The organism is Terasakiispira papahanaumokuakeensis, assembly GCF_001709345.1.
Lineage (GTDB): Bacteria > Pseudomonadota > Gammaproteobacteria > Pseudomonadales > Halomonadaceae > Terasakiispira > Terasakiispira papahanaumokuakeensis.
In genome coordinates, this window is sequence record NZ_MDTQ01000001.1 from 114433 (window position 1) to 172103 (window position 57671).

The following is a 57671-nucleotide window of genomic DNA, read 5'->3' on the forward strand; positions in this document are numbered from 1 at the left end:
GGGCCTCTAGAGCCTTTGCTTCACGATGACAGTATCAACGATATTTTGGTGAATGGTCATGGTCAGGTGTTTGTCGAGCGTTTTGGCAAACTTGAGTTGAGCCATGTGACCTTCGTTGATGAAGAGCATGTGTTTAATACCGCACAGCGGATTGCGGCAGGGGTCGGGCGCCGCATTGATGAAAGCCACCCGATGGTGGATGCCCGCTTGACTGATGGTAGTCGTGTCAACGTGGTGACCTACCCCTTGGCGATTGATGGCACTAGCATCTCGATTCGTAAGTTTATGCGTCGAGATATCTCATTGCAGAATCTGGTTGAGCGCGATGCGATTTCAGCGGAAATGGCTGAGGTCCTGGGTCGCGCGATGATGGCCCGTTTAAATGTGGTGGTTTCTGGGGGTACCGGGGCCGGTAAAACAACATTGTTGAATGCATTATCTCGGCAGATCAGTAATCGTGATCGTATTTTGACCATTGAAGATGCTGCCGAATTGCAGTTACAGCAGCCCCATGTGGTGCGTTTGGAGACCCGCCCGGTCAGCGCTGAAGGGACCGGTAAAGTCGATCAGCGAGATCTGGTACGCAATGCTCTGCGTATGCGGCCGGATCGGATCATTCTGGGTGAGGTCCGAGGGGGTGAATGCTTCGATATGTTGCAAGCGATGAATACCGGCCATGATGGCTCCCTTTGTACGGTGCATGCCAATACGCCGCGCGATGCCATTATGCGAATGGAAAATATGGTGATGATGGCGGATATGCCCTTGCCACTGGAAGCCATTCGCCGTCAGATTGCCAGTGCGGTGAACCTGATCATCCAGATTGAACGCATGCGGGATGGCACTCGTCGTATTGTGTCCATCACCGAAGTATGTGGGATGGAAAATGATGTGATTCAGACTCAGGAGCTCTTCCGCTATCAAGTGACGGGCACTCAGAGCGATGGCCGCTTGATGGGGCATTTTGAATCCAGTGGTCAACGTCCGGATTTCTATCACGCTCATGCGCACTTGTTTCAGGGAGGTGCTGCGTGACGGCTTTACTTGATCTGTTGACGTTGCTGGTTTTTGTCGGCGTCATCCTGATGGCGATGACCTGGCGTAGTTTGAAAGGGAAAAAGCGCCAGGATGAAGCTATTCAAGCACGTTTAGATCTGTTGAAGCAGCATTGGGCGCCTACCGGTGTGTCGTCGACCGATGCCGTCGGAATTCTGCGCGATCTGGATACTTTGCCGGTGAGTCATTGGCCTTGGATCGGACCGATGATGACTCGGCTTTGGTTGAACCTGGGGCTGATTGGTTGGCAGGCCGGATTGCGTCAACGTTTGATGATTCTCGGGTTGATCAGTGTGCTGGCGGGTGCAGGCCTGGGCCATCAGACGCCATGGCCTTGGATGGCCAGTCTGGGGCTGACACTGACCCTTTGGTGGGGGCTGTTTCAGCTCATGTATCGGCATGCGCTGAATCAGTATCTCAGTGCGCTTAAAGCCGCTTTGCCTGAGGCGATTGATGCGATTACCCGTGCCGCGCGGGCGGGCGTACCCGCGACGAATGCATTTGCGATGGTCGCGCAGAATATTCCAGGCGCTTTAGCGCGCGAATTTACCTTGATTGACAGCTGGATGCAGCTGGGGATGCCGCTAAAGCAAGCCATTCAGGATTCTGCTAGACGCGTGCCGTTACCCGAATATCGGTTTTTTGCGGTGATTATCATCATTAACCAGGAGGCCGGTGGGCGTTTAGGGGAAACCTTGGAGCGTTTGTCTGCCACCTTGCGTGAACGTGCGGAGTTGGCATTAAAGGTTCAATCAAAAACATCTGAAGCGCGCGCATCCTCCAAAATTGTGGCCTCTTTAGTCCCACTGGCGTTGGCTTATATGTATTTCAGTTCACCTCAGGATTTTCATTTCCTATTGAGTGATCCGACGGGCAATAAAGTGTTGTTTTATGCTTTTGGTAGCGTGTTGCTAGGGCTTTTGATTACTCAACGTATGGTCCGGAGGGTTTCATGAGGAGGGGGTCATGACGATCGTTGCGGCCGCTGCTTTAGCCTGCCTGATGGCCGGTAGTGGGTTGGTGTTGATTGCGCTTCACCTACGTCAGCGTCATGTCGGGCTGAATGAACGTTTACAGATGGTGCCCCAAGCGCAACAGGATCCACAGACGCGTGACAGTGTGCTCAAAGCGCAAGGGTTTGCTTTGTCATCGGCTCAGGCTCGCTGGTTGAATCCGCTCATTCAGTTGGGTGACCGTTTGGCCGGTACCGAGGGCGACCGAGAGAAAATGCAGCGTCTGCTGTCTATGGCGGGTTTTCATCAGGGTTATGCGCTGGGGCTCTTACAAAGTATCAAGTGGTTCAGTGGCGGCCTGTTGATGCTGTTTGTCTGTGGTGGGCTGCTTGATAGTGATTCGCGCTGGGGGCTGAGTGGCTTGGTTGCGGCCTTAATTTCACTGTTTATTGGCACGATGCTGCCTGAGCTGTTGCTCAAGTGGCAGAGTAATCGTCGTGGGGGCCGTTTGGCTCAGGCTTTGCCGGATGCGTTGGACTTGATGGTGATCTGTGCCGAAGCCGGCTTGCCGCTGGGACGAGTGCTTCAGGTGGTGTCTCGGGAGATGACACTCTCAGCGCCTGAAATTGCCGGTGAACTTCGTTATACCTTTGCCGAGCTCCAAGTGCTGAATGACCGGCCCCGAGCTTTGCTTAATCTCGCTGAACGCACCGGCGTTAGTGGTATTGAAAGCATGGTGGCAACCTTGATCCAGGCTGAGCGTTATGGCACTCCGCTGGCACAAGCGTTGCGCACGATCTCTGATGAGAGTCGTAAATCGTTGGTGCTGCGTTTGGAAGAGCGTGCTGGCAAGCTCCCTGCCCAACTGAGTGTGCCACTGATGACGCTGATTTTACCGCCTATTGTCGCCATGATGGGGGCGCCTGCGATGGTGCGGATTATTCGTATTCTGGGGCAGTGATGGGTGAGTGTTGTGAGGAGTCTGGGTCATGGCGCCATGCCATGCGATGACACTGAAATCGAAATCGATAAGTGAGCAAGAGAGCACATGATGTTACTGAGTTGGCACTGGTGTATGACATATACCGCTCTCCATGTGATGAAGGTGGTCTCTGCGGTGATGACCTCTGCGGTTAAAGCCTGGCTTGGGCTGCTATTGCTGGTGATGGTGTTAAGTGGCTGTAGCGCTGCGGCAAGACAACCCGATGCGCCTCAAGCGGTCACCCCTGAAAATCGGGCAGAAGAGGCGCTGAATCTGGCGCATGTCTTGCGTGACAATGGTCGTTTACAAGCGGCCTATGAAGTGTATGCGCGTATGGACCAACGGGGTGAGCTGGCGGGTCAATATTTGCTGGAGTTTGCGACATTGGCCAGTCGTGTGCGTCCTCCGCAGGATGCCTTACAGCTTTATGCGCGTGCGGCCAAGGTATTGCCTGAACCGCGTGCAGATAAAGTGCAACTGGCGTTATGTCTGGGGCAAGGGCAAGCGCATCTAGCACTTGGTCAGGTCAATGCGGCGGCTCATGACATGCGCTGTGCGCTCAAGGTTTCGCCCGATAATGTACAGGCGCTGAATGGTCGCGGGGTTGTCTATAACCTGCAAGGCCAAAACCCGCAAGCCCAGGCGGATTTTTCTCGGGCGCTGCAGTTAGATCCGGGGTTTACTCCCGCATTGAATAATCTTGCGCTCGCTCACCTCGTCGCGGGTGACATTAAGCAGGCCATTAACGTGTTACAACCCGCCAGCCAGCATGGAGGGGTGGCATTACGATTGAACCTGGCGTTGGCCTATGTGCTGAATCAGCAGCCTGAACAGGCTCGGCAGTTACTGGCGGAGCGACTTAAAGCGGATTATGTCAGCCGTATCATGGATCGTTTTGAAGTGACGGCTTCACGTATCGCTGGGGGGGCCTCGGTGGCGCATGAGTTGCTATTAGCCAGCCAACAACCATTGCCATTGAAGGATCAGCCATGAGAAGCCGATTGTGGCGCTTAAGCTTCACGCGTCATCAAGCGGGGGTGACTGCCGTTGAAACCGCGCTGATCTTTCCGATTTTGATCTTTGGCATCATGATGCTATTTGAGCTGGCACGTGTGGGTCTGATGATCAGTATTGGTGGCACCGCTTTGGAAAGGTCGTTGCAAAGTTTTCGCTATGACATCGCTTTTTACGAGCAGGGCGACAGCGTGCTTCGGGATGTCATTCGCACGCGGATGCTGGATTACGGCTATGGGTTGTTGACTGACGATGCGCTTAAAATTGATGTGCTGAGCTTTGACTCTTTAGCGCGCATGGGGTCTGACGACACCGAGCCTGATGCATCATCGGATGAGGCGTCATCTGATGATGAGGCCGAAGCGGGCCAGCGGGATCCGTTATTACCCCCAGTATTAACCGTCACGGCTGATATCAAGGCCCGTTTTATGACGCCTTTGCCCGAGTTATTTGGCCTGGGCAATACATTCCAGTACCAGTTTCGACAGGTCTTGGGGAATCTGACCAGTGAATTGCCTGAGTCTGATGAAGATTAATATGAAGTGGTGGCGATTCCGGCGCTTTCAATTGCAACATTGTCAGCGGGGGAGTGCTGTTGTCGAATTTGCACTTTTGATGCCGCTGCTACTGTTCCTGGCATTTGCTGGCACGGATTTGTTTCGCGTCAGCCATGCACGGGCCGAGCAGGAGCAAGTGGCCAATACCTTGGCATCAGTACTGACTCAGCAATCAACTTGGACCGCACCGGGGATCGATGCACTTCTCGCCCATTTATTACCTGATGATCGGTCGTATGAAGTGGTCATCAGCCGTGTGCAGTTAGATCGTGAGTTAGTTTGGTATCCATTATCCCTGGGGAATACGACTGAGCTTTGTCCCCGTTATGGTGGCGATGGCGGTCTTTATACGGCTTCGCTACCGGAGGAGGCCAATATCGGGGGTGATGGTGATAACAGTAATGGTGATGAAGATCAGCGGCACCAGGTGTCTTTGTTAGTCGTTCAGCTCTGTCGTCAAAGTGATGATTTGAATCTACTGACAGGGTTATTAAACAGTAAATTAATGCAGAGTATCTCGATTCAACGAATGGCTCATCAGCGGATTGAACTCGATGATACTTTGAACGAAGCGCTAGTGAAGGAGGATGACGAGCGAGATGGCGCCTGATGATATCAAAACTCGAGATAATCCGGGCGCAATGGTTTGGGACGCCAATTCTGCATTAATGGCCTCAGGTTGGAAACGCCGTGCCTATCAATGTTTGGCTTATCTCAGTTTGGGCGTTGCGCTACTGGGTGTCATTCTTCCTGGGCTTCCTGCTACTGAGTTCGTTTTGTTATCGGCCTGGGCCGCAAGCCGAAGTTCTCCGAGATTACAGCGTTGGCTGTATCAGCACCGTCTTTTCGGCCCGATGTTATACAACTGGCATCAAGGTGGGATTGTGACGCGTCGTACCAAGTGGATGATGACGCTGAGTATGAGTGCTGGTGCGATCATTTTATGGCTACATCAGCCGCCACTGTGGTTATTGGCGTGTGCCTTGGTCGGCATGGCTCTCGGTGCAATCTGGGTGTGGCGCCGACCTGAAACGTCTAATTAATATCCGAAAGATGAACGCAGCCAAACGGCTGCGTAGTCAATGAGGCCTGTTCGTTGTGAGCTCTGTTCGTTGTGAGATCAGTCGTTTATAAGAGATTGGCCGTTGCATAAGATTAATTGATTATGCGGCCTCAATGGGTTGGAAAATCTCATTTAAGGCTTGGCGATAGAAAGCGAACGCCTGACGAGCACCTGAGATACCTGCGGTTTGTTGTGCAGATGAGAGTGGCAGGGCATTCATTTGAGCGACAAACTGGCGCCAGTGCAGACCTCGACCTTCAGGATGAGCGGCTAAATGACTTGCCCCATGAGTTTCAGTCAGCCCCATTTTCTGGGTTTCTTTAAATAGAAAGGCTGCCCCTAGGTTGGATCCCTCACTGCAATATAACCAGCCCAGTGCGGTTTCGGGGTGCAGGTCTTTTAATGGTGTTGGACGTGCAGGAATCGCCAGATCTAAAGCGTCCAGGTCGGCTTCGACCTTCTCCAGTCGAGGCAGCTCATTCAAGCCCGGTAACCATTGATTCAAGGTGTCATGGTGATAAAGCTCGTGAATGATGCCGTGAAAGCGATGCTGCAAGCGCAGAAACTTCTCGTAATGGCGTAAGCTACTAAATGGTTCAGCAGCCATAACATGATGGTCAACACCTTCGTGTTCTGAACGTGTAGAAGCCTTCAATTGTGCGGCAAAAGCCAAAGAGGGGTCTGCTGGCTCTTTGGCCATGTGCTGAAGGTCGGTTACGTGATGGTTTGAAGCATTCATGGTGATTCTCATGATTGATAATGATAGGCAATATCATGAGTGGCTGGCTCATTTGCCTCAATCTGAGAAGCATTAAGAATGCTTAACCTGGGCATTATCTCGCTGCGATTAAAAGCTGGTTTCTCGGATCAATACGGCGGCCACTGATTGCCAAATACGCACAATTAGGCTTTGTGGCTGACCATCGATGACCAGCGTCCCTCGGTATCGTTGCTTGGGGGCTTTGAGGGGCTGAGTTGGGGTTAAATGGAGCCGGTATAAAGCTTGTTCTGGAATCGCTTGTTGTTGCTGGTCGAGACGGGCGGCGATAGGCCCACCGAAAGGCGATGCCAATTCGGGAAGGCGTTTAAGGTGGCTCACCGGGCTGGATTCAATTTGGTTCAGTGCCATGCTCAAGGGCGGTTGCTCCCATTGTTCTGGATAGAAAGTGGCCTGGTCTCCAGGCTGCAAGCGCGCCAGATCTCGTTCGCCTACAAAGGCTTCAAGGTGGGCTTGATCGGGTGTGATCACTGTGCCCAACCAGTGTCCTGCAGGTAACCAGTCGCCTTCTGCCAAAGGTTGTTGGACATCGACAACTTGGCCGCTAATGGGGGCGCGTAATGTCAGTGCTTGCTGCTGTTGTTGGCGTGAGGCGAGGTGGGTTAACGCGACCGCTAACTCTTCTAATACGATGGGCAGTTGTGTCGCCGTATCAGGGTTCATCCGCTGAAAACGACTTTGCCACCGTAAGGTTTCGACACGTCGGTGTAAGCGTTGGTGCTCATGATCTAATGCAGGATCTTGAAATTGAACTAATGGCTGCCCCGCCTGGACGATTTGGCCGGGCGATAGCGCAAGGTTTGCGATACGGGCATTAGTGGGGGCATAAAGCGGGTAGGCCTGAGCGGCTTCTAGAACCGCTGGGGCATGAATCTGTGTGCGCCAGGGGATCAGTAATCCAAGTAGACATAATAGCAGCAGGCTACCGGTCAAAAAGGTATGACGGTTCATCGTGATTTGTTGCCGTTGTTGGTACCAGTGTCGGCACTCTTTTGCGATGGGCAGTAGCAGGAAGTACCCAATTTCAATCGCAAATAAAGCAATGCCGAGGAGTTTAAAGGCGAAGTGATAGACCAGTAATGCGATCCCCAAAAACAGAAAGAAACGGTAGATCCAGGTGCCAAACGCATAGCCCAGTAATAGGCGCTGTAGCCCTGGTGCAAAGTGCTCAGGAGGTTCGGCTTGCCAACCAAACAACGCTTCACGGAGCCGCCAGCGGGCCAGTTGAAAGGCGCGTTGCTGAAGGTTTGGCACATTGATCAGGTCAGACAGTAAAAAATAACCATCAAAACGCATGAAAGGGCTGAGATTGATGGCTAACGTGAGGATCCAGGTGGTCGTGGCCAGCATAAACGCGGCGCTGCGCCATAAACCATCAGGGAGAAAGCTCCAAGCCAGTGTGGCCCAAGCCGCAATCATCAGTTCTGTCAGCATGCCTGCCGCCCCAATGGCTAGGCGCTGATGCCGGTGAGCTAAGCGCCAGGCACTGGATGTATCGGTATAGAGTACCGGCCAGAGCACGAGAAACGCGATGCCCATGGTGGCGACATAACCCCCATAGCGTTTACAGGTATAGGCATGGCCTAATTCGTGAGCCAGTTTGACCAGTATGAGTGTCAGACCCGCGATAAAAGCCCCTGGCAAAGAGAAAAAATATAAAAACGTATGGGTAAAACTTTCCCACTGGCGGGCGGCTAAAATGAGCCCTGTCAGCCCAGCGAATAGCGTCATGAATGCCCAGGTTCGTGTATAAAATAAGCGCACCCAAGGCTGTGTCCGGCTCAACCAACGATCAGGCTGAAAAAGCGGAATTCGTAAAAATAAATAATGTTTTAAAAGCCACTTAAACCAGTGTTGTTGATGGGCCTGTTGGTGTTGGCGGCGCTGCTCTGTGAGTTGCTCTTGAGCTTGGGTATCACTGGCTTTTAATAATTGGTGGTGGCGTAAGAATTTAATAAAGTCGGCCACTTCTTGTGGGGTTATGGCGAGCGAAAGTTGTTGTTTTAACTGTTTGACGAGTGTTGTGATACTGCCCGCTGACCAGTGGCTCAGTAGTTGCATTTCCAGCCAGCCGAGCCGAAAAAATTGACCTTTCAGTGGGTCTTCAAGTGTCCAGCTGGGACTGCCATCACGATGAGTCGGGCCGGGGTGCAAGGTCAGCTCCGGTCTCAGTGGCGGCAGTTGATTCGCATTCGGTGCTGTATCTGAGGTAAGTGATGTCATCATGCGATGTGCTGACCCTTAAAAACTGAGCCAAACGCGCAGCATTGAGAGCGGCCGCCGCAGTAAGTAAAAGCCTAAACGGGTTGGTTCACCATAGAGTTTTGCTGTTCCCTTGAAGCCGAGTTGTCGGCTTTGAGCGTTAAGTGCTTTATCACCATCAGGTATCACCGAATGGTCGAATTCAGCCTTGAGTGGATACGCCAAAGTGCCCTCTAAGGTCGGTTGTGGTCGATAGGCTAACTGCGTTAAATGTGCTTTGAGTGGTGTGGTTGGCTGACTGTTGAGAAAGAAACGAACGGGTGTATCCGGGGTGAGATGAATCGCATCGTTAACGGGTAACTGAATATTGAGCTGCTGTTGGTCCGCTTGTGCAATCTGCATAATGCGTTCCCCCAATGCTACGGCTCGACCTTGCCAGTCGCTAGGGTTATCGACAATGACAATCCCTTTTTGCGGTGCTGTAATCGTCATGCGTGTCTTGGTGTCGGCAAGATAACGGACTTCGCTGGCGGCTTGATCTCTGCGGCGCCGGAGCACTTCTAGAGAAGCTTTGCTGCGCGGGTCTGACAGCGCTTGTTGTTGTGCTTGGCGAAATTCAGCTGCCGCGATGGCATATTGTTGGCGACTGGCCTCTAGCTGACTCTCTATTTCCCGTGTATCCATTTGAACGACGGCTTGCCCTTCGCTAACGGGGCTATTCGGTTTGACCAAGATGTCGGCCACAACGCCTCGGATCGGTGCTCGGAGAATACTGGGATTCTTCGCTTCAATTTGTGCTGGCGCCAGTACGGTTTGTCGTACGGGCCAGCAAAAAAGCCCAATGAATCCTGCCAAGACGATGAAGATGAGTAGGCGTTGGCGCGATCGCCGTAAGCCGGGTAGTTGCCAGCGCCGGGCTGAGCGCTGATGTGCTTGTAACGCACTGAAAGCATGGCTGGCGGCTTCTTGCCAGCGACTGAGGAGAGGATAAGCCTGTAGCGTGATGGCCTGCTGGCTGACCAGGAGCAAAGCTCCGATCAACTTGGGATGTGTTGTGTCTGAGGGGGAGGCTGTGATTAAAGGTAACCACAATACGTTTGTGGGCAAATAGGTCGACCACTGAGAAGCCAATGCTTCCGGGCATTGCTCGGCAGTGAGTGTGCGGGCTTGTTGGGCATTGGCTTGCCTAGACCAGTACTGGCAGCACTGGTTGAGCCATTGATTTAATGGCGTATGGGCGTCGACTTGAGTGACATGAGCCGCATGGGTAATACGTTCGGCATCGGCTTGCCAAAGAAAGACTTGGTCACACGGGCAGAGCATACCGGTATGGTTGACCAAGGCAAACCCGAGTGCCGGTAAACTGTCTGCTTGGCGAAGTTGTTGTTCCAGTTGAATGAACTGGCTCAGTTGCTGGGCAACATGTGATGGGCTGGACATCAAGGAACCGATGGATTGAGTGAGTCAGTAAAGGGCTGTATGTCTGTCAGCATGTCTGTTGTCAGGGCTGTCGCTGCGGATAAATCTTGGCCTTGCGAAGGATGGTCGAAATGGGCTGTGCCGCTCATACCTGGCAGTAGTTTCGCGGGTGTCTGGTGGTTGGCTGTCTGATCATCCGAGCCATCAGGGTCTGATGAGACGTCCGGCGTGATCTGCCCCATCAACTTAATGGACTGGCTGACCGGATCAACGATGGCCCCCAATCGTGTCAGTGTGGCCTGATAGCTTTGGCCGGTTTCATCTAATGTGACTGTGAAAGGCAAGCCAGGCTCAAGCCAGCGTAGCCATTGAGAGGGGGCGATCAGTTCGACGTCAAACCGGTCATCAGCATACAGCGCCAACAAGTCGGTGCCTTCGCTGACGTATTCTCCTGGTTGAACGAGCCTCTCCGCGACGCGGCCATTGAAGGGGGCCTCAATATGACAGCGATTGACCATGACGCGGTGAATCCCGCTTTCTGCTTCGGCCATCTGTTGATCGGCCTCGGCTTGAGCGACATCCGTCATACTGATGGAGTTCAGCTGATTGAGCTGTTGGGCTATGGCCAGTTTTTCTTGCGCGGCTCGTTCTGCTGCATTGGAGCGACGTAAGCGTGCTTGATGAATGGCGCAGTCAAAGGTCAGCAGGGTCTCGCCTTTCTCGAAATGATCCCCTTCTTCAACCCGAACCTGTTTCAGTTTTCCGCTTAATTCACTCGATAAAGTGGTGTGTTCATGGGCGCTGAGCTGAAGACGTAATGCATGAGGCGTTGTGGTGTCTAACGTCGGCGTGGCCTCAGATTGAGGGGTAGCCGCCTGGGCGCTGAATGCGCCCAGGAGCATTAATGTTAAGCCGGTCGAGCGGGCTTGGAGGCGTACGGTAGAATGACGGCGCTTCATTGTGAGGCTTGATCCAGACTGGTGAGGGGAACACTTTGAAGGCTCCCCAAGTTTTGCCAGAGGTCGAGATTGACGGTTTGTGGCTGGGTTGTGCGATCCGGCATCATGACATGGGCGCCGGCCAGCATAATGCCGATCTCAGAGAGATCCCCTTTGGCGAGCACTTGACGCTCTTGGCGAATGGCGTTCGTTAATGTCGAGATTTTGTCATCGCGCACATACAAAGGCACTGCGTCTAGTCCTGCCGCTTGATAAATGGCGCCGTAAGCGGTGCGTAGATCCGCATAACTACGATCTCTCTGACGTGTGGCCAGAACCGTTTCGGTATTGGCTCTTACACGCTCCAGCAATGATTGAGCCTGACTTTGAAGGGCATTATCCGTCTGCTTCAGAATGCGACTTTGAACCTGCTGTAGCTCTTGGCTGCGTTCGAATAAGTGACTGGCGCTTTGGAACTGTCGCCAAGCCACGTTGACTTGCGTAAGCACCGTCATTCTCAATGCCTGACGACGTAGATGAGCGACCTGCTCGCGGGCCTCGCCGGTACGTTTTATGCTTGGGAAAGAAAATACATTCAATAAGTTCCAGCTGACTTTAACCCCGGCATCGGCCCAGTCATTATTCACCAGGTAATCATTACTGTTGTAATTCAAGCCTGAAAAGAGTGTGGCACCGGGCAGTAGTTTGAGCAGTGCACTGCGAGTTTCTAAAACTGCATTCCGTGCTTTGTAGGCTTCTTCACGAATTTCTGGTCGCTTGATCATGGCCAACTGTTCCAACTGAGTGAGTCGGAAGTTGAGATCAGGGACCTGCCACTGTTGTGCGGAAGCGACTTGAAGACGGTAAGGTGTCCCCGGTGCGAGGTTCATTAAGGCCGCTAAACGACTTTTAGCCGTCGCTAACTCAGCATCTAATGTTTCCAGTTGACGCACCATTGTCAGCAATTCTTTTTGGTATTGCAGTGAGGCTAATGGTGTTAATAAACGCTGCTCTTCGGTTTGACGGGCTTGTGCCAAGGCTTTTTGAGCTTCTTCGAGCGCTGATTTGACCTGAGGTTGTAAGCGTTGAGCCGTGGCCGCATTCCAGTAAGCCTGACGGACCTTTTGCATAATATCGGCGACGATATAGCGGCGTTTTTCTTCAAAGCCCAATGCGCGATTGGCCTGCGCTTTGGCGCTGAAATAACTCAAACCGAAGTCGAGAATATTCCAGGACAGTTGCAGATCAGCTGTTCGAATATTGCGCTCTTGACTCGTGGAAGGTTCTAGAGACTCGGTCCCTGTCCTGATCGATTCGCTTGATGAGGCCGAGACATTGCTGCGGTGATTCCATCCCGCTGAGGCCGCTAACTTTGGCAGCATACTCAGGTTGGCCACATCCAGCTGGTTGCTTGCCAGGGCTTGCTCCATTAAAGCCAATCGTTGATTCAGGTTATATTTAATGGCCCTGGCCATGGCTTCATCCAGGCTAATGGCGCCCTCAATCGGCGCTTGCTTGGCAAACATGGCTTGGTGATCGGCATTGGCTTGCAGCACCTGCTCATCCAGGGTAATACGCTCAGGAGAGACACCGCAGGCACTTAAGCTCAGCAGAGCCACGCTGAGCGTTAGAGGGCGGAGCAGGTAGCGGTTGAATACCGGAGACGTGTTTTTAATCACAACAATTCCTCTGGGCGAAGTCGGTCCTGACAAGAGCGTAATGTTTTAAAATTAATGCGAATAATTCTCAATGAAGTCTTCATTAAGATTCCTTCACAAATGCCGATGCTTGCTGTTGATGCGTCCCTTGATTCTGGTTGGGCGAGATGCCTGAGATGTCTTCTGAATGGGTCTGGGCGGTCGCCAGTAGTTGCTCAATCAGCTGTTGAGCCGCGCTGAATAAGTTGCGTGGACCGGCTTCAGCCAACTGTACCGATAAGGGCTGATGAGATGGGGTTATCTCTTCTTGCTGTGCGGTTTCATCTGGATCTTGCCCACCCTGCGTCGGTATATCGTTTTGGCTGAGATTGAGCATGATGAATAAGGACTGGGTTTGGCCTTGAGCGTTGACCATTTGCACTTCAACACCCAGCTGCTGCACCGAATGTTGAGTCCCCGCATCAACATCAATGCGTTGCTGTGCGGCATCAAAGTGAGCCCAGCTGGGAAGAGGAGCGCCATTCGCTTGACGCACAGTGATTTGATGATTCTCTTCTAGTAATTGTCGGGGCAGGGCAAATTGCTGTTGTCCGGCGTCGCTGCGTATCGCGGTTAACTCAATGATGGCAGGGGATGTGATCTCGGTTCGGTTGAGCGCAATCTCATCTAGAGGGTTCGCCGTGTGATCCGATGACATGTCGAAGGTGTGCCACTGTTGACCCAGTGTATGTGCTTGGGAGGTTTGATCCCATTGATTCCATGGACGCTGAGTATCCAGTACCGACTGAATCTCACTGTCCATATTCGGTGGGCTGGCCAGTGTGATTTGAGGTTGTGCCGGTAAAGCGGGGTCTGCGGGAGGCAGTGTGACCACGAGTGTTAACGTTCGGCTACCGCTGGCATTACTGTCATCTGTTGCCGTTAGTGTGAGATTGAAAGTGGCTTCCTCACTGGGCATGCCCGTGATGGTGCGTGTTGCTGGATCAAAGCTGAAGCCTTCCGGTAGACCACTGAGTGACCAGGTTAAAGGATCCCCTTCTGGATCGACCAAAGCATCAATAGGGATTTGATATTGATACGCTTTGCCAATCTCCGCATTGGGCAGCATGATGTCTGCATCGCCTGTCGATGGGGCCTGATTGCCTTGCAGAACTTCTAGCGTAATTTCCCGACTTGTGCTGGCACCGACCGTATCTGTTGCGGTGATGGTGATTGTTATACTGCCTTCTGCCTCTGGCGTGCCTGAAAGGGTCCGTGTTTCCGGATCAAACGTGAGGCCACTGGGTAATCCGCTGATGGAGAGCGTGAGGGTGTCGCCATCGGGGTCAGTGAATAGCCCTTCTGGTAATGTAAACTGGTACTCAATGCCTGCAGTGGCATCGGGAAGGGTCAGCGTGAGGTCACTGGCTTCTGGTGGCTGGTTGTCGATGACCGCATCCCCAACCGTCAGATTGATTGTCCGTTCGACGCTGGCGCCCGCCTCGTCGGTGACGATGACCTTGATGCGGTAGCTGGCTTCTTCACTGAGTTTACCGCTAAGCGTCAGTGTTTCTGGATCGAAGCTGAGCCCTTCAGGTAAGTCTTCAATTTGCCAGGAGAGGTCGCCAGACTCCGGGTCTGTCACTAAGTTGCGATCAAATGTATAGCTAAAGTCTTCATTTGGCGTGAGTTCGAGTGTCGTCGGAAAGTCGTCATTCACTTCTGGCGGCAGGTTATCCATATCCACCATTAAGCTGAGCGTGAGCGACGTCGATAAGGTGCCGTTATTCGCCGTGATGGTGATCTCATGTTCACCGCCTACCGTGGGGGTGCCTGATAAGGTGCGGGTGATGGCATCAAAACTCAGGCCTTCCGGGAGTCCACTCACCGTGAGTGTGAGATCCAGATTGTTGGGATCGGTGAACAGGTCTTCTGGGAATGTAAAACTGTACGCTTCGCCGCCTTCCGCCTGGGGTAGGGTCAGGGTGTCATCAGTCAGTTCAGGGGGCAGGAAGTCACCGGCGTTAATGGTTAATGTCCGGCGCTCACTGTTCGCTTCTCCATCGTTGAAGATGAGCGTGACTTCATGATCACCAGGTGTGGTGGTTGTGAAGTTAATCTGATGCAAGATGTCATTGGCTTGGGCGCTTGTCGTGGTGGCGGTAAAGGTGAGGACGGCTTGGCCTGAATCATTGGTCAGCTCAGCAATCGCTTGGCCGTTGAAGTGTATTTGTCCGTTACTGAAGGTGTAGTGCTCAGTCTCGCTAAAACCAAAAATATCGGCACTTTGTCCTGATAAGGTCAGTGTTGTCCCTTGGTAATCGCCCGCGCCGTTGTTGGCGGCATCTAACTCTGCATCGCTGATATTGAGCCCCTGACTGAGTCGTAGTGGCTCTCCTTCTAAGGCATAATTCAACGTCAGCAGTTGCCGATTAAATGCTGACAGTTGCCCATCACTTAAAGCCAAGACATGATTGTTTGCATCAATCAATACTTGTTGACCGTTATTGAAGGTTAAAGCGCTTGCTGCAGATAACGTATTCCTTTCAATACTGTAATCGACGAGTGTGTTGTTATAGATGACGCTGAGTGCTTGACCATTTTCACTGATGGATAAGCTTTGAATATTATCTTGATTCAGTACTTGGCCTGCATAAGTCAAGGTTTGGCTATCAGGATCGAATTTGAAGTATTGCAAACCATTATCATCGACAATAAATATCTTTCGCTGATCGCTGCTGACGGTAATGGCGTTAGGATTGCTGAGGTGTACGGCTTGGTTTTGGCTATCAACTTGGCCGTCTTGTAAGAAGCTGACGGGTGTTAATCCGCCATCATTATCTTGGTGGTAGATGATGAGGCTATGAGCCGCATTGGGGTCAGTCGTGACATAGACATAATCCCCTTGCGTCATGAGACTACTGGGGGACCATAAGTAAGGTTCAGACCCCATACTGCCTTCGAGTGCGGCTTGGTGAGAAAGCTCACCTGTGCGGGTATTTCGATCTAAAATAATGACGGAGTAGTTATTGATCGCATAAATATGCTGACCGTCATCAGCGATCTGGATCATGGACGTATCCCAGAACGCATTGCCATCAAGATCAAAGTCAGACTTATATTGTCCTTCCAATGTTAGGTTGCCATTGTTATCAATGGCGTAAGTTGAAATTTGTTGTCCTTCACTTAGCATGATGGGATCGTTATTGGCATCGCGGCCGCTTTCGACTTGTTCTGTTTGACCCAATACGTAAAGAAACTGATTGTCGGGAGAGACCACGAGTTGCTGAATGCCACTACCATCAGTGGCTTGTGCTGCTTCGATCGTTTGTGTGCTCAGATACGTTAGGCCATTGTCATCCCGACTGAATACCGCGATATGAGTACCCGCGGTATCGCCGACAAAAACGTGACGCCCATCTTCTGACATGGCCATGGTGCCGAATGCATCCAGCTGCTCAATATCTGATAACCGAGTGATTTCACTGAGTGCGCCAATCGAAGCCAGTGCATTATCTTCCAGCGCAGGAATATCGTTAATGGTGGTGATTTCAATTGCGAACTCAACTGATGATGAGGTCAGTCCTTGCGGGTCAGTGGCGGTGATGGAGAGCTGTACCTGATCAGCTGGGGCGTCGCTGTTATTGAGATAGTTGATTTGATGTAACAAGTTTTGCACATCGCGACTCTGTGGGATGGTGCCTTCCGTATCGATGAACTCAATAACGACCTGCCCATTATCTTCCTGCCAATGGGCAATCGTTTGTCCGGCCTTAGTAATGGTTTTCTGGTTACTGGCATCTGTGACGAGGGTTAAGTCATTGCCGTCATTAAAGTTGAGTTGACTTGTATTATGGGTATCCGTCAGGGATAAGGTGATGGTGGCGCCGCCATAGTTGCCCTGCCCATTATTGAGCGCATCCAGTTGGTCATCTTGAAGACTGAGTCCGGAGGGTAGTGTGATCGCGTCACCGTTCTCAGTATAGCTGAGCGTTGTTGTCGATGATGTCAGTGCTGGGGCTGTATTGGCGACTTTGGGGGGCGCTAATGTGATGGTTGAAGTAAGTGCTTCAGAAAACGCACCGACTGATCCTGATCTCCCCCAGTCTGCAAAAGATAGTTCGATTTTGCGCTCACCCGATAAATTACTATTGCTGTTTTCATATTGAATGCTATCGACAATAGTGCTGACGTCCTCTGGCGAGCTGTTCAGGGCCAGGGTCAATGTGGCTTGATTGCCATCGATTTGAATGTTGTAAGTATAGTCAGCGCCACTTGGTGAGGAGAGAAACCCGCTAACGCCTTCATCAAGCTTAAATTTATCCTCACCGATACGGATGATTTCGTTTTCACCACTGGCGTTTAGCGTGAGTTTAACGCGCGCAACCAGTTGGTTTTGTTCAATGGTGTCCAGTGCGGCGTCACGGTATAAATTGACCGCTTCGCCTTCTTCATAATAAGTGGGGTTTTCTAGTGTGATGGTGGCCTCAGGAGGGTCATTAACGCCGGTCAGCTCGATTCCTCTGACGATTTGTGTTGTTGCACCTGAAGGGTCTCTAAAAGTGATCTGGACAGCGATATGTTTACCATTCCGCGTAGGGTCATCGCTGGTATTTTGATAAGTAATTTGACGCAGTATTTCCTGCGCATTTTGCGCTGTGGTTTGAGCGTTGAAGGTGACTTCCAGTTGTCCATTGGTTGCGGTGTTCAATGTCGCGACCGTTTGGCCGTTGGACATGATTTGCTGACCGCTGATGGAATAGCCGTTACCCGCTTTGAAGCTGAAAAGATCGTCGCTATCGGGACCAGTCGATCGGCCAATCGTCAATTGGGCGTTGTTAAATGTTGTGCCGTGAAGTTGTCCTTCCGGTAGTAAGATGACCGGATCACTTTCCTCTGTGTAATCATCCCCTGATGCGCTCAGAGACAGGCGCATTATGGTGCTCCCCATGAAGGCGTTTTGACTGATCATGAGGTGCTGACCATCGGGGCTGAGTAGCACTTTGTTCGCGTCTGAAACAAGAATCGAGCTCCAGACATTTTCGCCAGGAAACTCTGTGATCGTATTGGACAGTGTCAGGGTGTCATTTTGGTAGAGCACGACATTGATATTATCGCCCACTAAGTAGACCGTATTACCATCTTCTCGGACGGTCAGATCATTTACTTCGTTATCATCAAAGGTAATCGTTTTACCCGTGGCGGTGAGGCTGCCATCATCATTGACGAGATAGCGGCTGAGTGTATAGCCATTGGCGTGATCTAGTGCATATAAGGTGCTGCCATCAGCGCTGAGTGCAATTTGTTCGGTGATATTGAGATCACTGCCTGTTGCACCGCTATCGCCCGCCTCGGTAAGACGGCCATCGTTACCAATGGCAAAAATACTCAGTGCGCTGGTTTCTCCAATAGTGGCGACATATAAGTGTTGTTGGTTGGGAGAGATGAGCGCTTCGCCACCATCAAGAGAGAACTGTTGATCAAGGGTCCAGTTGCCATTGCTTTGCTGATATGTTCGCAGCTCCGTGGTGGTCGTGATATAGAGGCTGTCGTTATTGGATACGATATCGCGAACAATCAAATCGCTATTATCAAAAGTGATTTGGCTGTCACTGCTGAGTTCGCCTTGGGCACTGATATTGAAAATAGAAACGCCTTGTTCTGTCAGCACATAGAGCTGATGCTTATCGGTAGAGAGCGTGAACGTTTGAGCACCTTCCAGTTGTTCACTGGTTTGGCTAATTTCTTTGAGTTGGCCGGTGCTGTCGCGCTCATAGACGGCAAGACGGGCATTGCCTTCATTATCTGCTGTGAGCGCAATCGTGTGTGTGCCTGACAGTGCTAATTGGTGTGTTTTTGAAGCATAGCCTTCAATCTCAAATTGATTATCAACGCTCATATCATTCATTGGGCTGCTGATGCCGTTGGCTTCGACATTGGCTTCGACATTGGCATCTACGACGGCTTGAGCTTGTTGGGGGGCTGCCTCGTTTTGTACTTCTGCTTGTTGCTGCGTCTCGACGGCGGTGGCCACTGCTGCGGCATCGAACATCATCCGAGGTTCCAGGCAAAGTGCTAAGCGTTGACGAGATTGCTGGGTAGACAGTGACATAAGCGTTCCTTCCGGTCTGAGTCGATGACGGTTTATTCGACGAGACGAATACTGTTGTTAAGTTGAATGTCGTTCAGGATCTGGTCCAATTGGTTTTGGACTTGGTCCTCACCGGTCGCAAAGTTTTCGGCGTCCACGAACTGGAAATCGCCACCTTTTGCCGTACAGATCTGTAATCCTGGGCCGGCCACTTGATCAAAAAGCTGGCGCCCAAAGTCCTCTGGATCGCCAGGGCGAACTCCAATAAAAAAGAACTTCAGGCCTCGGCTCTGGAAGCTCCTACAGAGATCGATGAAACGCTGGCGTGCAAAGTTAATGGCTCCTTCTGTACCGGTTTCTCCCGAGCCTTCGCCGGGGTTAAAGTTATAAGCATCGGTGTCGAACCATTTTCCCGTGGTGTTGGCCAACATGATGATGATTTTTTGATTGTCGCTTTGCCCAGAGGCATTGAACTCAAGAGGGTGTTCGGGATCTCCCCAACCATCGCTTCCGCGCATATTGGGCGAGAGGCTGGCGCCTGCCCAAGACATTGCAATGGCATAGTTCACATTGAATCTAGGGCTGAGTTGGTCTAGGCGGGATTCCACAGCTTGTGGATCTTGTGTCAATGGCAGTAATGCGGCGTTTGGACACCCCTTATCAGCGACCATCCAACGTGTATCTTCGGCGCCTTCGCCTCCGAGGTCTGGATTCGGGCCTGTCCATGAAATGGGGGGGGCTCCCGGGCTGCCGTTTTCAGGTAAGTCGTGGCGATAATAGATGCGAAACTGACCAGCGGGCGGCTGATCCCAATCAAAGTTCTCGCCTGCGGCGAGTCCTCGATACATGCATAAGAGATTCGCACGGCGATCAGGAATGCGAGGGTCTGCCAAACTACTGGCCTTACCGCTTTGAAATAGGGTTTTTAATTCTGATGGCGTTGTGGCCCCAGGTGCCGCCCAGCGTTGGAGCCGTTGACTATCCTCATCGCTGTAGATATTGACGGCTTGGCTGTAAGGCACGAGCGATAGCCAGACCTGATTACTTTCTTTGAGTAGTGCTTGATTTAAATACTTGCCCAGGCGTTTAAGGGCGGCAATGTCGCCGTTGCTTTCACTCAATGTACTGGGGATGACCACTGCAATTTCGGTTGGACGGCTGCGGACTTCTGCGGTTGAGGCGACTTTAAGCGTTTGTGTGGCGGCCCCCAGCAGAGGCGATTCAGCTTGAAACTGGGCCGAGACGGTATACCGCTGAAAGTTATCGTCGTCTGATGTTGTCGTCAGCGTGACTTTATCCAGTGACACGTTATCGGCTAGCGCTTGGTCCATGCCCAGGTTATGGCTGATATACCCTTCGGCTAGTGTTTGCAGTTCGGCCATTGGGCGGTCGCTATCGAGCATTCTCTCTTGACCGACTGCCAGCACAGCCGCATCTGTTGCCCGTTTGAGTTGGGCACTGTTATCGCTCATGCGGCTGGTGTCCATGACATAGGCGGTCGCCATGAGGCCACCGGCTATAGTCAGAATCGCGAAGGGGGCCACATTACCCTGTTGAACACGCAATGAGGGGCGTGAGCGTTGTTTTAATCGGTGTCGAAACCGCATGAATATGCCATTGAAGTGATATTAATGCGAATAAAGATAAGAATTATTCGCAAGTAACTTCAATAGTGGCTTCATTAAGTTTGCTTAACGTGATGCTTTAGGATCGTTTTCAATCACTGGACGGCATGGGTAACGACAGGGCTGCGAAAACTTCTGATTGTGGGAGTTGATGAGTGATCCAGGTCAGTGATGAGCGGCGATCATCATCCGGCCATGTCGGTAAGGTTTGCGGTGGGCTGATCACATGCTGAACGCCATGGACGACAACGGGTTGTTCACAGCCCGCCACGTTAAAGAGCCCTTTGAAGCGTAATAACCGTGGCCCTGCCAACGCTTTCATTTGCTCAATCCATTGATTCAACTGCGCTTGCGTCACCGGCGCCTCCAAGGTGAGGCCAAACGTATAGAGATCATCGCCATGCTGATGGGAAGCCTGTGAACTTGACGGCATCGAATGGCCAAGCGCTACGGGCTGGAATGAGTTCATCGGTTGAAAAGCCTGCACCGGCTGAAAGGCATTCAACGATGGATCTGAACGCTGAGTGGGCTCTGTCCACGCGACCTGAATCTCGGTATTCAACGGGCATAGATATTGTGAAGCGGCGGGATTCAGCGCAATCAGTTGTGATCTCAACGCTTCGTATTGGCCGTCTTGCGCTTGATCGGATTTGGTCAGCAGCAAGGTGTCCGCCATCATCATTTGGCGTTGTGCCTGTGGGTGTTCTTGAAGTGTATGGAGACCATGAATTAAATCAACGGTGGTCAGGACGTGAGACAAACGAAAATGTTTGAGTAGTTGAGGATGCGTTGTCAGCGTTTGAATAATGGGAGCTGGATCTGCCAGCCCCGTGGTTTCGATGATCACCTGCTTGAATTGCCGTTGGCCGCCGCGCGCGAAACGCCAGACACTATTACGCAATGTTTGCACTAAGTCTCCGCGTATATTGCAGCACATGCAGCCGTTATCCAGTGTTTTAACGACATTTTCCTGGCTATGGGCGACGAGCCGATGATCCAGTGCGCGCTCCCCAAACTCATTGATAATGACCAGTGTTTCGGCCATATCTGGTTGTTGTAACCACTGGTTCAATAATGTGGTCTTTCCACTGCCCAGGAATCCAGTGAGGAGTGTTACGGGGATTAACGCACGGTTTGCAGGCATGGCTGTACTCATCCAATGTAAGGGCTCAGCCATTCACGAAAGGTCTCTTGATGATCCGGCTGTGGCGTGTAATAGACCAAGCTTAAATGATGTTGCTCATCGGCCAAAAGGCGAGTGTGCTGAAATTGAATCACCCCGAGTCCGGGCAAGTTCAGGTCACGCAATCCTTGGCATGGAGCATCAACGGCATGGGTTGACCAACTTTGTTTAAACTCGGGTGACAGCTGCATCAGTGATTGCACCAGGGCTTTAAAATCGGGGGCTTCTCGTGCATTGACATAGTCGCGTCGAAAGCTGGAAAGAATCCTGGGCATATTGATCTCCCATTGGTGGATCAACTGGCGTAAGGGTTCATGGGCATACAACATCCAGATCAAGTTACGTTGCGCTGCCTCGGTTTTGCTGAATGAGAACAATCGATCCGCTGCCGTATTCCAGGCCAAGATATCCCAACGTAAGTTCATGACATAGCAAGGGCTATAAGGCAGCTCATTCATCAACTGCTGCACAATCGGTGGCACCTGACACCAGTTAATCCCCGTTTCCACCGGTAGGCGCTGGTGAGCCAGCAAAAACAGGTGGCGTCGTTCCATCTCATCGAGTCTGAAGACTTCGGCCAGCCGCTCCAAAAACAGGGACGATACGCCAATCTCTCGACCTTGTTCCAGCCAGGTGTACCAGCTCACGCCGACCCCTGCCAGCGCGGCGACTTCTTCACGCCTAAGGCCCGGTGTTCGACGTCGTTGACCTGCGGGAAGACCGACTTGCTCGGGCTTTAAACGGGCGCGGCGGGTGGTGAGAAAGTCGGCCAGCTCTGACCGGGTTCGGCTCATGCGTGACATGATGTGGCCCTATGATCGAGGGTGTAGGGTGATGGCGTATATGCTGGAGTTGAGATCAGGAATGACGTTATGGGGATGACTTCTAGTAATAGCATAAACTGTTAAATTGTAACATCTTGAGTGCCGTTGCACACTGCCGCCATTCTGAATAATGACGCCCTTGGGTGTCTTGAGTGGAGGGTGTTTGATGTCTCATCCCGTTACGGCGACTTCAGCCAAAGTCGTCACCTATTCTGTTGCTGCGGGTGCCTTTGCATTGGGAATGGCATCTTATGTGACGGCTGGACTGATCCCGATGATTGCCCGCGACTTCACGGTCTCTGTCGGGTTGGCCGCGCAGCTCGTGACAGCGTTCACTTTGGCTTATGGGCTGGGGTCGCCGCTGCTGGTGGCTTGTTTGCCGGCAACGGCGCGTAAGGCCAGTCTACTACTGCTGCTATTGGTTTTTGTGTTGGCTAACGCTGCCAGTGCGATGGCCAGTGAATTTGTATGGTTGATGATACTGCGGGCAATCGCCGGGGTGTCTGCAGGGACTTATCTGGCGTTGGGGATGTCTGCGGTGGCCAGCGTGACGAGTGCCGAACGTCGGGGGCAAGCGATCAGCCATATCATGGGCGGCATGGCCAGCGGCACGGTGCTCGGGGTTCCTGTGGGGTTGTGGTGTGCCCATCAGTGGGGGTGGCCCATGGCCTTGGGGCTCATCGCGTTAACCGGTGCCATGGCGTGGGTCGGCTTGTGGTTGTACCTGCCTGCGTTATCGCCTTCAGCCGTACTGCCTTTTCGTCAAAAACTACGTATTTTGAAAGATGGTCAGGTGAACGGCATCTTAAGCGTATCGCTGCTGGCGGCGATCTCAAGCCTGGGACTGTATACCTTTATGTCGCCGTTGGTCGCTGTATTCACCGCTCAATCGATCACGCCCTTCCTCTGGATATGGGGTGTGGGCGGGATTGTTGGGAGTTTTTGTGTGGGGCCTTTAGCGGATCGTTGGTCTGGCTCCCAACTGACATTGGTGATTATGGGGCTCTTAACTCTGGCGCTCATCACCTTGCCCTTATTGTTGGCGGTGAATCCTTGGTTAGGGCTGCTGCCGATTGCCTTGTGGGGTGCCGTGGGTTGGGCGTTGCAAGTGCCGCAGAATAAAGCCTTGATTAAGGCGCGAGAGGCTCACGGTGATGGTCAGTTGGCGTTGGCATTGAATGAATCGGCGCTGTATTTAGGCAGTGCAATAGGGGCTTTGTTGGGCGGTGTGTTGATGAGTCATCAGGCTTCCCCGACCTTGATCGCTTGGCTAGCTGGGGCCGTTGCGCTATTAGGGGTGTGGGTGCAATGGTCCTTGCGTCGTCGGCAAGGGCGTACCGTTGTATCATCGAATGCCTGAGCTCGACGCGAACACTTCAGTGGCGGGTGAGACGCGAGATGACAACGTCGACCGTGAGGGTTAATGACGTCAGGGCCGCGGCACGTGCGCGGCCCTCGGCGCTGGCGCGATAGAGATGAGGGGTCATGGTCAGTAAGTCGGCAATCGCACTGTTATCGGCTAAATCAATGGTATAGCGTAATGTGTCCTGTCCGGCTTGAGTAAAGCCTTCAGGGGCCTCACTGGAGGCGGGTCGCGGTGCCTTGAGCACGGGGTAAATGACCTCGCGCAGTTCGCGAAGGTGGTCAGGCCCGGCATCCACTTGAATCAGTTCGCCACCGGATTTCAACACTCGGGCAAACTCCGTGTAAACGGGAAACCCAAACATACAGAGCACTCGGTCCAGGGTCTGAGCCTGGATGGGCAGGTGGGCATTCGAGCCCACCACCCAAGTCGAGTTTTGATCTGCTTTGGCTGCCGCCAGAACCGCCCATTTAGAGATATCCACACCGACTAGTGACAATGAGGTCTCGGCTGCACTCAGCTGTGCCAACTGGCGCAGATAATAGCCTTCACCACATCCAGCATCCAGACAACTCAATGATGAGGTCGTCGCGTTTGCCCACACGGCCTGGGTCACGTGTTGTGCAATGCGCTCATAATGGCCTGCGTTAAGGAACCGTTGACGTGCCGCGACCATGGCTTTGCTGTCGCCTGGATCGCGTGAACGCTTGTGCTGAACGGGCAACAAATGCACATAGCCCTGACGCGCGATATCAAAGGTATGGCCCTGAGCACAAGACCAGACCCCGGATTGCTGCGAGAGCGGATCACCATCCAGTGGGCAACTCAGCGCATCAAAAGGTGCGGTACTCATGGGCTTTATCCTCATCATCAGTGGCAGAAAACAGAGCGCACTTTACCGCTGATCGAGTGATAAAAGAACCCTCGCGGGATATCGCCACTAATGGGATCGTTAGCTTTTTAAACGCCAATACCCTTTAACATGATTACAGCGAGGGGCAAGATGTCGTTGATTTCGTAAGTAATGCCTCACTTGCTTCGCTGATTCGGATTCAAGCGCCGCCCAGACCGCCTCGATTGTTTCGATATTGGCTAATCGTTGCAGCACTTCTTGTCCCTGACGTTCTGGAGGACAGACGATGCGTTGAATCTGGCTGTGGGTTGGCCACATGGCGTCATTAAAGTAGTGCTGATCTTCGGCATGCGTACTGAGTAAGATGACATGGGGTGGTTGGGGGTTATGCCATTGTTCGAGTAAGCCTGCGAGTGCGGGAAAGGCGGTTTCATCGGCGATTAATAAGGCCTGACCACTGAGCAAGTGTGGATGCCGGTCTGCAGTTTCTGAGCGACTCATAATGATATCGCCCACGTTGAGTTGTTTGGTCCATAAACTCCCCGCGGTTTGACCGTGGGTAAAAATATCGATATAGCCTAAATTACGATAATGGGCGTTTTCGCCTTGCCATGCCTGACGCAGCGTATAAAGGCGAACACTTTTGTTCACACTCATCATCAAGGTTTCGCGTTTTGAGCTAGAGAGGTGTTTCATTAACCAGATGAAAATACGATCCACGAGTCGCTTATGCCAAGGGGTCGCAGTGGGTTGTGGCGTATTTTGGCGATATTCCGGGCGCTTGCTTATTGTCTTAAGTAAAAAAGCATAGGCATAGCCAGGGTAATCATCTGGGAAGGGGCTTGCCGAGTGAATCGTAATTCGGGTGATGTTAGCGGTCAGCTGCTGTGTATCGATGACTTCGAAAAAACGTTTAACATTGTTTTTTAAATGATGACCTTGCTTGGTGATAGCGGCATAAGCAAGATAAAGAATTTTGTCTTCTAAACTACCTTCGATTTCAAAGGGAATGCGAAGTAATTGAGTGGGTGAATCGGTTGATTGATGTACCCTTAATAATAGTGCGTCATCTTCAATGTCTTCGACATTGAATGCGTGCAGAGTGTCATGGATATTCAACAGTGGTTCTGTGGCGTTAATGACACTGCTCTGCTTGCGGCCATAGTGCTTTACAATGGCTTGCAACTCTTCACTATGATCCTGATTTACGTGATCGATAATATCGAGTTTGTGGTCGAGCTCACTAATGGATGCATGCTCGTTCATAACATTCCTATAATGCTCTAAGCATGATGAATGAATTGGATCTGAGCTGACGTATAGTCAAGGCTGATAAAGGGGCTAAGTGGCCCCTTTTTAGGCAAGTCATTTAAATAATGGAATATGTTACATTCGATATAACAAGCTGATTCCCAGCGTGCGAGTTTGTCCAACGGTGGCGAGGCTTCCGCTTCTAAAGTAAACCGCATCTTCGTTGGTTAGGTTTTTGATGTAACCGTTAACGGTGATATCGTTCCATTTGTATTGGAGTCGGGCATTGGTGATGGTGTGGTCACCGACCTTTGAGGCTCGACTATTGCTTAGGTCTGAGTAGTAGCTTCCGACATAGTGGGCATCAAGGCCATATGACCAGTGATGGTCTATGTAGTGGGAGAAGCCAAGCCCGAGATTGGTTTTGGGGGCACTGGACAGTTCATTGCCTTTATATTGTGAATCTTGATCAATTTCGCTTTGCAGTAACCCTATCGATCCTTTGAGTTCAATATTTGAAGTGAGCCAGCTGGCCGCTTCAACTTCGAGCCCGAAGGTATGTGCCGATTTAACATTACCAACAGCGAAGCCGGTTGCGGCTTGGTAGTCGTTATAATCGCTATAGAACAAGTTACTATTCAGTGTTGTGCCATTGCTGAATTGACTCTTACTGCTGAGCTCCCATGACGTTACTTCTTCACTGTCATAGTCATAAGCGGTATTTGATGTGACGTCGATGCCTGAACCTGCTGGGCTGTATCCCTGCTTGATTGAGGCGCCAATCGTGGTGCTATCGAATAGCTCATGCGTCAGACTGATTTTGGGTAAATAATAAGTATTATCACTGTTTTGTGAGACATCGTCTCGTCCGAAAGCGGTGCCATCTTTATCAATGCTTTCGTGCTCAACTCGAAGCCCGAGTGTTGCTTTGGTTCGTGTTGAAAGTGCATAGGTCGCTTCGCCATAGGCTGCGGTGGTGTATGTCGTATAATCCGTGCTGAGCCGGGCCTGATCAGTCGATAATGACGCTTCTTTTTGGGCAATAAATAGGCCGAATAAACCACTTAATTCGGCATGTACAGGGTTGATGAGTAAACGGTTCTCCAGACGGGTTGTTTTCTGGTCGATATCATAATTAAACAAGGTTGGATATTCATCAGCATGCACATCGGCATTGCTGTGGCTAAGGTGTAGAGAGTTGATCAAACTTGGTGTTAATTCATATTCGACATCGGCAGCGATATCGTTCGCATTGGAGTCTTGAATCCGTGAGCGCGTGGTGTCGTTCAGTGTCAGCGTCTGTGTTCTCATACCCTGATGTGTGTTGCTCGCAAAGCTTGCATGCTCACCTTTGTTTTTGTGGTAGTTCGTGGTGAGTTTGGCCGATAACGCTGGAATATTCAGGGGTTCCCAGAGTAGCTTTGCTCGTAAATTAAGGTGTTCTGATTGGCTGAGGTTGGGCGTGTCGTACCCTTGTTGATGGTAGTTGAGCCAACCTTCACCTGTACTCCCATCAAATGCCAAGCGGTAAGCAAGCTCATCTTTCATCAGCGCGCCGGATGACATGGCGGCCAAATTGTATTTCATGTTGCCGTTGTCATAGCGTTCTAACCCCGTTCGCACGGCGGCTTCATTCTCAAAGCTGGGATCTCGTGTTTTAACGACCAAAGCACCCGCGATGGCGCTTGCCCCCTGAGTTGTCGACTGGGGCCCGCGCAAGACTTCGATCTGTTCGATATCCCATAAGGTGTTAGGGGTAAAGTTATAACCTGACCAATCCTGTGTCGTGCCGTCGATGATGGTGGCAATTCGGGCGCGAGCACCGGTGATAAATGCCAAGCCGCCAGTGGCAGCTCCGTTACCGGTAATCCCCCGCATCGCAATGTTGCCAAAAGAATCCGTCACCACATTGGAGGCGGAAGTGGCTAGCGCTTTAACATCATCGTATTCTCCGTTGGCAACGGCTTGATCATTGAACACCGTGATGGCACTGACGGTATCTTGTAAGTGCTTGTCTATTTTCTCCCCCGTAATCACGATGGGCTTGGCTTCTACTGGGCGCCCTGGCGGTTGCATCTTGTGGGTATCGTCCACGCTGGAAGTGTCAGCATGGGCTGATGTCACCGCTAACAGGCTTGTCATGGCTAAAGCGAATGACGTGGTGATTGAAGCTGTTGTGATTGAAAATGACGTAATGGGTGGTGTCGTGAGTGACGAGGCATGGATTGAGTTTGATCGGGCAAGTGAAGTATTAGAACGTGATATTTGATAGGATTTCATGGTTAATTTGGTTCCGCGTTTTAATGTCGTTATATTGGTGAATTTTATTTATTTTTATTTTAAATATTGTCTTTGATTGGATTAAGAGACACGGTGTGATTAGGCTTTTTATTTTTCAAGAGAATAAAATGACTTAATAATGCAATCGCTAATGTCAGCCCTGAGCCGATGATGACTACAAGGCTGTATCCAACCTGGGTTGCCAGAGTCATGCTGAGTGCCGAGTAGGCAAAACCAAAGACAGAGGCAAAACTAAATTGAAGTGTAAAAAAGGTGGCTTTATATGATGTCTTGGCAGCCTTATCCATCATCAGTGTTGAGGTCACCACCAGTAAGGCTGGAAAACAACAAAAGTGCGCCGTTACCGCACTATAGACGAGCCATTGTTGAGTATGCCCCAGTGCCAGTGGAATCATCATCATGAGGGCAAACGCTTGCGCAATAATTAATGAAATAAGCGATTTTTCACGCCCGATCCATGTCATCAGTGGGGCTGCGATGGCGGCAGAGAATAGCCCAATGATGGAGCCATAAATCTTGCTGACAAAACCAATTTCATCGAGTGCCCAGCCACTATCAACCAGCAAAGGATTGAGTAATGCAAAACCGACAGTTGACCCGATCGGATAGAGCAAAAGCAGTATAAACCAGGGCTTATGGTGTGTGATGAACTGTATTAACTCACTTTTTAATGATGATGGCTCTAGGTCGGAATTGCTATTGTCTTCCATGAGTTGATGAGGTTCATTAAAGCGCATCAATTGGTAGATGGATACGCAGGTTAAACTGGCCAGGAGCCAGAGTGAGCCCTGCCAGTTTAACCAAGGGTAGAGCATCAGGATGATGCCGCCACCTATCACATTGCCCATGAGATTGCCCGAAAACTGGATGCTGTTCGCCAATTGTCGGGTTTTGATATTAAAAAGTTTACAGGAAAGGCCATCGACAGCGACATCTTGAATGCTCATCAGCAAGACATATGAAGCAAATATAAGTAGTAGTAAATTGAATTGCTGTTTGAAATCAATAAAACCCGATATGATTAATAATAGTGCCATACCTGTTTGAGCGATTAATAACCAGCCTCGATACTGTCCTTGGATTGATAAAGTATAACGGTCAATGATGGGGGCATAAATCACTTTGCCGGCCATCGGCAGTACGGCAAGATTTAATAAAGCGAGCTTGTCTAGAGCGATGCCCTGTTGACGTAAAATGGCCGTCGCGGCAGAGAGAATAAACGCAATGCCAATATATTGAGTGATATAGAGGCTGGCCAGCATCAACCAGGGAGTATTCTGTGCTTTCATTAAATATGATCCAAGTGAGATCAATCCTGATATAAGGGTCGCAGTGTAGCGGTCAGGTGGGTGGGGAACTTTCGAGAATAGACATTATATTTTGGGAAATGGACAATCATTGGCGCGATCGGCCATCGGCGGCTTGTCTGTTCAGGTTTGTGCGCGATAAGCCGATGATAAAGATTGGCGGTATTCTCGTGGTGTAATCCCCATTTTGCTTTTAAATAAGGTGGCAAAGTGCGCCTGGCTTTTAAAGCCCACGTTGTTGGCTATTTCGGTAATCGAGTGGCGTCCTGCTAACTGACGACAGGCGGCTTCAAGTCGACTCTGTTTGAGCCATTCACGAAAGCAGCTCCCGGTTAAATTTTTAATGTCCTGTTTAACGTAGGTGCGATTGCTACCTGCCAGTTTGGCCACTTCGGGTAATGTCCATGTTTGTGCCAAGTGGCTTTTTATATGGTTGAGAACCTGACGTAGTTGGGCCTGTCTTGATGAGGTCAGAGATAGGGTGGGCGGCTGTTTTCGATGATGTAAAAATAAGGCGAGTGCTTCTTGTGCTTTTGCTTTGATAAACAACTCACGTTCGAATCCAATGAATGGACAATGCCACACGGCTTCACAGCATTGGTGAATATCATCCGGTACGGCCCCCAGCTCCGCCAGACTGATTTGTGGCACCTTATGGCTGAAATTAGCCCGTAATGAGGGAAGCAGTATCTTCTTGAGGTCCTGAGTAAGCGGTAACATGATGGACAGTGTTTGCCAAATACTGTCACGGGTGAAGTGCATCTGGCTCATACAGGATTGGTTAACGACAGCCACCATGTATTGGTGGCTGTAATCACGTTGCGAGTCCATGCCTTTGTTCAGTGTTTGCCCCTGGCACTGGCCGACCATTGAGATATAAACCCCGGGCTCATGGGCGTGCTGGACATGGGTCTCTTCAGTGAAGACATGATTGATTGAGCGAGCCCAGCTATTGGTCATGATATCCAAATGGAAGCGCTCAGAAGACACCATGTCCTCGATCGCGCAAGGTTTCTCTGTGCCATACGCGACTGAATCATGCGCGACTGAATCATATGCTACTGTGCTATTCACCATTGTGACTGCCTCTCTAGCCGCTGATTATACTCATTGTTGATAATCTATATGATACTAAGAATCATTGACAACAATAAGTGGCTGGAGCTTTACCTGAGTCGTCGTGCTCAGTGGGCGGTCTTTTATGACTTTGACACATCAGCCGCTATACGCATTAGCCTCTATGTTCACTGGAAGTGCCATGATCACCTGATGTGCTTAAAGACACCGTCTGCGTCGGATGCCATATGGAAGCGTCGCCATGGGTCACAATGATCAGTGTTGAAGGTTGTTGTCTCAGCATTTCAGCAATTTGGGCTTCTGTCGTTTTGTCTAGGGCCGATGTGGCCTCATCGAGTACCAGGATAGAGGCTTGCTTGATCAAGGCTCTGGCAATCGCCAAGCGCTGACGTTCGCCACCAGAGAGTGCCGATCCTTGGTAACCCACATCTTGATCGATACCTAATGGGTCTTGTGCGAGCAAGTGGCCTAATGCGGCTGATTGAGCCACGCGTTCGATCTCGTGATCGCTGGCTTGAGGGTGACCGATACGAATGTTATCGGCGAGTGTTCCGGTAAAAATGATGGGATCTTGGCCGACGTAAGCCATGTGGTGAGTGATTGTCTGTTCGGTCATTTGCGTTAATGGCACGCCGCCCAGTGTGATCCGTCCATGGTCGGGATCATCAAAGCGCATCAAGAGTTCAAGCAATGTACTTTTGCCACTGCCTGTTGCGCCGGTCACGACCAAGCGTTCACCTTCATCCACTGTCAGGTTGATTGCACGATGCAGGCCTTGATGATTCACCTGCTCGGTCGTGATCGCATAGCCTGAAGGCGACTGAGCGGCGGCAGCGGTCGGCATGTTTAACGTCGGTGCCTCTGCGATCACATGTAAGTCTTTCAGCGAAGCACGTAGGTCGTTGAGGCCTAAGCCTGCCAAGGCGATCGCTTCTAATGGGGCGGTGGCCCGCGTCATCAGGACTAAGAGCGCTGCCCATAAGGCGGGCTCAAGCGGGGTCGTGACGGTCAGATAACAGGCAAAACCTACGAGGGGCAAGGCACTGGCTAAGGCTGAGATGAACGTCATGATCGATGCGCTGAAGTGAGTCTGACGTACTGATTGCTCTTGGCGGGTCCACTGTTGTTCTAAGCGTTCGCTTGCACCCTGAGGGCCTGCACAGGTTCTGAGTAACTGCAGGTTTTCGCTAAACTCTTGTGTGAGTTGAGCCGTCTGCCGGTCGTGAGTGTGGCGTTGCGCATCGGCTTTTTGTAGCGCCTTTTGTGCCCAATATTGCATCGTGAGTGCCGCGATGAGTAGCACGATAGCCCCTAGCATGACTTGCCAACCCGCCACGACAACTATGCCGACCATCAGAAACAAAGGGATGAAAGGGGCATGCAATAAGGTTTGTAATTGGTGGGCGGGAATACTCATAAAGCCAGGAATACCTTGTCCCGCGAGTAGCGTTACTTCAGCACGGTGTTCAGCCGAGAACCAAGATAACTTGGCCCGCGCCAATGCATCGCCCAGTGTGTCGTAGAGATTGCCCGCAAGCTGCGCGCCGCACAAGTAACCGGCCCGTGATACCCCAATGGTCACGCCAATGGATAGACCTGCAAAGATCAGTACGATGGTCGGTGATTGCTCAAACACAATGGCCCATGCCAAAGCGGTGTAGGTCGTGGCTTCTAACGCAGCGACCAGGACCCACCCGACACTGATCATGATCAAACGGTGACGCGAGAACGATGACAGCAGTTCATGCTGTGAGGGGCTGTCATTCAATAGTGAACGCTTCATAACAGAACCTTTATTCGGTATGGCCCGATTGCATATTGCCCGCTTGGGTCGTACTTGTTTGGGTCGTACCCGCTTGGCTGGTGCCTGATTCAACCGGGTTTGAAAGCACCAAATGGTCGTCGGCGGCAGCGCTCAATGCTGGGTCATGGGTGATGGCAATGACTGTTTTGCCCTGTGCATGAGCCGTGTGCTTTAAGGTTTCGATCAGCGGTTTGGCGGTAGCCTGATCCAAGGCACTGGTGGGCTCATCAAGCAGAAGAATCGGCGCGCTTGAGAGCAGGATGCGGGCTAACCCCAAGCGCTGTTTTTCACCACCCGATAAAGAGGAGGCTTGAGCGTCGAGCGACTGGGAGAGCTGTACTTGCGCCAAGGCGGATCGAAGTTGTTCATCGGTTGACTCAGGTGCTGCCGTCAGCATTAAGTTCTCTCTAATACTGATGGGCAGTACCGGGGCGCTCTGAGGGAGCAGTTGTAGTGATTGATGGCGGGTGTGCTCATCGAGTTGTGACAGTGCCGTACCCGATAATTGAATGCGACCTGCGTGTATCGGCTCCAAACCTGCCAGGGCATGAATCAGTGTTGTTTTCCCGGCGCCGCTGGGGCCTGTGATGATAGTCAGAGTGCCCGGGATAAACTGATGGTGGCCGCTGATGACGATGGCTCGACCGTTAATCATCAAGGTGAGATCATTTAACTCAAGTGGCTGTAGAGAGGGCTGGGCGGCGAGGGTGATGTTGACATCGCCGCAGGGTAAAATGGGCTCGCGGAAGAAGTTGTTGAGCCGATCAGCGGCTGCTTTACCCGCTCTCATATAATCCAGCCCGTGGCCCAGTCTCAGGACCGGTGTCACGATGGCTAAACCAAAGAGAAGTGCTGCCGTGATGGCTGTGGGGCCTTGTGTGTAGGTTACGCTATACGCAATCGCGAAAGTGGCCACGGCTTGAAGAAGTGCCCCGGCGACTGATGCGGCCGTGACGACTTTTTTCACCCAGCCCAACAGCTCGCGAGTAAAGTCACGGGTCGCGCGGTGGTAATTCGACAGGGCGCCTGATTGAGCCCCATAAAGGCGATTCACGCGGATACCCCGCACATACTCGTCGACGGCGGTCACGATGTTCGACATGATCTCCACTCTTTGGGTGCCATATCGGGCTGACACTTTAGGCATCCACCACAAGTAATAAAGCGATGCCAAAAGGCCCGGGAGTAAGGCCAGCAGGGCGAGTGGGCCTGCCATTGAAACCAAAAATAATAGGGAGACCAGCGGTGAGATGATAAAGGTCGTGATCTCTGCTGGTAGGTGTGCCAGCAGATGGTGGAGCGATGCAATATCGTTTGATAGCAGACCGCGTAAGGATTTCTCATCCCAGCGGCTGAGGCTGCTTGATGGCAGCCGAGCGAGCCGTCGTGCCACTTGCCGACGCAGGCGGGCAGCGACTTGGGCTTCGGCATGATGAGAATACCATGAGGCCAGTGCGAGCAGTACGGCACTGACCAGTGACAACATCGTGGCCCAACCCATCCAGAGAAGGTCGGGCGTTGTGATCAGTTGTATCAGGCACCACAAGGTGGCCAGTGTCGACACGCCGGCTAGGGCTGAAGCTAGGGTGCCAGCGGCCAGCATCGGCAGTGCGGGCTTGAGTGCCTTAATCAGCCCTGTATCCGGGGAGGGGTTGAATAAATCATGATTCATAAGAGGCGGCTTACCCTATATTGGCTTGGACTTGCAGTCCTGGGCGTTGAGGTGATGCGGAAAAGGCCTCCGCAATACTTTCATCTGAGTATTGCGGGGCCTCGCCAAGGCGTGGGTTTAGTGCCTGAGAAGGCTCAGAATCCCATCGTGGCGGACAGCATGACCGTTCGGGGTGCGCCGACCGCTAATGCTGAATAATGAGCCGCCGCCCAATACTGTTTGTCGGTGAGGTTTTTGATATCCAGTCGCCAAATAAGCGCGTGGTTTGAAAGGTCCATGGCGTAACGGGCCCCGAGGTTGTAAAGCGTTCGGCCAGGCAGGGCGAGGTCATTGTCATCAGCCACGTATTGTTTGGATATGGAGGTGGCATTACCGGTCATGGTGAGTCCAGGTAATGCAGAGATGTCCCATTCGACGCCTAGCTTACCCGTCCATTTTGGAATGCCTGGTGCTTGGTTGCCTTGATTGATGCCGTCAGCGGTTTGGGTCAATTCGGCATCGATATAAGCTACCCCACCCATTAACCGGAGGTTGTCGAGCGCACGCCCAAAGAAGGACCACTCAGCCCCACGGTTACGTTGCTCACCGCCTGAACTGAAGATATTCGTGACGGGGTCGGTATAGCTACTGGGACGCTTGATTTCATACACACTGAGGGTGTGGGCAAAATCACCCATATCTATTTTGAGGCCCGCTTCATATTGTTTGGTTTTGAAAGGCTCGAATATTTCCCCCGCATTCTCTGCCGTATTAGGGGCGGTGGCGCCTTGACTGAGCCCTTCAATGTAGTTGGCGTAGAGTGAGACCGTCTCGGTGGCTTTAAATAACGCAGCGGCAGCGGGCGTAACGGCGCTTTCATCATAGCGACTCAAGGTCATGCCCGTCGCGGCCATGGCGCTTTTCTGAAAGACATTTTGGTGACGTGCGCCCAGTGTGAGCTGAAAACGGCCGTCGGCCAATGACAAGGTATCCGCGATCCCGTAACTGGTCAGGCGTGTTTCAGTGTCGGTAATGGGCTGGACACTGTAAGGGGTATCGCGAGGGGCCCAAACGGGATCATAGAGGTTGGTGATCCAATCCTCGTTCAACACACCTCGGCGAGCATTCAGGCTATAATCTTCTTTATAGTATTTGATATTGATGACCAGCTTATGGTCGATCCCGCCTGTTTGGAATTGACTTCTCAGCCCTGTTTCGCCTGATGAACGATCTGCTTTATCGCCAACATCGCCGAGATTATTGCGGTAATCCCCTTGGGCATTAATGATCTGAGCCACTGATGAGTTGGTAGAGCGAAAGCGTGTATCGCTGGCCCCTACAGCGGCATAGGCAGTGAGGTTGTCACTGATATCGAGCTCACCGCGGATCATGGCACCCTTGTCTTTTGAATGGTTAAAGCCCCACTCCGGGTTTAATAAGGTGTCCGCATCTGGCACCTTGGGTAGATCAATGCCTGGGGCAAGGGTGATGCCGCGTGTTGCACCATCTACGTTGTCTTTGCTGGCATAAAGGTCGGCAGAAAGGCGTGCATTCTCGCCACGCCAATCGAGTGCTAAGGCAGCCATCTGCACTTCTTTATCTTGTCGTTTGATGGAGGTTTCCCCATCGCGATAAACGCCATTAAAGCGCACACCAAATTGGTTGTGATCGCCAAAGCGACGCCCTAAATCGAGATGTGCGCCGATTTGAGATTCCGACATATAGGTGCCGGTGACTTGGGCGGTCGGTTCATCTTGTGCCCGTTTAGGGACCAGGTTGATTGAACCGCCGACAGAGCCATTGGGCGGCATACCGTTGAGGAGAGACGATGGTCCTTTGAGGACTTCAATACGCTCGAACATCTCTGGAGAGCTGCGGTAGTAAGGTGCAATACCAAACATGCCATCGAAGGTGACATCACCAATATCGCTACTAAAGCCCCGTATCGAGTAGCTCTCCAGGTTTTCCCCGGTGACGCCACTATTGAATACAGATGGGTCTGTGGCGGCGATAACGCCAGTGATGTCTTGTGCTTGACGATCCTTAATGTACTGCTCGGTATAGCTGATGGTGTTAAAGGGCGTATCCATAAAGTCGCGATCGCCCATCATGCCCATACGGCCGCCGGAGGCGATCTGACCGCCTGCATAAGGTTTGATGCCTGCCTCGGCTTGTCCGGTCACGGTGACAGTATCGAGCGACTCGACTGACTCGGCGTTGGACTGATCGGCCGCCGCAGCGGGGGCATAATAAAGAGAAGTGGTGGCGGATAACCCCAGGATAAACGATAAGGTCATCGCGGTTGATTTAGGCTTTTCAACCGGTATGACGCGGGTGTTTGTGGTCGATGACTGTGGGTGGAAGCGGGATGAATGAGGTTTACTTTTCATTGTATTGCCCTGTCATTGTATTGTTCTGACACTGTCTTGTCCTGACATAAGGCCGCATTGGACTGGCTCCGTTTATCCTTGAAAGACAAACAGAGTGGCCCTTTCAGGTGTTAAACCGGCTTAAACTTGAAGAAAATGCAATTGAGTGGGTTTAGTGTTGATAGCCGCTTATGACCTCGTCGATCACAATGTTGAGTGACGTTAGACTGGCGGCTGTGATGTACCAGGCATCGGCATCGACAAACACCACATGTCCATGTTTCCAAGCCCGGGTTTGGCGTAAGAGAGGGTTGCTGATTTGTGTTGACGTGATCACCGGACGGCGCTCCATGACGGCGGTACGGTCGATGATGTAAATGATGTCCGGATTAGCTTGATGGATAAATTCGCTGGTGATCGGCTGCCCATGCAAACTGCTTTCCTCGTCAGTGCTGGCGGGCTGCACACCGAGCGCCTCAAAAACAAATCCATAGCGTGACTGAACACCAAATGAACTGAAAGCGCCGTTGTTGTGCATCACTATGAGCGCTTTCTCCGGCCGACCCTCGGTGATATGGCGAGCCTGAGCCACTTTGGCCTCTAGTTCCGCGATTTTTTGCTGGGCCAGTGCTTCTTTATTAAAGATATGTCCGAGATCCTGAAGGTGCTGCTTCACTGCCTGGATATGACCGCTTTCACTGTCTCGATAGTTAATATCAAAGTGCAACGTCGGTGCGATCTCGGATAAGGCGTCATAGTGATTGGCCTGCAGCGATGTCATCAGTATCAGATCAGGTTTGAGTGTATAGATGCGCTCAAGATTCGGTTGGGTGATGGCACCGAGGTCCTTAACCGCTTCATCGGTTTTGTAGCCTTCCAAAAAATGCGGGACATAATCTTTCGTCATACCGGCAATCGGCACATTGAGTTGATCGAGAAAGTCGGCTTCGTTCATATCGAGCACCGCCACTCGATGGGGGCGCTGAGTCAGAGTGGTGGTGCCTAGCTGATGTTGAATCACGATAGGCGTATCGAGGGACTCTGAGGTGGTGACGGCCTGATCTTCCGCGGATTGCTGGCATCCTGGTAGACTCAAAACGACCGCGAGCGTGAGTAGTCCGAATGTTCGGATATGCTTACTCCATTTCATTGTGATGCTCCGAGGCGTGGCGTGAAGTAATCACAAACGCAGCCGCGTTTGTTGTTCATAATTTCAAAGTCCAATTCGTATAAGTCCCGAAGTAATGACTCATCGATGGTGTCATGGGTACTGCCACTGAACTGAACTTCTCCTGCCTTTAAGGCCAGAATGTGATCGGAGTAGTTGGCGGCGAAATTCACATCATGGATCACCAGAATCACCGTGCGCCCCTGCTCATCACATAGACGCCTTAATGACTGCATGATGTGTACGGCATGCTTCATATCGAGATTATTGAGCGGCTCATCCAACAACAGCACGGAAGTTTGCTGCGCGATGGTCATGGCCAGGAAGGCGAGCTGCCGTTGGCCGCCGCTGATTTCATCGAGATAGGCGTGGCGCAAAGGGGCGAGAGATAAAAAATTGAGGGCTTCATCGATCATTCGATGATCGTCTTGAGTCAGTGAGCCGCGACTGTAGGGGAAGCGTCCAAAGGCCACCAATTCTGCCACCGTGAGACGCATATTGAGCCCCGGAGATTGCCTCAGCGTCGCGACGTTTTGGGCATACTGGTTAATCGGCATTAAGGTCGCGTCGTCTTGGCCCAGTAACACCTGACCTTGGCTCGGTTCGAGGAGTCGCGCCATCAGCATGAGTAACGTCGACTTGCCTGCGCCATTAGGGCCAATCACTGAAGTGATCTGGCCCGGCGGGAAGTCATGACTGGTCGCAGACAATACTTGGCGTGCACCATAGTACTTGGAAAGATTTCGAACTGAGATCATAGGGTGCCTCTCGTCCGGACGATCAGCATCAGGAAATAGGCCCCGCAGACCAGATTGATCAGGATGGTGACCGTCGTTCTGTAGTTAAAGACATGCTCGACCAGAAGCTGAGCGACAAGAAACAGCGTCATTGCAATGGCACAGCCCATGGGCAGCGTCAGGCGATGCTTACGGCTGGCAGATAGGGCATAGGTGATGTTGGCAACAAAGATCCCGAGGAAAGCGGTGGGCCCGATGAGGCTGGTCGACACGGAGACCAAAATGGCGATCAAAGCCAAGTAAAGCCGCATGAGCTGGGTCGTATTGACCCCCAGGGATGTCGCTTGGGCTTGTCCCAGGGTGAGGGCATCCAGCTCCGGCCAATACTTGTAGCCGATCACGCAGACCAGAGTGACAGCAATAATCGAATACAGCAGCGTGTCGGTATTGGCTCGAGTAAAAGAGGCGTAGCTAAGCCCTTGGAGGACGGCAAATTCACCAGGATCGATACGCAGCTGTACAAACTGGGTGAAGGTGCTGATCACCATGGTCAGCACCAGCCCTATGAGCAGCAGCCGGTAAAGGTCTGGTCTGGCTTGGCCAAGTAACCAGCGCTGGAGGAGCCATGAATACACCAGCATGAGGGCAAGTGAGATGAAAAAATTGCCGCCAGTGCCGAGCATTGCCAATCCATGAGTGCCTAGCGTCAGTAGCAAGAGGGCTTGCCACATCAGATAGACGGCTTCATAGCCCATAATGGCCGGTGTCAAAATGCGATTGTTCACCAGTGTTTGAAAGATGATGGAAGACAAGGCCACACATAGACTGCCGATGATAATGGCGGTCAGTCGGGCGAAGCGTTTCGGGATAATGTAGTCGACATCCAGCCCAGACCCTGCCAGTAGCAGTATCAGCGAGAGCGCCACGATGAGCAGCAGCAAGCATGAGAGTTTTTGGGTGTAGTGCCTGTTTGAGTTGTGTCTGTTTGAATCGAGCTTGTCTGAATAAAGCATTAGCGCTGGTCTCCTCGCAGAATCAATGCCAGGAAAATAGCGCCGCCGATAGCGCCCGCCGTGAGGCCAATCGGTACTTCAAAGGGATAGACCAGCAAGCGGCCGACAATATCGCAGGCCAATAACAGCAAGGCGCCTCCCAGGGCGACGGTGGGCAGTGTGTGTCGAAGGTTGTCGCCATAGTGCAGGGCGACAAGATTAGGAATCACCAAACCAACGAAATAGATGGCCCCGACGCTGATCACGGTGACGGAGACCGTGATGGCGACCAGCATAAGCCCCATCGCCGCAGTGGTGGTATAACCTAAGCCCAGGCTCTTCGCCGTTTCTTCTCCCATCCCCATAACGGTGAAACGGTGGGCATAGAGGTAGGTCACGGCCACGATCGGCAAAATCAGATAGATGACTTCGTACTGACCTTGCACGACTTTGGAAAAATCGCCCAGTAGCCAGCCTTGCATGCTCTGCATGATGTTGTATTGATAGGCGTAGAATTCGGCACAGGCGCTGAGCAGGCCGCCGTACATCAGGCCAATCACCGGCACTAAGGTGGTGTTTTTAAACTGGATGCGACGGATGATGGCGATGTAAACCAGACTTGTGGCCAAGCAAAAGGCCAACGCCAATAACATCTGCCCGATTTTTCCCGCTGTTGGGATCTGCGTTAGTGCGATCAAAATCCCCAGCTTGGCGGCATCTAACCCGCCGGAGGTGCCCGGCTCTACGAAACGGTTTTGCACCATCTGCTGCAGGATGACGCCGGAGACGGCTAATCCAATACCGGTTAACAGAATGGCCACCAGTCGAGGCAAACGACTGGCGGTGAGCATGAGCCAAGCCTCTCCCGATCCGATGCTTAAATCGGCCCAAGCAATGGTATGAGCGCCCAGCATCAAAGAGACGCCGCATAGCCCAATCAACAGGTATGCCATACGCCTGTTGATGGCGGCAACCGCTAGGCGGTTGTCTGTGGTTTTTGTGGCGGGCTCGCCCTGCGTTCGCGTGTTCATTCTTTTTTTACGCTGCAAATGATAATTGGTCGCAAACATTAGAATAAAATCTATTTAGTTGCAACTGTATAAACTAATTTGACGGCACGCGCTCAACGCGTTTTCATAGCCGTTGGCTTGTTGAGAGAATCATCATGGAACCTGTGCAAAAAACAGCGTCAAGAGGGCGCCCCCCCACGATTACTCGGGAACGGATTGCCCAAGCGGGTATTGATATGGGGTTGCTGAACATCACCTTTGTCGGACTCGCCGCCGAAATGGGGGTCAGTCATATGGCGTTGTATAAGCATGTGCCCAGTCTTAAAGCGCTCAAGACCTTGGTGGCAGAAGCCATTTTTTTACGTTGGGAGGCCCCTGCGATATCGAGTGAAGACGGGATTGAGCTCAAAGAATATCTCGAACGGTTTGTCGGTGCGCTGCGGGACCTGGTGACTGCTCACCCTGGGCTTACGCCTTATTTATTGCGTCGATCGGCATCGACCTCCCATATCAGTGACAAAATCATGGCGCATCAGCAGCAGGTCGCTGATGTTTATGGGTTGTCTCAGGATCAGGCGCGCCGGTTACTCTCGACCGTGGCCTTTCATTGCATTGCTGTCGCTGATGCGCTTTATCCATGGGAGAGCGAAGAGGCTCGCCAAGCCGATGAGGCTGAGGTGGAAGCTGAGTTTTCGCAAGGCATGAATGCCTTGATCGTGGGTGCATTGATGATGTTAAAGCAGGATCAATGATGGTGAATTAAAGCTTAGCCTGACCTTTGTATCTGAGCTGGGGCCTCATGAGGACATATCTCATGACGACATATCTCATGACGACATACCTGATGAAGCTATAAGTCCGAGTTGCTGTCATCAAAACATCATTTGTGTTGCCTTTAAATATGTGAATAATTACATATGTATTATTTTGAATGTGATTGTTGAGTGCTGAGATATTTTGAATATCAGGAGCGTTGGGTCTTTGAATACTGGACTGCAAGAGAAACGTTGGACTGACTATGGAAGCTGTCACTTTATTTAAGTGTTTATCTGATCTTTCACGCCTCAAATTGTTGTTATTGATTGATCAGGTTGAAGAGGCGTGTGTCTGTGATTTGATGAGCGCCATGATGCTGGACCAACCCAGGACCTCTCGGCATCTAAGAGATTTACGTCAATGTGGTGTGGTGCAAGATCAGCGTCGCGGCAAATGGGTGTATTACCGCATTCACCCGGATTTACCGGCCTGGGCGCTGACGATTATGCGTACCACGGCCCAAGCTCATCCCAATCTCTTGCGTGATGAACGGGCCGCTCTTCAGTCCGCTTCTGCTGATCGCGATCGATGCGGTGATGGGGGCGATTCGTCACTCAACCTTCTATGTCGATGAGATGAGAGCCCTGCCATGAAGCCTGTCGTCAGCCCTGCCATCAACCCTATTATGAAAGTGCTGTATCTCTGTACCCATAACCGCTGTCGCAGCATTGTGTTTGAAGCAATGACGCGCCATTTGGCGGGCGATGTCATTGAAGCGCGCAGTGCCGGTAGCCACCCTGCCGGTGAGGTCCACCCGCTCACGTTGCATTACTTACAAGCCGAAGGTGTGTCGACGGCAGGATTAACCAGCCAGTCTTGGGACGCCTTCGAAGGTTTTGAGCCCGATGTGGTGGTCACGGTGTGTGATGCCGCTGCAGGTGAGCAGTGCCCTATTTGGTTCGGGCCAGTGTTAAAAGTGCATTGGGGGCTAGATGACCCCTCTGCCGTATCGGCTGAGCAGACTGATGCGGCTTTTAAACATTGCTTGAACGAAGTGAGCGCGCGGGTGATGCAGCTCAAGATGATCGCGGAACAATCGTTATCACCTGATCAGCAGCGTCGAGCCATTCAGGCGCTTGATATCTCCATACCGAACCATTGACCCAGTAAGAGGAGACGCTTGTGGGACTTTTTGAACGTTATTTATCGGTGTGGGTGGGGTTGGCGATTATTGTTGGCGTCTTGGCAGGATACGTTGTGCCATCGGCGTTCGAAATGGTTGCGAGCTGGCAATACGCCCATGTCAATCTCGCCATTGCCGTGCTGATTTGGCTGATGATTTACCCGATGATGGTGCAGATTGATTTTTCTTCAATTCGACATGTCGGTCAGAACCCCAAAGGGTTGTTACTGACGCTGGTGATTAACTGGCTGGTGAAGCCTTTTACCATGGCGTTTTTGGGGTGGTTATTTTTCAAAGGAGTGTTTGCGGACTGGGTCGATCCGCAAACGGCTTCCGAGTATATCGCTGGAATGATTCTGTTGGGCGTCGCGCCTTGTACGGCCATGGTGTTTGTGTGGAGCCAGCTGACCCACGGTGATGCCAACTATACGCTGGTGCAAGTATCACTCAATGACATCATCATGATTTTTGCTTTTGCCCCGATCGCGGGCTTGTTGCTCGGGGTGACCGATATCACCGTGCCTTGGAAGACCCTACTGATCTCTGTTGTCTTGTATGTGTTGGTGCCTTTGCTGGTCGGTGCGGCCACTCGTCACCAACTGGATCGGGCCGATGATCATTCACGCTTGAATACGTTTTTGGCGGCGATGAAACCCTGGTCGATTATCGGACTATTGGCCACCGTGACGCTGCTATTCGGCTTTCAATCCGAGACGATCATGTCCAAGCCTCAAGCCATTGTGATGATTGCGATTCCTTTGCTTATTCAGACTTATGGCATTTTTGCGATCGGATATTGGCTGGCTCAACAATTGAAGCTTCCCCACACAATGGCGGCGCCTGCGTGCCTGATTGGGACGTCGAATTTCTTTGAGTTGGCGGTGGCTGTCGCGATTTCACTTTTTGGCTTACATTCCGGTGCCGCGCTGGCCACCGTCGTGGGTGTGCTGGTGGAGGTGCCGGTGATGTTATCGCTGGTCTGGTTTGCCAATCGAACTCGGCATTGGTTTGTTTAAATGCGGATTGTTTAAATGCGAACCGTTTAAATGCGAATTGTTTAAATACGGTTCACCTCAAGGCTAAATATCTAAACGTCTAAATCTATACTTTAGTTGTGATTTAGACGTTTGGCGTATTGTCCCTTCATGCCTGTCACTCTAACTTCAAATGTATGATGTATGACATGAGCGATGACTTTCATCTGGCCAGGAAGGACTCGACGCCAGGAAGAGCTTAACAGGAAGAACTCAACGTGTGTCATTGATTGCGCTTAGGCTATTCATTGATTGTGCTTAGGGTAAGCAGTTTGAGCCCTGGGCCAAGCAGTTTGGGACCTGTTCAAGACATGCTGCGCTGATCAATGTCCACGCCAGTGAAAGACGCTTTTCGTGAAGAAAACCCTTCAACCCCTGATCAGTCCAGAGGTCTGTGATGCAATTTAAAAAAGCACTGTCATTAAAAAAGACGTTACTTGGTATGGCCTGTTTTGCCATGTTGGGCGCTAGTTTTGCGCATGCTGATTATCCTCGCCGTGATGTTCGAGTGATTGTACCGGCGGCGGCGGGGGGGGGGACTGATGCCATTGTCCGTAAAATTACCAACATTGCAGAAGATGACTTCCCGGCTTCCATGTATGTGGAAAATGTTTCTGGAGGGATGACTGCAACTGGGTTATTGCAACTGATGAATGCACGTCCTGATGGCCATACGATTGCTGCAATTACTTATGACAGCATCATCACGATTCCGTGGAAACAGATGCTCCCCGGCTTCACTATGGACAAAATGCGGATGATCGCCCGCATCACTCAGGAAGCTGATGCTATTACGGTCGCTGCCGATGCGCCTTATCAAAACTTGGACGATCTCATTGCCGCGGCCAAAAAAGCGCCCGGATCTATTCGCTTTGGCATTCAGAACATGGGCGCGCGGACGCACTTGACGTTGTTACAGCTTCAGGATTTAACCGGGGCTGAATTCAAAATCGTGTCTTATGACAACAGTGCCGCGACACAGAAAGAAGCGCTGCTAAACGGTGAGGTTGATGCCGTTGTGACTAGCCTGGGCGATCTAGCGCCTTTGATTGAATCGGGTCAGGCGCGCGGCTTGGTCGAATTCTCTGATACCCAAAATGAAGGCTTCCCCAATGTGCCGCCGGTGACGGCATCAAACCCGGATATTGATCTGCAAATGGGGAGCTTCATCACGCTGGTGGCGCCTGCCCGAACGCCAGATGAGGTGATTGAAAAGCTAGAAGCGACTTATCACGCGGCTTATGACAGCGATGAATTCCAGCAGTGGCTGAAAAAGATTGGTGTGACGCCTGCCTGGTTAGGTTCTGACGAAGTCACTCAATGGTCTAAGACGACACAGAAACAGCTTTTTAGCACCATGGATGAGCTGGTTGAGAAAGGCGTGTTGGAGAGGTAAATCCTGCACATAAAGGGGTCTACTGACTGCGCTATGCATTGGGTTGTGCATGGCGCAGTGTCATTCTCATGGGTGTTGATATGTCTTCTCAGCGAATAACGTTAGGTGGTGGTTTTTACGTGCCAGCCGTATTAGCCGTGATCACGGTGATTTATTTGATCTCGGCGTTGCAGCTTGGGCCGCCGATGAAAGGCGGCAATATGACGGCGGCTTTCTTTCCCATCATGACGTCGATCATGATGTTGATTGCCCTGGCATGCGCCATGGGCCAAGCCGTGAAGCAGGCTCAGCAACAGCGAGCCGCGGCATCGCTGGAGACCGATCGCAGTGCCCCCGATTGCTCAGCGACAAAGCGTCTAGGTGGCGACGATAAACGCCCAAGTTACCTGGGGATTTCTCTAGGGGCTCTGGGCGTTGTCGTGCTGACAGCGGGTTATCTCATTGCCTTTGATCGGCTCGGTTACCTGGTCGCCACCCTCGGCTATGTGCTGTTACTGATTGTTCTGTTTAGCGGGGGGATTAAGCACAATCTCGTCATGAAGTTAGTGGCAACCGTGGTGATTACAGGCGCGGGTTATCTGTTATTTGAAATCGTTTTCCAAGTTCGTTTGCCAACGTTGTGGAGCCTGTAACCATGGACGCTATGAATGGGATTTTGGGAGGCTTTGCGGCGCTGGCTAACCCTGAAACACTGCTCTACATGATCGCGGGCTTCCTGATTGGTATGCTCTTTGGCGCTGTTCCCGGATTAACTTCGGTGCTGGCGATTGCCCTGTTATTACCCTTGACGTACAGTCTGGACGTTTCGACGGCCTTGGTGGCGTGCGCCAGTATCTTTATGGCGGGCATGTGTAGCGGCAGTATTACCGCGACCACGATCAATATTCCCGGTGCGCCCTCGTCGATGATGACGGCGATTGAAGGCTACCCCATGCAGCAGCGCGGCGAGGGGGCTAAAGCCTTGGGGCATGCGGCTTTGGGGTCGATGATCGGGGGCACAATAGGCGCATTGTTGTTGATGGTGGTGTCACCACTGGCGGCTGATGTTGCCTTACTGATTCGAACCCCTGGAAAGTTTTCGCTGATCGCTTTTGCTCTGATCGTCATTATTATTTCGCAACGAGGTTCGATCACTAAAGGGATGATTGCCACACTTCTGGGGGTAATGATCGCTTCCGTCGGTATTGATGTGGTGCAGCCGATCGCCCGCTTTACTTTCGGTACCAGTGCGCTGGTGCAAGGCATTGAAATGATGCCGCTGATCATCGGGACTTTCGCCATTAGCGAGCTATTGGTGCAAGCCGATAGCCGCAGCCTACTCACCGTAGACCCGGGTAAGATCAAGAGCACTTTGATTCGCCGCCGGGATTTCATTCCACCCTGGTCTGAAGTTCGCGAAATTGGCCTGTTGCGATACCTAAAAAGCGCCATCATCGGTTATGCCGTCGGGATCTTACCGGGCGCGGGGGGATCAATGGCGGCGTTTGTCTCTTATGCCGAATCTATGCGCTCTTCCAAGCATCCTGAGCGCTACGGCAAAGGCAGTCCCGAAGGCATCGCGGCCGCTGAGTGTGCCAATAACTCCATGTGTGGCGGGGCCTTTGTGCCTATGCTGACGTTTGGTATTCCTGGGGATCCGACGACGGCGATTGTCTTGGGGGTTTTGGTGATCAATGGCCTACAACCTGGGCCGCAGTTTATGTCGCAGCAGTTGGATCTGGTGGCACCGATGTTCGCGTCTTTGTTCGTGAGTGCTCTGGTCTTGGTGCCACTATCGATCTATTTGTTAGGGCCTTACTTCCTAAAACTAGTGTCGATTCGACGCGATGTGCTCTACTCTAGCATTGCGGTGGTGGCACTGGTCGGTAGCTATGTCGCCACTTACTCCACCTTTCAGATGGCCTTGGCGTTAGTCTTTGGCGTCTTGGCGTATTATCTACGTAAGCAGCAATACCCCACTGTGTGCATGTTGCTGGGTTTCGTTTTAGGGCCGAGCCTCGAAGAATATTGCCGTCGGTCACTGTCCATTAGTGATGGCAATCCCATGGTGTTTTTCACCAGCCCGGACAGTGTGTTCTTTGTTGTGCTGACCGCCATCTTTTTCTACTTCATGGTGATGCGTAAGCCAAAAGAACGTTCATTGAATCAGTCCTAGGCTTAAGCGAGCACCGAGCCCTACCTGCTACGGGGGCTCGGTGCTGAGCGGTAATGGTGTTGAGCGACCATAATGTTGAGCGACTATGGTGTTGAGCGACAATAGGGATAACACGAGTCAGATGTTCTCAGCACTTACCGTCTTATCCTTAGTGCTTAAGATTCTCCCCAGAACTGGTTCGCGATCTCCAATGTGAGGCGGAGTTTATCCCACTGAGCTTGTTCGGCTAAATGATTGCCTTCTTCAGTTGACGCAAAACCACACTGTGGACTCAAGCAAAGTTGTGACTTGGCCACCCAGCGTGTTGCTTCTTCGAGTCGTGCGCGCACGGCATCGGGATCTTCCAGCGTGCCGACTTTGGTTGTGATCAACCCCAGTACGGCTTGCTGATGGCCTTCTGGTATAAAACGTAATGGCTCAAATCCCCCTGCGCGTTCGCTATCGTATTCCAGGAACCAAGCGTCAACACCCACCTGACCAAAGAGTGTTTCGGCGACAGGTTCGTAACCGCCTTCACTGATCCAGGTGGAACGGAAATTTCCTCGGCACACATGTAAGCCGACATAAAGATCTTCCGGCTTATCGGCCAGTGCATGATTAATCATGTCAGCATAAATCGACTGAAGATTTGATGTGTCGAGTCCACGAGCCTGGGCTGCGGCTAACTCTTTTTCTGAGCATAGATAAGCCCAGACAGTGTCATCTAATTGTAGGTAACGACAGCCCGCTTGATAGAAAGCGTGTACGGCATCACGGTAGGCATCCGCGAGGTCTGCGAAGAAGGTCTCGCGTTGAGCATAACGACTATGATCGATGCGACCTGCATTACGAAAATGCAAAACACTCGGGCTTGGGATCGTCATCTTAGGGGTAACGGTGGCGATACTGTTGAGAAAACGGAAGTGATCGAGCATCGGATGTTCAGGGTTAAAACTAATTGGCCCATCAATACGGACTTGTTTGGCGCGGGTTTGTACCCCTTGAAACTGAATGCCTTGTTCACCTTGATAGCCGGTCACGCCATTGAGATGTTCTAAGAAATCGAAGTGCCACCAGGCGCGTCGAAACTCACCATCGGTCACAGTTCTAAGCCCCAGTGCTTCTTGTTGGGTCACCAGTTGCTGGATTTCACGATCTTCCACTGCCTTCAGCTCGACAGCGTTAATCTCACCTTGTTGATATTGTATCCGGGCTTGTTTGAGTGCCTCAGGACGAAGAAAACTACCGACAATGTCGGCACGAAACGGCGGTTGGTCAGACATGAAGAATTCCTTTAAATCACAATATCTATCGGTATGACAACATGAAAGGTCATCATCGAATGGATCATGCACCCATGATGCCCGTCGAGCTGGCATACGGCTATTGGTGACTTTTCACGGCGAACTTGAATTATTTTCATGTCTAGATCCGCTGACGTAGATCCATCTGGGTCATGTTCCTACCGATCGAATCGTGAAGGCCATGATGAAGCTGGCCGGTAATCACACAAGCGGATTATCAATACAATCGGCCGATTAGCTCGGTACGGTTGTTGACCCCTAGTTTGCGATAGAGGTGATCGAGATGGGTCTTGACCGTAGAGGGGGCGATACCAAGCTCGCGAGCTATCGCCTTGTTGCTCAGGCCTTGTCGTAAGAGCGGTACGAGCTGGGTCTCTCGTTCGGTCAGTGCGGCGGGTATTGGCTCGGTAGGCGCCGGGGCGAGTTCGAAGGCGCGTTGGGAGACCGCCAGTTGCAGCATTTCCTGAAGCGATTGTAGTGTGTCGAGCTCGTGGGCGGAAAACCGACCGAAACGCGATTTTCGTAACAATGAGATACCAAGCACTGGGCGGTTATAGGTATAGAGCAACACTTCGGTCACATCGACGACGTCGTATTGGCTTAGAAAATGCTGATAACCCTCATTGTGTTGACGTGATTGCAGTGCTTGGGCGTCCCGTAGGGAGATGACTTGTCGGCCTAACCTTTGGCAGTAAATAGGCTGAAGTGGGTCGAGGTGGCGGTAGCGACGCAGGTAGCAGTTATGCATCTGGTCGAAACCACCGTACAGTTGGAAATTGCACGCACTTAAGCCGCCATCAATGTGGTAAAACGCCGCTAGTGATGCGGGTACGGCGCGGGTGAACGCGTTGAGACAGTATGTGCCAAGGTCTTTTGGAGACTGCATGGCTGGCCGACTCCCTTTTGGTCGAGATCACCAACATAACGAGCCGGCTGTGTGAGGGCAACGTGAATTTATCGCCACAAAGTCCTTCTGACTGCTCAGGTGAGGGCGGTCACACTTTCTGGTAGTAGCGCACCGCCATCGACGATGAGGGTCTGGCCGGTGATGTATTTGGCCAGGTCGGATCCCAGAAACAGCATGGCGTTGGCGATGTCTTCTGGCGCGCCCAGATGGCCCAGCGGAATGCCGCGCTCCAGGCTCTGGCTATGCTCATCATCACCAAGATTGTCCATCGCGGGCGTTCGGATCATACCCGGCTCGACGCCGTTGATGCGGATACCTGCGCCGCCCATTTCAAGCGCCGTGTTGCGGATGAACCCGTTGACTGCGGCCTTGGAAGCGGCGTAGTGGGTCAGACCCGGGTAGGCGACCCGATTGCCGGTGACCGAAGAGGTACACAGGATCACGCCCTTACCTTGTTGCTTGAAACGCGGTAAAAGCGCCTGCGTCATCCAGAACAACGACTGCACGTTGACGGCGAAGGTGCGCTCGACCCGCTCGCGGGTCAGGTCCTCGAACGGCGTCAGCGGGAAGTAGCCGGCGTTGTGAACGAGTACATCGATCGGGTCGTTGTCTTCAATCATGGCGCGGGTGGCGGTCTCGTCGGCCAGATCCACCGGGCAGGCATTGATCTGATGCCCGTCGGCGGTGAGCCGGTCGGCCACGCTTTTTGCTTGTTCTTCGTTGATGTCGGCCAACGTCACCCTAGCGCCAGCCTCAGCGAAGCGAGTCACGATGGCTTCGCCAATACCTTGGGCTCCACCGGTGACCAGCACGTGCTGGCCGCTGTAGTCGATGTTGATGCTCATGAACACACTCCCGTCATGAAAGGAAAAATGGCCGGACTCATGGGCCCGGTGGTACGCTGTAGGCTCAGGCGGTTGGCGCCAGCGCCTCGAAAGCAAGCGTCGGCATATCGACGACGTGGGAGCCGCCATCAGCCATGATCATGCTGCCTGTGATGATGGCCGACGCCGGGCCGATCAGGAAATCGCAGATGTGGGCAATCTCGTCGGCGCTGGCGGGTCGGCGCAGTGGCACGTTCTGAGTCACACGGGTGTAGGCGTCATCGAGGGATTCGTTGTAGTGCGCCATCAGCGGCTGCATTTCTTCATCGGCCATCGGCGTTCGAATCCAGCCCGGGCAGACGCAGTTGACCCGCACCCCCTTAGGCCCGAAATCCCGGGCCATCGAGCGCGTCAGCCCGACGATCGCATGCTTGGCGGTGGTATAGCCGCACACCTCACCGCCGGCCTGGAACGAGGCCAGTGACCCCAAAAGCACCATGGTGCCTTGCTGTTTCATCAGGTGCGGCAGGCAGGCGCGTGCACTATAGAACGCGGTATCCAGATTCAGGCGCATCGACAGCTGCCAGTCCTCGTCGGTTATCTCGGTGGCAGTGCCGAGACCATGGCCGCCGGCGCTGCAGATCAGGCTGTCGATTCGACCGTACGTCTCGATAATCCGTTGGCAGAAGCCCTCCCAGTCCGAGGCGCTGGCAGCGTCGCCTGAGAGTACCAGCCCGCCGGTATCGGCGGCCAAGGCCTCAAGCGGGGTCTTGCGACGTCCGATCAGTACCACATTATGACCCAGTGCCGCCTGCTGGCGGGCGCATGCTTCGCCGACGCCGGTGCCGGCGCCGGTAATGACGATGGTCTTGGTCTCAGTGCTCATCGGGGTACTCCGTTTCGTTCAGACGCTGGCAGTAGGAAGCCATCGGGAAGTTGGCCAGCGGCGCGTCTTCGGTATCGCCCACACCGAAGATCTTGCCGTCACTTCTGTGGTTTTGCTCATCGATCATGACGATGCCGAGCGTCGGAACAATTTTTTCGCGCCAGATGAACAGATAAAGGTCGTCGCTGATCTTGTAGTAGTGACAGGCGTCGGTATCGCACAGGTTTTTTTCCACACCCTTAAGGCAGTGCCAGGTGTAGAAGTTTTCGTTGAGGTAGACGTGTTCGTACACCTCGGTCGGGCTGTAGCGGTAGAGGTTGCGCACGCCGATCAGTTCATCGGTCTTGACGTGCGGACAGACGTCCTCGCGATACGCCTGGTTGACGGCACCGTGGCTGATCTCGACCTTGACGTCGGTCAGCGCCCGACCGCCGAGGGCGCGCTCGTAGAGTCCGGTCTTGATGACATCGAACGTGGGCAGGGTGCCGATAACCTGGGTATAGCTGTCGGTCAGCGTATCCAGTACCACGGTGTGGGATTGGGTCGGCTGTGCACGCTCGTCCAGCCAGTCCAGCAGGTAGACGCCCTGACGCAGTGAGGTGATGCGGACCTGGACCGTCTCGTCGTTGTTGATTTGAAGCTGATCTTGGTCGATGCCAAGGCTTCGAACCTTGCCGTCGGCGTCATGCAGCTCGATTTTCTTGCCGCTGAGGTCAGCCGAGTTATCTAGCGCGTATGAGTCTGTCTCGAAGCCTTTCTCAAGGCCGGTGACCGAGATCCAGTCGCTGTGGGTAGAGGATGCTGTCATGGTGTTCTCTCCTGGAACCGAGTGAGGTGGACGGCGCCATATGGCCGTCAACGCTTCTATCCTCTGTATGGGTCTCTCCGAGCGCTATCCCCCGAATGGGGGAGGACGACCATGGTCGAGTGAGTTTGGCGACGGGGGCAAGCAGGGGTAAATTTCTGGCAGCACCGAACAAGAATGAATGATGAGCAGCGTGCAGATTGAAACCTAGTGTGTCCGTGTACGCCCAACAATAATTAAACCGGCCAGGAGAACGCTCATCATGACAGACACTTTAAAGACCGGGACGATGCCCCAAGTCAGCGACCCCACGCACCAGCACCTCGGTTTCAAAACCATGATTGCGATCTGTATCGGGACCGTAGTCGTTCAAGGGGCCATGGCATCGGCCTTGCTAGGATTCGGTATCGGGGGCTTGAGTTTTTTGGCCGCTATGTTGGTCGCCACACTGTTGGCCGTTTGCAATGCGATGTCTTTTTCAGAGCTGTCACTGATGTACCCTCAGGCGGGGACGCTGGCCACCTATACCCAAAAGGCCATCGGCCATTTTCCGGCGATTGTGTCGGTGTTTGCTGGCTATGTCGTTGTGGCCATCTTCGCGATTCCGGCCGAGTTCTTACTGGTGGATGCACTTTTACAAACACTGTTTCCTGAAACATTGCCTTCGCATCTGATACCGGTGTTGCTGCTGGCAACACTGGCCCTACTCAATATCCTGGGCACTGACGTCTTTGCCAAACTGCAGAATGTATTTACTTTTGCCATGGTCGTCGCTATCGCGCTGGTGGGGGTTACGGCAATGATCCAGCCGCCCTCGGCGGAAATTGCCCAGACCGCAGTCGGTATTGATTGGGGGATCAGTGGCATCGTCGATGGCAGTTTCATCGGCTTGGTCGCGTTGGCCATGTGGATGTTTGTCGGCTGCGAGTTTGTCTGTCCGATGATCAGTGACATTCGTCAGCCGGAAAAGCGTATTCCGCGCGCCATGTTTCTGTCGTTGGGCATCATCTTCGTACTGTTCTCGCTCTTTTGTCTTGGTGCGGGTCATTACCTCTCCGCCGAGACACTGACGACGTCACCACTGCCATATCTCGACCTGGTGGATGGTGTGTTTGGCAAGTCGGGGCTCATCATTGCCACGGTGATGGGGATCACCGCCACCTGTAGTACGGTCAATACTGTATTGGCTGCGGTGCCACGCATGATGGCGGGTATGGCCGACAATGGTCAGGCGTTCGGCATTATGGGCAAGCGACATCCGCGCTATGACACGCCCTGGGTCGGCATTGTGTTTCTGGCCGCAGGCGTGCTCATCCCCTTTTTGTTGATCAAGCCCGACCAGATTATTTCGCTGGTGATCGCAGCCGCGACCAGTTGGCTTCTGGCTTATATCGTTGCGCACATTGATGTCATGGTGCTGCGTCGGAGTCGACCCCAGCATCGTCGCCCGTACCGTACACCGTTCTATCCACTGCCTCAGATCGTGGGTATTGCCGGTATGGCCTACGTGGCCGCCAACGCCTCGCCATCGCCGGACATGACCGCTTTGATCTATACACTTTTAGGCGTGGTGTTGGGCATTGTCAGCCTGATCGCCATTGTCTGGGTCAAGTTCAAAATGAAAAAGGGGCTTTTTGAGCCGGATCTGAGTGATTGAATTTGTGACTGATGATGTCCCTAAACGCACCCTCGGGGTCCTTTTGCGCGCTTGAGCACGAGCGCGCTTTTTTGTGAGTAGAACCGATGTCCGCGGGGGTCTTCAATATGAAGCTCCCCGTTCGTTTCAGGCCGCATTGATCACATGGTCAGCGGCTTTTTCTGCAACAGCGATAGTCGGTGCATTGGTATTGCCGCCTGGGAGGGTAGGGAAAACCGAGCAATCGATGACCCTAAGCCCCTCTACTCCATGAACCTTGAGCTCGAGATCGACCACCGAATGCTCGGCATCAGGGCCCATGCGACAGGTCCCTACCGGGTGATAGGTCGTTTTACAATATTGGCGTACAAAGGCTTCTAGTGTCTTCTGGCTGTCAGTGTGGCTCTGTGCCATCAGCTGGCGTGCCTCAGGTGGAGAAAAGACATCATGGATTAAACTCGATAGCGATGGTGTGTCGAGAAACGCCATGCCCGCTCGTAGTGAGCGTACCTGATGTTCGATATCTTCAGGCGCATCCAGATAGTGGGCATGAATTTCGGTGACTAACCGATTGCCTGAATTGGCCAGTCGCACATGACCTCGCGAGACGGGGCGTAGGTGACCTACTTTGAGCGTAATCCCATGGGTTTGGCCACGACCAATACCGTTAGGGTCGTCCCATGTGTCGAGGATCGGCATGAAGTGAATTTGAGTATCCGCACGTCCCTCATTGGCAGTATCCAGAAAGGCCCCGCCTTCCAACACATTGGACGTCATAAGCCCGCGACGATGAAGTAGCCACTCGGCTCCATGGCTTAATGCTCGCAGACCACGATCTTCACCATAAAGGGATACCGGATCTTTAAGGCTGGCATTGATTGACATATGTAAGTGATCTTGCAAATGATCCCCGACGGGGAGGTTGCTAAGACACTCAATGCCATGCGCGCTCAGATGATCCTGGTGACCAATACCAGAGGCCATCAGAATTTTTGGACTACCGATCGCACCGGCACTGAGGATCACTTCGCGGCGGGCGTGAAAGGTCATGTCGCCCTTTTTGGCGTGACGGGCCTGTACGCCAGTGGCGCGGCCTTTATTGATGACCACTCTTTCAATATCGGTATTGGTTAAAACGGTCAGACGAGGATGCTGGCGCACTGGCTTTAGATAGCCTTTCGAGGCGCTGTAGCGTTCACCTTCGAAGGTCGTGGTTTGATAGTAGCCGACGCCCTCGCGAGCGTTGTCATTGAAGTCGTTAACGTAGGGCAGCCCAAGCTCCTGACCGGCGCGCACGAACGCTTGCGACAGCGGATGGCGATAGCGATTTTCACTCACCTTGAGCGGGCCGTTATGACCATGGAGGGGGCCCGCGAGCGATTCGTTGCTCTCGCTCTTGATGAAATACGGCAACAAGCTGTCATAGTTCCAACCGGTGCAGCCGTTGTCGACTTCCCAGGCGTCATAGTCACTGCGATGGCCGCGGATATAGATCATGCCGTTGACCGAACTGCTGCCGCCGATCATGCGCCCTTGGGCGATGGACATCGTACGATTGTTGGTCGCCGCGTGCGGCATGGTCATGTAGGGCCAGGTATGAGTTGGAATCACTTTGCCGACTGCGGCGGGCATACGGATCAGAAGACTTGAATCTGAGCCGCCGGACTCAACTAAAAGAACCGTGACTTCCAGCGCCTGGAGTAGGCGATGGGCGATGACGCACCCGGCCGAGCCGGCCCCAACGATGATGTAGTCGTAGTGATGCTGCATACTTTTCTCCTTGAATCGTGAACGCCTGGGGATATCAAGGAGAGATTAGGAAGCTGGTCAAAGGGTTAATTGACCGAGCGTGACAAGCCATTGCCTGAGCCTGCCTTGGCTAATAAAGTTCTTGTATATTAAGAGGTTAAATGGAAATACTTTAGTAGCATATAGGTGCTGATAGGCCGGGTTAGGTCTCAATCGTTAGGATCAAGCTGTTTCACTTCATTGAGTAGACTCATCAGCATATGGTATTTCTCTGGCCCCAACTGTTGCTGGATCTTTTGATATTGGCGCATCATTTCGCCTTTCATGTTCTCGAACAGGGCGTTGCCCTCAGGCGTTAGGGTGACGCATAGTCGACGTTGATCGGTTTCAGGCTTCCAGCGATGCACTAAGCCGTTTTGTTCAAGGCGCATGAGTACACCGGTCAGGCTCGGGCGTAGAATGCAGGCTCGCTCGGCCAATTGATAGCTCTCAAGCGTCTGTTCTTCCGCCTGCCATAGGGTTCGAACGACTCGCCATTGTTGTTCGGTGATGCTGTTGTGGTTAAGGTGCGGCCTAAAAAAATCCATGGCGGATTCGCGGGCCTGAAGCAGGGCCAGAGTCAGGGAAGGGGTTGGAGACGCCATGTTCTACCTTGTTTGGAAAGTCACTGAAGGATTCGTATCCTGACGGCTAAGCTCTAAACTGTCGAGACCTTGGTCGTAAATATAGGGCGGGCTCGACCGAATATTGGCCGAGCCTTGATCAACCCCAATATTAATGCTTTAACTTTGTCTTCTGAGGATTGGGTCCTCGTAGAATTTAGTAGACTGAAGACGTCGGTTGTACCGGGGCGTCGTTCCCCTTGAACTCGCCCGCGAGCGTTTTCAGCGCGCCCATCAGCACACTGGTGTCCACGCCCACGGCCACGAAGGTGGCGCCCAGTTCGAGATAGTGCCGAGCGAGGGCCTTGTTGGCTGAGAGGATACCAGCAGCCTTGCCCGCCTTTTGAATACGAGCGATCCCGTCTTCGATGGCGGCTTGCACGTCTTCGTGCCCCGGATTGCCGCGATGGCCGAGCGAGGCACTCAAATCCGCCGGGCCGATAAAGACACCGTCGACCCCCTCGACGGCCGCAATTTCGTCCAGGTGTTTGAGCCCTTGCTGAGTTTCGATCTGCACCAATAGGCAGAACTCGTCATCGGCGTGATCAAGATAGCCCGGAATTGAATTCCAGCGCGAAGCACGCGCCAAGGCGCTACCGACACCGCGAATACCCTCCGGCGGGTAGCGAGTGGCGCGCACCAGCTCACGTGCCTGTTCAGCAGTGTCCACCATGGGCACCAGTAACGTTTGCACGCCCACATCCAGGTACTGCTTGATCGTCGCGGCGTCACCTACCGGGGGGCGGGCGATCGGTTGAACAGGGTAAGGTGCCACCGCTTGAAGCTGATCGAGGAGGGTACGAAGATCATTCGGCGCGTGCTCGCCGTCAATCAGCAACCAATCGAAACCGGCATTGGCGGCAAGCTCGGCGCAGTAGCCATTGGCAAGCCCTAGCCAGAGACCAATTTGAGCCTCCTGGTGGCCAAGGGCCTGCTTGAAGGTATTGATGGGCATGTCCATGGAAGACTCCTCAGCAACGAATCACATTAAACGTATCCACATTCAACGTATTCAAATTCAACGTATCCACCTTAAAAGCGCGTCGCATTAAAGCGGAAAAACGGCGTTAATCTGGCCAGTTCCTGAGCTGCCGAACGGGGCCGTTACAATTTCGGCCGGGCGGTCATAGCCCTCACCGAGTACCCCCAGTAGCATGGCGGTATCATGCATGCCGCCTTCGCCGTAGCAGTGCTCGGCGTATTCCGGCAGCATTTTGCGAAATTCGTCGAATTTGCCCTCGCGCCACAGTTCCACTACGCGAATATCCATCTGGCGATCGAACTCTCGTGACCAACGGTGGAGGTTTTGCTTGGCGAGGTTGTTATCGGTAAAACGGTGCGACAGTGAGCCAGAGGCGAGCACCATGACCTTATGGTCGCTGGCCTCAATCGCCTCGCGTATGGCAGCACCAAAACGGATGCTATCGTTCAAATCGTGCCAGGCATCCCAGGCGGCGATAGAAATCACCTTGAAGGCTTGATCGTTGGGCACATCCATATGCATGTAGCGCATGGGCACCAAGGTGCCATATTCGAGCTTAAGACTCTCGATGTTGTGCGCCATGGTGCGGATATCGGAGCGGTTGGCGTATTCGGCGATCGATCGACCTAGTTCGGGACAGCCATCGTAGCGGTAAGCCATGTTCTTAATGAAGTGCGGTAGCTCATTGCTGGTGTAGACGCCTTCGAAATGATCACCGCAGTTGATGTGGTAGCCACTGTTGACCAGCCAGTGGGTGTCGAAGACGACGACAACGTCGACGCCGAGTTCGCGGGCACGACGACCGATCTCTTTGTGGCCGGCAATGGCTTCGGCACGGCAGCCATGGTGTTCACCCGGCTGTTCAGAGAGGTACATCGAGGGGACATGTGTGATCTTGGCGGCAAGTACGATTTCACCCATGAGAAAATTCCTTGCAGTGGACGGACGGGACCGAAGGTCTTAAGCGTGAGTCAGGCACTAAACGTGAGTCAGGCACCAAACGTGAGTCAGACAATGTCATGGAACGACATGACCGTCGGTGGTTAATATGTCGGGGGGTAATAAGATCTATTGGGCGGAGGCTCCGCACGAACTCAGGAATATCGCTATGGCGCTTGATCCCATTCCCAACATTACGATCGGTCAGGAATACGATCAGCGGTACGCCGATGCGACGGTGCATTACGATGCGCTGGACCGGATGGCGG

At 52.5% G+C, this 57671-nt stretch carries 48 protein-coding genes (2 of these 48 only partly in view); 18 read left to right on the plus strand and 30 right to left on the minus strand.

The window, feature by feature from the left end; genetic code table 11:
- The 7 genes from BFW38_RS00530 to BFW38_RS00560 form a co-directional block, all read left to right on the plus strand.
- Positions 1-1035 carry the 3' portion of a TadA family conjugal transfer-associated ATPase gene (locus BFW38_RS00530; protein ID WP_084004362.1) on the plus strand. Its footprint begins 453 nt before the window's first position, so the window shows 1035 of its 1488 coding nt (coding positions 454-1488); the start codon falls outside the window, past its left edge; it ends in the stop codon at positions 1033-1035.
- Positions 1032-2012: a type II secretion system F family protein gene (locus tag BFW38_RS00535; RefSeq protein ID WP_218186337.1), complete on the plus strand. Its 981-nt coding sequence runs from the start codon at positions 1032-1034 to the stop codon at positions 2010-2012. Before BFW38_RS00530 ends, BFW38_RS00535 begins: the two co-directional genes overlap by 4 nt.
- A 10-nt stretch (positions 2013-2022) precedes the next feature.
- Positions 2023-2970 (plus strand): type II secretion system F family protein, encoded by a 948-nt coding sequence (locus BFW38_RS00540; protein WP_068996637.1) that lies wholly within the window; start codon positions 2023-2025, stop codon positions 2968-2970.
- An 87-nt stretch (positions 2971-3057) separates the two neighbouring features.
- Positions 3058-3984 carry a tetratricopeptide repeat protein gene (locus BFW38_RS00545; RefSeq protein ID WP_068996638.1) on the plus strand — a complete coding sequence of 309 codons (927 nt, stop codon included), beginning with the start codon at positions 3058-3060 and terminating at the stop codon, positions 3982-3984.
- Positions 3981-4541, plus strand: coding sequence for a TadE/TadG family type IV pilus assembly protein (locus BFW38_RS00550; RefSeq protein ID WP_068996639.1), 561 nt, complete (start codon positions 3981-3983; stop codon positions 4539-4541). The genes BFW38_RS00545 and BFW38_RS00550 overlap by 4 nt, the downstream gene beginning before the upstream one ends.
- 1 nt (position 4542) lies before the next feature.
- Positions 4543-5172, plus strand: a complete 630-nt coding sequence (locus tag BFW38_RS00555) for a TadE/TadG family type IV pilus assembly protein (protein ID WP_068996640.1) — start codon at positions 4543-4545, stop codon at positions 5170-5172.
- Complete coding sequence (locus BFW38_RS00560) at positions 5162-5605, plus strand: YbaN family protein (RefSeq protein WP_218186338.1); 444 nt, start codon at positions 5162-5164, stop codon at positions 5603-5605. The genes BFW38_RS00555 and BFW38_RS00560 overlap by 11 nt, the downstream gene beginning before the upstream one ends.
- A 120-nt stretch (positions 5606-5725) precedes the next feature.
- Here BFW38_RS00560 and BFW38_RS00565 read toward each other — a convergent pair whose 3' ends face one another.
- The 9 genes from BFW38_RS00565 to BFW38_RS00605 form a co-directional block, all read right to left on the minus strand.
- Positions 5726-6364: a biliverdin-producing heme oxygenase gene (locus tag BFW38_RS00565; protein ID WP_245686040.1), complete on the minus strand. Its 639-nt coding sequence runs from the start codon at positions 6362-6364 to the stop codon at positions 5726-5728.
- A 108-nt stretch (positions 6365-6472) separates the two neighbouring features.
- Positions 6473-8629 carry an HlyD family efflux transporter periplasmic adaptor subunit gene (locus tag BFW38_RS00570; RefSeq protein ID WP_218186339.1) on the minus strand — a complete coding sequence of 719 codons (2157 nt, stop codon included), beginning with the start codon at positions 8627-8629 and terminating at the stop codon, positions 6473-6475.
- Between the two features lie 15 nt (positions 8630-8644).
- Positions 8645-10045 carry an efflux RND transporter periplasmic adaptor subunit gene (locus tag BFW38_RS00575; RefSeq protein WP_068996641.1) on the minus strand — a complete coding sequence of 467 codons (1401 nt, stop codon included), beginning with the start codon at positions 10043-10045 and terminating at the stop codon, positions 8645-8647.
- On the minus strand, positions 10045-10983 hold the full coding sequence (locus BFW38_RS00580) for an efflux RND transporter periplasmic adaptor subunit (RefSeq protein WP_068996642.1): 939 nt from the start codon (positions 10981-10983) through the stop codon (positions 10045-10047). The genes BFW38_RS00575 and BFW38_RS00580 overlap by 1 nt, the downstream gene beginning before the upstream one ends.
- Positions 10980-12641: a TolC family protein gene (locus BFW38_RS00585; protein ID WP_245686041.1), complete on the minus strand. Its 1662-nt coding sequence runs from the start codon at positions 12639-12641 to the stop codon at positions 10980-10982. The genes BFW38_RS00580 and BFW38_RS00585 overlap by 4 nt, the downstream gene beginning before the upstream one ends.
- 82 nt (positions 12642-12723) lie before the next feature.
- Complete coding sequence (locus BFW38_RS00590; RefSeq protein WP_068996643.1) at positions 12724-18711, minus strand: putative Ig domain-containing protein; 5988 nt, start codon at positions 18709-18711, stop codon at positions 12724-12726.
- Between the two features lie 32 nt (positions 18712-18743).
- On the minus strand, positions 18744-20297 hold the full coding sequence (locus tag BFW38_RS00595) for a Tad domain-containing protein (RefSeq protein WP_068996644.1): 1554 nt from the start codon (positions 20295-20297) through the stop codon (positions 18744-18746).
- A gap of 109 nt (positions 20298-20406) precedes the next feature.
- Complete coding sequence (locus BFW38_RS00600) at positions 20407-21459, minus strand: CobW family GTP-binding protein (protein ID WP_175400907.1); 1053 nt, start codon at positions 21457-21459, stop codon at positions 20407-20409.
- Positions 21460-21467: 8 nt separating this feature from the next.
- Entirely contained in the window at positions 21468-22301 is an 834-nt protein-coding gene (locus BFW38_RS00605) for a helix-turn-helix transcriptional regulator (protein WP_068996645.1), read from the minus strand.
- A 187-nt stretch (positions 22302-22488) separates the two neighbouring features.
- Here BFW38_RS00605 and BFW38_RS00610 point away from each other — a divergent pair, with 187 nt between their 5' ends.
- Complete coding sequence (locus tag BFW38_RS00610) at positions 22489-23682, plus strand: MFS transporter (RefSeq protein WP_068996646.1); 1194 nt, start codon at positions 22489-22491, stop codon at positions 23680-23682.
- Positions 23683-23698: 16 nt separating this feature from the next.
- Here the strand turns inward: BFW38_RS00610 and BFW38_RS00615 are convergent, their stop codons facing one another.
- The 3 genes from BFW38_RS00615 to BFW38_RS00625 form a co-directional block, all read right to left on the minus strand.
- Entirely contained in the window at positions 23699-24538 is an 840-nt protein-coding gene (locus BFW38_RS00615) for a putative RNA methyltransferase (RefSeq protein WP_068996647.1), read from the minus strand.
- A 99-nt stretch (positions 24539-24637) separates the two neighbouring features.
- Positions 24638-25804 carry a siderophore-interacting protein gene (locus BFW38_RS00620; RefSeq protein ID WP_068996648.1) on the minus strand — a complete coding sequence of 389 codons (1167 nt, stop codon included), beginning with the start codon at positions 25802-25804 and terminating at the stop codon, positions 24638-24640.
- A 120-nt stretch (positions 25805-25924) separates the two neighbouring features.
- Positions 25925-27931 (minus strand): TonB-dependent receptor, encoded by a 2007-nt coding sequence (locus BFW38_RS00625; RefSeq protein WP_084004365.1) that lies wholly within the window; start codon positions 27929-27931, stop codon positions 25925-25927.
- On the opposite strand from BFW38_RS00625, the gene BFW38_RS18270 reads away from it, so the two are divergent.
- Positions 27930-28058, plus strand: coding sequence for a hypothetical protein (locus BFW38_RS18270; RefSeq protein ID WP_281180340.1), 129 nt, complete (start codon positions 27930-27932; stop codon positions 28056-28058). The two genes, BFW38_RS00625 and BFW38_RS18270, sit on opposite strands and share 2 nt — an antisense overlap.
- A gap of 70 nt (positions 28059-28128) precedes the next feature.
- Here the strand turns inward: BFW38_RS18270 and BFW38_RS00630 are convergent, their stop codons facing one another.
- The 9 genes from BFW38_RS00630 to BFW38_RS00670 all read right to left on the minus strand — a co-directional run bounded on the left by BFW38_RS00630 (position 28129) and on the right by BFW38_RS00670 (position 40265).
- Positions 28129-29379 carry an MFS transporter gene (locus tag BFW38_RS00630; RefSeq protein WP_068996649.1) on the minus strand — a complete coding sequence of 417 codons (1251 nt, stop codon included), beginning with the start codon at positions 29377-29379 and terminating at the stop codon, positions 28129-28131.
- Positions 29380-29520: 141 nt separating this feature from the next.
- Positions 29521-30390 (minus strand): helix-turn-helix domain-containing protein, encoded by an 870-nt coding sequence (locus BFW38_RS00635; protein WP_069000110.1) that lies wholly within the window; start codon positions 30388-30390, stop codon positions 29521-29523.
- A 238-nt stretch (positions 30391-30628) separates the two neighbouring features.
- Positions 30629-32257, minus strand: a complete 1629-nt coding sequence (locus tag BFW38_RS00640) for an ATP-binding cassette domain-containing protein (RefSeq protein WP_068996650.1) — start codon at positions 32255-32257, stop codon at positions 30629-30631.
- A gap of 10 nt (positions 32258-32267) precedes the next feature.
- On the minus strand, positions 32268-33950 hold the full coding sequence (locus tag BFW38_RS00645) for an ATP-binding cassette domain-containing protein (RefSeq protein WP_068996651.1): 1683 nt from the start codon (positions 33948-33950) through the stop codon (positions 32268-32270).
- A 134-nt stretch (positions 33951-34084) separates the two neighbouring features.
- The gene (locus tag BFW38_RS00650; protein ID WP_084004367.1) at positions 34085-36319 is read right to left on the minus strand and encodes a TonB-dependent receptor; all 2235 of its coding nucleotides are present in this window, start codon (positions 36317-36319) and stop codon (positions 34085-34087) included.
- Between the two features lie 151 nt (positions 36320-36470).
- Positions 36471-37448 (minus strand): siderophore ABC transporter substrate-binding protein, encoded by a 978-nt coding sequence (locus BFW38_RS00655; RefSeq protein WP_068996652.1) that lies wholly within the window; start codon positions 37446-37448, stop codon positions 36471-36473.
- Positions 37445-38224, minus strand: a complete 780-nt coding sequence (locus BFW38_RS00660) for an iron ABC transporter ATP-binding protein (protein WP_068996653.1) — start codon at positions 38222-38224, stop codon at positions 37445-37447. Before BFW38_RS00660 ends, BFW38_RS00655 begins: the two co-directional genes overlap by 4 nt.
- The gene (locus BFW38_RS00665; protein ID WP_068996654.1) at positions 38221-39216 is read right to left on the minus strand and encodes an iron chelate uptake ABC transporter family permease subunit; all 996 of its coding nucleotides are present in this window, start codon (positions 39214-39216) and stop codon (positions 38221-38223) included. Before BFW38_RS00665 ends, BFW38_RS00660 begins: the two co-directional genes overlap by 4 nt.
- The gene (locus BFW38_RS00670) at positions 39216-40265 is read right to left on the minus strand and encodes an ABC transporter permease (protein ID WP_281180341.1); all 1050 of its coding nucleotides are present in this window, start codon (positions 40263-40265) and stop codon (positions 39216-39218) included. Before BFW38_RS00670 ends, BFW38_RS00665 begins: the two co-directional genes overlap by 1 nt.
- A 95-nt stretch (positions 40266-40360) precedes the next feature.
- On the opposite strand from BFW38_RS00670, the gene BFW38_RS00675 reads away from it, so the two are divergent.
- The 7 genes from BFW38_RS00675 (at position 40361) to BFW38_RS00705 (ending at position 46729) form a co-directional block, all read left to right on the plus strand.
- Positions 40361-40957 (plus strand): TetR/AcrR family transcriptional regulator, encoded by a 597-nt coding sequence (locus BFW38_RS00675; protein WP_068996655.1) that lies wholly within the window; start codon positions 40361-40363, stop codon positions 40955-40957.
- Between the two features lie 266 nt (positions 40958-41223).
- On the plus strand, positions 41224-41595 hold the full coding sequence (locus BFW38_RS00680) for a metalloregulator ArsR/SmtB family transcription factor (RefSeq protein WP_068996656.1): 372 nt from the start codon (positions 41224-41226) through the stop codon (positions 41593-41595).
- A gap of 15 nt (positions 41596-41610) precedes the next feature.
- Positions 41611-42123 (plus strand): arsenate reductase ArsC, encoded by a 513-nt coding sequence (locus BFW38_RS00685; protein ID WP_245686042.1) that lies wholly within the window; start codon positions 41611-41613, stop codon positions 42121-42123.
- A 20-nt stretch (positions 42124-42143) separates the two neighbouring features.
- Positions 42144-43160 carry an ACR3 family arsenite efflux transporter gene (gene arsB, locus BFW38_RS00690; RefSeq protein ID WP_068996657.1) on the plus strand — a complete coding sequence of 339 codons (1017 nt, stop codon included), beginning with the start codon at positions 42144-42146 and terminating at the stop codon, positions 43158-43160.
- Positions 43161-43575: 415 nt separating this feature from the next.
- Positions 43576-44574, plus strand: a complete 999-nt coding sequence (locus BFW38_RS00695; protein ID WP_068996658.1) for a Bug family tripartite tricarboxylate transporter substrate binding protein — start codon at positions 43576-43578, stop codon at positions 44572-44574.
- 80 nt (positions 44575-44654) lie between these two features.
- Positions 44655-45206 (plus strand): tripartite tricarboxylate transporter TctB family protein, encoded by a 552-nt coding sequence (locus tag BFW38_RS00700; protein ID WP_175400908.1) that lies wholly within the window; start codon positions 44655-44657, stop codon positions 45204-45206.
- A gap of 2 nt (positions 45207-45208) precedes the next feature.
- The gene (locus BFW38_RS00705; RefSeq protein ID WP_068996660.1) at positions 45209-46729 is read left to right on the plus strand and encodes a tripartite tricarboxylate transporter permease; all 1521 of its coding nucleotides are present in this window, start codon (positions 45209-45211) and stop codon (positions 46727-46729) included.
- 155 nt (positions 46730-46884) lie between these two features.
- Here BFW38_RS00705 and BFW38_RS00710 read toward each other — a convergent pair whose 3' ends face one another.
- From BFW38_RS00710 to BFW38_RS00730, 5 genes are all read right to left on the minus strand, one after another.
- Entirely contained in the window at positions 46885-47991 is a 1107-nt protein-coding gene (locus tag BFW38_RS00710) for a 5-methyltetrahydropteroyltriglutamate--homocysteine S-methyltransferase (protein WP_068996661.1), read from the minus strand.
- Positions 47992-48229: 238 nt separating this feature from the next.
- Positions 48230-48760: a helix-turn-helix transcriptional regulator gene (locus BFW38_RS00715; RefSeq protein WP_175400909.1), complete on the minus strand. Its 531-nt coding sequence runs from the start codon at positions 48758-48760 to the stop codon at positions 48230-48232.
- A gap of 233 nt (positions 48761-48993) precedes the next feature.
- A complete protein-coding gene (locus tag BFW38_RS00720) occupies positions 48994-49764 on the minus strand; it encodes an SDR family oxidoreductase (RefSeq protein ID WP_068996663.1) in 771 nt (256 codons plus the stop codon).
- A gap of 64 nt (positions 49765-49828) precedes the next feature.
- Positions 49829-50629 carry an SDR family NAD(P)-dependent oxidoreductase gene (locus BFW38_RS00725; protein WP_068996664.1) on the minus strand — a complete coding sequence of 267 codons (801 nt, stop codon included), beginning with the start codon at positions 50627-50629 and terminating at the stop codon, positions 49829-49831.
- A complete protein-coding gene (locus BFW38_RS00730; protein ID WP_068996665.1) occupies positions 50619-51437 on the minus strand; it encodes a MoaF C-terminal domain-containing protein in 819 nt (272 codons plus the stop codon). The genes BFW38_RS00725 and BFW38_RS00730 overlap by 11 nt, the downstream gene beginning before the upstream one ends.
- A 259-nt stretch (positions 51438-51696) precedes the next feature.
- Between BFW38_RS00730 and BFW38_RS00735 the strand changes: the two genes are divergently transcribed.
- A complete protein-coding gene (locus BFW38_RS00735) occupies positions 51697-53091 on the plus strand; it encodes an APC family permease (RefSeq protein WP_068996666.1) in 1395 nt (464 codons plus the stop codon).
- Between the two features lie 126 nt (positions 53092-53217).
- Here BFW38_RS00735 and BFW38_RS00740 read toward each other — a convergent pair whose 3' ends face one another.
- The 4 genes from BFW38_RS00740 to hpaD all read right to left on the minus strand — a co-directional run bounded on the left by BFW38_RS00740 (position 53218) and on the right by hpaD (position 57384).
- Entirely contained in the window at positions 53218-54840 is a 1623-nt protein-coding gene (locus BFW38_RS00740; RefSeq protein WP_068996667.1) for a GMC family oxidoreductase, read from the minus strand.
- 188 nt (positions 54841-55028) lie between these two features.
- The gene (gene hpaR / locus BFW38_RS00745; RefSeq protein WP_068996668.1) at positions 55029-55463 is read right to left on the minus strand and encodes a homoprotocatechuate degradation operon regulator HpaR; all 435 of its coding nucleotides are present in this window, start codon (positions 55461-55463) and stop codon (positions 55029-55031) included.
- Positions 55464-55638: 175 nt separating this feature from the next.
- A complete protein-coding gene (gene hpaI, locus BFW38_RS00750; protein WP_068996669.1) occupies positions 55639-56442 on the minus strand; it encodes a 4-hydroxy-2-oxoheptanedioate aldolase in 804 nt (267 codons plus the stop codon).
- An 87-nt stretch (positions 56443-56529) separates the two neighbouring features.
- Entirely contained in the window at positions 56530-57384 is an 855-nt protein-coding gene (hpaD, locus tag BFW38_RS00755) for a 3,4-dihydroxyphenylacetate 2,3-dioxygenase (protein WP_068996670.1), read from the minus strand.
- 187 nt (positions 57385-57571) lie between these two features.
- On the opposite strand from hpaD, the gene hpaA reads away from it, so the two are divergent.
- Positions 57572-57671, plus strand: partial view of a 4-hydroxyphenylacetate catabolism regulatory protein HpaA gene (gene hpaA, locus BFW38_RS00760; protein ID WP_068996671.1) — the beginning only. Its footprint extends 800 nt past the window's final position; only the first 100 of its 900 coding nucleotides appear in the window; it begins with the start codon at positions 57572-57574; the stop codon falls past the right edge of the window.

Bases quoted from the DNA above. Each gene is read 5' to 3' on its own strand.
- BFW38_RS00715 (WP_175400909.1), bottom strand. From the start codon at position 48,760: ATGCATAACTGCTACCTGCGTCGCTACCGCCACCTCGACCCACTTCAG.
- BFW38_RS00555 (WP_068996640.1), top strand. From the start codon at position 4,543: ATGAAGTGGTGGCGATTCCGGCGCTTTCAATTGCAACATTGTCAGCGG.
- BFW38_RS00680 (WP_068996656.1), top strand. From the start codon at position 41,224: ATGGAAGCTGTCACTTTATTTAAGTGTTTATCTGATCTTTCACGCCTC.
- BFW38_RS00610 (WP_068996646.1), top strand. From the start codon at position 22,489: ATGTCTCATCCCGTTACGGCGACTTCAGCCAAAGTCGTCACCTATTCT.
- BFW38_RS00725 (WP_068996664.1), bottom strand. From the start codon at position 50,629: ATGAGCACTGAGACCAAGACCATCGTCATTACCGGCGCCGGCACCGGC.
- BFW38_RS00565 (WP_245686040.1), bottom strand. From the start codon at position 6,364: ATGAATGCTTCAAACCATCACGTAACCGACCTTCAGCACATGGCCAAA.
- BFW38_RS00640 (WP_068996650.1), bottom strand. From the start codon at position 32,257: ATGAAGCGTTCACTATTGAATGACAGCCCCTCACAGCATGAACTGCTG.
- BFW38_RS00600 (WP_175400907.1), bottom strand. From the start codon at position 21,459: ATGCCTGCAAACCGTGCGTTAATCCCCGTAACACTCCTCACTGGATTC.
- BFW38_RS00710 (WP_068996661.1), bottom strand. From the start codon at position 47,991: ATGTCTGACCAACCGCCGTTTCGTGCCGACATTGTCGGTAGTTTTCTT.
- BFW38_RS00605 (WP_068996645.1), bottom strand. From the start codon at position 22,301: ATGTCACGCATGAGCCGAACCCGGTCAGAGCTGGCCGACTTTCTCACC.
- BFW38_RS00655 (WP_068996652.1), bottom strand. From the start codon at position 37,448: ATGAAATGGAGTAAGCATATCCGAACATTCGGACTACTCACGCTCGCG.
- BFW38_RS00590 (WP_068996643.1), bottom strand. From the start codon at position 18,711: ATGTCACTGTCTACCCAGCAATCTCGTCAACGCTTAGCACTTTGCCTG.
- BFW38_RS00635 (WP_069000110.1), bottom strand. From the start codon at position 30,390: ATGGTGTCTTCTGAGCGCTTCCATTTGGATATCATGACCAATAGCTGG.
- BFW38_RS00580 (WP_068996642.1), bottom strand. From the start codon at position 10,983: ATGAAGCGCCGTCATTCTACCGTACGCCTCCAAGCCCGCTCGACCGGC.
- BFW38_RS00545 (WP_068996638.1), top strand. From the start codon at position 3,058: ATGATGTTACTGAGTTGGCACTGGTGTATGACATATACCGCTCTCCAT.
- BFW38_RS00695 (WP_068996658.1), top strand. From the start codon at position 43,576: ATGCAATTTAAAAAAGCACTGTCATTAAAAAAGACGTTACTTGGTATG.
- BFW38_RS00720 (WP_068996663.1), bottom strand. From the start codon at position 49,764: ATGAGCATCAACATCGACTACAGCGGCCAGCACGTGCTGGTCACCGGT.
- BFW38_RS00570 (WP_218186339.1), bottom strand. From the start codon at position 8,629: ATGATGACATCACTTACCTCAGATACAGCACCGAATGCGAATCAACTG.
- BFW38_RS00685 (WP_245686042.1), top strand. From the start codon at position 41,611: ATGAAGCCTGTCGTCAGCCCTGCCATCAACCCTATTATGAAAGTGCTG.
- BFW38_RS18270 (WP_281180340.1), top strand. From the start codon at position 27,930: ATGGCTAAAGCGAATGACGTGGTGATTGAAGCTGTTGTGATTGAAAAT.
- BFW38_RS00625 (WP_084004365.1), bottom strand. From the start codon at position 27,931: ATGACAAGCCTGTTAGCGGTGACATCAGCCCATGCTGACACTTCCAGC.
- BFW38_RS00645 (WP_068996651.1), bottom strand. From the start codon at position 33,950: ATGAATCATGATTTATTCAACCCCTCCCCGGATACAGGGCTGATTAAG.
- BFW38_RS00575 (WP_068996641.1), bottom strand. From the start codon at position 10,045: ATGTCCAGCCCATCACATGTTGCCCAGCAACTGAGCCAGTTCATTCAA.
- BFW38_RS00650 (WP_084004367.1), bottom strand. From the start codon at position 36,319: ATGAAAAGTAAACCTCATTCATCCCGCTTCCACCCACAGTCATCGACC.
- BFW38_RS00670 (WP_281180341.1), bottom strand. From the start codon at position 40,265: ATGTTTGCGACCAATTATCATTTGCAGCGTAAAAAAAGAATGAACACG.
- BFW38_RS00620 (WP_068996648.1), bottom strand. From the start codon at position 25,804: ATGAACGAGCATGCATCCATTAGTGAGCTCGACCACAAACTCGATATT.
- BFW38_RS00735 (WP_068996666.1), top strand. From the start codon at position 51,697: ATGACAGACACTTTAAAGACCGGGACGATGCCCCAAGTCAGCGACCCC.
- BFW38_RS00730 (WP_068996665.1), bottom strand. From the start codon at position 51,437: ATGACAGCATCCTCTACCCACAGCGACTGGATCTCGGTCACCGGCCTT.
- BFW38_RS00550 (WP_068996639.1), top strand. From the start codon at position 3,981: ATGAGAAGCCGATTGTGGCGCTTAAGCTTCACGCGTCATCAAGCGGGG.
- hpaR (WP_068996668.1), bottom strand. From the start codon at position 55,463: ATGGCGTCTCCAACCCCTTCCCTGACTCTGGCCCTGCTTCAGGCCCGC.
- BFW38_RS00595 (WP_068996644.1), bottom strand. From the start codon at position 20,297: ATGCGGTTTCGACACCGATTAAAACAACGCTCACGCCCCTCATTGCGT.
- BFW38_RS00705 (WP_068996660.1), top strand. From the start codon at position 45,209: ATGGACGCTATGAATGGGATTTTGGGAGGCTTTGCGGCGCTGGCTAAC.
- BFW38_RS00560 (WP_218186338.1), top strand. From the start codon at position 5,162: ATGGCGCCTGATGATATCAAAACTCGAGATAATCCGGGCGCAATGGTT.
- BFW38_RS00665 (WP_068996654.1), bottom strand. From the start codon at position 39,216: ATGCTTTATTCAGACAAGCTCGATTCAAACAGACACAACTCAAACAGG.
- BFW38_RS00700 (WP_175400908.1), top strand. From the start codon at position 44,655: ATGTCTTCTCAGCGAATAACGTTAGGTGGTGGTTTTTACGTGCCAGCC.
- BFW38_RS00675 (WP_068996655.1), top strand. From the start codon at position 40,361: ATGGAACCTGTGCAAAAAACAGCGTCAAGAGGGCGCCCCCCCACGATT.
- hpaD (WP_068996670.1), bottom strand. From the start codon at position 57,384: ATGGGTGAAATCGTACTTGCCGCCAAGATCACACATGTCCCCTCGATG.
- BFW38_RS00615 (WP_068996647.1), bottom strand. From the start codon at position 24,538: ATGAGTACCGCACCTTTTGATGCGCTGAGTTGCCCACTGGATGGTGAT.
- BFW38_RS00630 (WP_068996649.1), bottom strand. From the start codon at position 29,379: ATGAAAGCACAGAATACTCCCTGGTTGATGCTGGCCAGCCTCTATATC.
- BFW38_RS00740 (WP_068996667.1), bottom strand. From the start codon at position 54,840: ATGCAGCATCACTACGACTACATCATCGTTGGGGCCGGCTCGGCCGGG.
- hpaI (WP_068996669.1), bottom strand. From the start codon at position 56,442: ATGGACATGCCCATCAATACCTTCAAGCAGGCCCTTGGCCACCAGGAG.
- BFW38_RS00660 (WP_068996653.1), bottom strand. From the start codon at position 38,224: ATGATCTCAGTTCGAAATCTTTCCAAGTACTATGGTGCACGCCAAGTA.
- BFW38_RS00540 (WP_068996637.1), top strand. From the start codon at position 2,023: ATGACGATCGTTGCGGCCGCTGCTTTAGCCTGCCTGATGGCCGGTAGT.